At 32.6% G+C, this 53,663-nt stretch carries 42 protein-coding genes and 1 tRNA gene (1 of these 43 cut by a window edge); 32 read left to right on the forward strand and 11 right to left on the reverse strand.

All coding sequences use genetic code 11. The features are described 5' to 3' along the window. A protein-coding gene (locus Q3V94_RS12390; RefSeq protein WP_303528145.1) for a heavy metal translocating P-type ATPase crosses the window boundary here: on the forward strand, positions 1-62 show its 3' portion. It extends 2,233 nt beyond the left edge of the window; only the last 62 of its 2,295 coding nucleotides appear in the window; its start codon lies beyond the left edge, outside the window; the stop codon is at positions 60-62. 8 nt (positions 63-70) lie between these two features. Here the strand turns inward: Q3V94_RS12390 and Q3V94_RS12395 are convergent, their stop codons facing one another. From Q3V94_RS12395 to Q3V94_RS12405, 3 genes are all read right to left on the reverse strand, one after another. Next, positions 71-364, reverse strand: coding sequence for a hypothetical protein (locus Q3V94_RS12395; RefSeq protein ID WP_303528148.1), 294 nt, complete (start codon positions 362-364; stop codon positions 71-73). An 80-nt stretch (positions 365-444) separates the two neighbouring features. Then, positions 445-520, reverse strand: a tRNA-Trp gene (locus Q3V94_RS12400). 48 nt (positions 521-568) lie between these two features. Further along, entirely contained in the window at positions 569-946 is a 378-nt protein-coding gene (locus Q3V94_RS12405) for a zinc ribbon domain-containing protein (RefSeq protein WP_303528149.1), read from the reverse strand. A gap of 108 nt (positions 947-1,054) precedes the next feature. On the opposite strand from Q3V94_RS12405, the gene Q3V94_RS12410 reads away from it, so the two are divergent. Continuing rightward, entirely contained in the window at positions 1,055-1,246 is a 192-nt protein-coding gene (locus tag Q3V94_RS12410; protein ID WP_008908031.1) for a DUF6485 family protein, read from the forward strand. Between the two features lie 35 nt (positions 1,247-1,281). Here the strand turns inward: Q3V94_RS12410 and Q3V94_RS12415 are convergent, their stop codons facing one another. Next, entirely contained in the window at positions 1,282-2,736 is a 1,455-nt protein-coding gene (locus tag Q3V94_RS12415) for an aminoacyl-histidine dipeptidase (RefSeq protein WP_303528155.1), read from the reverse strand. Between the two features lie 36 nt (positions 2,737-2,772). Next, a complete protein-coding gene (locus tag Q3V94_RS12420; RefSeq protein WP_008908029.1) occupies positions 2,773-4,104 on the reverse strand; it encodes an MATE family efflux transporter in 1,332 nt (443 codons plus the stop codon). 101 nt (positions 4,105-4,205) lie between these two features. Here Q3V94_RS12420 and Q3V94_RS12425 point away from each other — a divergent pair, with 101 nt between their 5' ends. From Q3V94_RS12425 to arcC, 5 genes are all read left to right on the forward strand, one after another. Next, positions 4,206-5,450 carry a DUF1576 domain-containing protein gene (locus tag Q3V94_RS12425; RefSeq protein WP_303528158.1) on the forward strand — a complete coding sequence of 415 codons (1,245 nt, stop codon included), beginning with the start codon at positions 4,206-4,208 and terminating at the stop codon, positions 5,448-5,450. Positions 5,451-5,773: 323 nt separating this feature from the next. Further along, a complete protein-coding gene (arcA, locus tag Q3V94_RS12430; protein WP_008907964.1) occupies positions 5,774-6,991 on the forward strand; it encodes an arginine deiminase in 1,218 nt (405 codons plus the stop codon). Positions 6,992-7,011: 20 nt separating this feature from the next. Beyond that, the gene (gene argF, locus Q3V94_RS12435; RefSeq protein WP_008907963.1) at positions 7,012-8,001 is read left to right on the forward strand and encodes an ornithine carbamoyltransferase; all 990 of its coding nucleotides are present in this window, start codon (positions 7,012-7,014) and stop codon (positions 7,999-8,001) included. Between the two features lie 48 nt (positions 8,002-8,049). After that, on the forward strand, positions 8,050-9,462 hold the full coding sequence (locus tag Q3V94_RS12440) for a basic amino acid/polyamine antiporter (RefSeq protein WP_303528159.1): 1,413 nt from the start codon (positions 8,050-8,052) through the stop codon (positions 9,460-9,462). A 17-nt stretch (positions 9,463-9,479) separates the two neighbouring features. Further along, positions 9,480-10,430: a carbamate kinase gene (gene arcC / locus Q3V94_RS12445; RefSeq protein ID WP_303528161.1), complete on the forward strand. Its 951-nt coding sequence runs from the start codon at positions 9,480-9,482 to the stop codon at positions 10,428-10,430. A 48-nt stretch (positions 10,431-10,478) separates the two neighbouring features. Here arcC and Q3V94_RS12450 read toward each other — a convergent pair whose 3' ends face one another. Continuing rightward, positions 10,479-11,429, reverse strand: coding sequence for a cache domain-containing protein (locus Q3V94_RS12450; protein ID WP_303528163.1), 951 nt, complete (start codon positions 11,427-11,429; stop codon positions 10,479-10,481). A 105-nt stretch (positions 11,430-11,534) separates the two neighbouring features. Between Q3V94_RS12450 and Q3V94_RS12455 the strand changes: the two genes are divergently transcribed. The 14 genes from Q3V94_RS12455 (at position 11,535) to Q3V94_RS12520 (ending at position 30,251) form a co-directional block, all read left to right on the forward strand. Then, positions 11,535-12,824, forward strand: coding sequence for an N-6 DNA methylase (locus tag Q3V94_RS12455; protein ID WP_008907959.1), 1,290 nt, complete (start codon positions 11,535-11,537; stop codon positions 12,822-12,824). Positions 12,825-12,869: 45 nt separating this feature from the next. Then, positions 12,870-13,616 (forward strand): hypothetical protein, encoded by a 747-nt coding sequence (locus Q3V94_RS12460; protein ID WP_008907958.1) that lies wholly within the window; start codon positions 12,870-12,872, stop codon positions 13,614-13,616. Between the two features lie 61 nt (positions 13,617-13,677). Then, positions 13,678-14,541, forward strand: coding sequence for a hypothetical protein (locus Q3V94_RS12465; protein WP_303528168.1), 864 nt, complete (start codon positions 13,678-13,680; stop codon positions 14,539-14,541). A 149-nt stretch (positions 14,542-14,690) separates the two neighbouring features. Then, positions 14,691-15,677: a galactose-1-phosphate uridylyltransferase gene (gene galT, locus Q3V94_RS12470; RefSeq protein WP_008907956.1), complete on the forward strand. Its 987-nt coding sequence runs from the start codon at positions 14,691-14,693 to the stop codon at positions 15,675-15,677. Between the two features lie 5 nt (positions 15,678-15,682). Beyond that, on the forward strand, positions 15,683-16,834 hold the full coding sequence (locus Q3V94_RS12475) for a galactokinase (protein WP_368506522.1): 1,152 nt from the start codon (positions 15,683-15,685) through the stop codon (positions 16,832-16,834). 188 nt (positions 16,835-17,022) lie between these two features. Further along, positions 17,023-18,306 (forward strand): ABC transporter substrate-binding protein, encoded by a 1,284-nt coding sequence (locus Q3V94_RS12480; protein WP_303528174.1) that lies wholly within the window; start codon positions 17,023-17,025, stop codon positions 18,304-18,306. Between the two features lie 41 nt (positions 18,307-18,347). Beyond that, positions 18,348-19,229 (forward strand): carbohydrate ABC transporter permease, encoded by an 882-nt coding sequence (locus Q3V94_RS12485; RefSeq protein WP_008907953.1) that lies wholly within the window; start codon positions 18,348-18,350, stop codon positions 19,227-19,229. An 11-nt stretch (positions 19,230-19,240) separates the two neighbouring features. Next, a complete protein-coding gene (locus tag Q3V94_RS12490; protein ID WP_008907952.1) occupies positions 19,241-20,128 on the forward strand; it encodes a carbohydrate ABC transporter permease in 888 nt (295 codons plus the stop codon). 18 nt (positions 20,129-20,146) lie between these two features. Then, on the forward strand, positions 20,147-22,189 hold the full coding sequence (locus Q3V94_RS12495; RefSeq protein ID WP_008907951.1) for a glycoside hydrolase family 43 protein: 2,043 nt from the start codon (positions 20,147-20,149) through the stop codon (positions 22,187-22,189). A 17-nt stretch (positions 22,190-22,206) separates the two neighbouring features. Continuing rightward, positions 22,207-23,946: a glycoside hydrolase family 2 protein gene (locus Q3V94_RS12500; protein ID WP_303528179.1), complete on the forward strand. Its 1,740-nt coding sequence runs from the start codon at positions 22,207-22,209 to the stop codon at positions 23,944-23,946. Between the two features lie 42 nt (positions 23,947-23,988). Next, entirely contained in the window at positions 23,989-24,933 is a 945-nt protein-coding gene (locus Q3V94_RS12505) for a glycoside hydrolase family 43 protein (protein WP_303528182.1), read from the forward strand. Between the two features lie 214 nt (positions 24,934-25,147). Next, complete coding sequence (locus Q3V94_RS12510) at positions 25,148-27,091, forward strand: beta-galactosidase (protein ID WP_008907948.1); 1,944 nt, start codon at positions 25,148-25,150, stop codon at positions 27,089-27,091. Then, the gene (locus tag Q3V94_RS12515; protein WP_303528186.1) at positions 27,092-29,176 is read left to right on the forward strand and encodes an alpha-galactosidase; all 2,085 of its coding nucleotides are present in this window, start codon (positions 27,092-27,094) and stop codon (positions 29,174-29,176) included. 64 nt (positions 29,177-29,240) lie between these two features. After that, positions 29,241-30,251 carry a LacI family DNA-binding transcriptional regulator gene (locus Q3V94_RS12520; protein ID WP_008907946.1) on the forward strand — a complete coding sequence of 337 codons (1,011 nt, stop codon included), beginning with the start codon at positions 29,241-29,243 and terminating at the stop codon, positions 30,249-30,251. Here the strand turns inward: Q3V94_RS12520 and Q3V94_RS12525 are convergent, their stop codons facing one another. The 3 genes from Q3V94_RS12525 to Q3V94_RS12535 are packed head-to-tail and all read right to left on the reverse strand — an operon-like array spanning position 30,252 to position 33,352. Next, a complete protein-coding gene (locus Q3V94_RS12525; protein WP_303528189.1) occupies positions 30,252-31,322 on the reverse strand; it encodes a hypothetical protein in 1,071 nt (356 codons plus the stop codon). It lies immediately after the preceding gene. 1 nt (position 31,323) lies between these two features. Beyond that, positions 31,324-32,403 (reverse strand): DUF58 domain-containing protein, encoded by a 1,080-nt coding sequence (locus Q3V94_RS12530; RefSeq protein WP_303528190.1) that lies wholly within the window; start codon positions 32,401-32,403, stop codon positions 31,324-31,326. Positions 32,404-32,413: 10 nt separating this feature from the next. Beyond that, positions 32,414-33,352: a MoxR family ATPase gene (locus tag Q3V94_RS12535; RefSeq protein ID WP_303528191.1), complete on the reverse strand. Its 939-nt coding sequence runs from the start codon at positions 33,350-33,352 to the stop codon at positions 32,414-32,416. 147 nt (positions 33,353-33,499) lie between these two features. Between Q3V94_RS12535 and Q3V94_RS12540 the strand changes: the two genes are divergently transcribed. The 4 genes from Q3V94_RS12540 to Q3V94_RS12555 all read left to right on the forward strand — a co-directional run bounded on the left by Q3V94_RS12540 (position 33,500) and on the right by Q3V94_RS12555 (position 40,781). Further along, the gene (locus Q3V94_RS12540) at positions 33,500-37,027 is read left to right on the forward strand and encodes a 5'-nucleotidase C-terminal domain-containing protein (RefSeq protein WP_303528194.1); all 3,528 of its coding nucleotides are present in this window, start codon (positions 33,500-33,502) and stop codon (positions 37,025-37,027) included. A gap of 248 nt (positions 37,028-37,275) precedes the next feature. Then, positions 37,276-38,541, forward strand: coding sequence for a maltose ABC transporter substrate-binding protein (locus Q3V94_RS12545; RefSeq protein WP_303528196.1), 1,266 nt, complete (start codon positions 37,276-37,278; stop codon positions 38,539-38,541). 84 nt (positions 38,542-38,625) lie between these two features. After that, positions 38,626-39,897, forward strand: coding sequence for a carbohydrate ABC transporter permease (locus Q3V94_RS12550; protein WP_303528197.1), 1,272 nt, complete (start codon positions 38,626-38,628; stop codon positions 39,895-39,897). Beyond that, a complete protein-coding gene (locus Q3V94_RS12555) occupies positions 39,894-40,781 on the forward strand; it encodes a sugar ABC transporter permease (RefSeq protein ID WP_303528200.1) in 888 nt (295 codons plus the stop codon). Before Q3V94_RS12550 ends, Q3V94_RS12555 begins: the two co-directional genes overlap by 4 nt. A gap of 34 nt (positions 40,782-40,815) precedes the next feature. On the opposite strand, the gene Q3V94_RS12560 is transcribed toward Q3V94_RS12555, so the two are convergent. After that, positions 40,816-43,110 carry an alpha-amylase family glycosyl hydrolase gene (locus Q3V94_RS12560; protein ID WP_303528203.1) on the reverse strand — a complete coding sequence of 765 codons (2,295 nt, stop codon included), beginning with the start codon at positions 43,108-43,110 and terminating at the stop codon, positions 40,816-40,818. Between the two features lie 163 nt (positions 43,111-43,273). Here Q3V94_RS12560 and Q3V94_RS12565 point away from each other — a divergent pair, with 163 nt between their 5' ends. The 7 genes from Q3V94_RS12565 (at position 43,274) to Q3V94_RS12595 (ending at position 51,386) form a co-directional block, all read left to right on the forward strand. Beyond that, complete coding sequence (locus Q3V94_RS12565) at positions 43,274-43,912, forward strand: Uma2 family endonuclease (protein ID WP_303528205.1); 639 nt, start codon at positions 43,274-43,276, stop codon at positions 43,910-43,912. Positions 43,913-43,925: 13 nt separating this feature from the next. Beyond that, positions 43,926-44,609, forward strand: coding sequence for a heparan-alpha-glucosaminide N-acetyltransferase (locus Q3V94_RS12570; RefSeq protein ID WP_008907937.1), 684 nt, complete (start codon positions 43,926-43,928; stop codon positions 44,607-44,609). 12 nt (positions 44,610-44,621) lie between these two features. Further along, positions 44,622-45,761: a cysteine desulfurase family protein gene (locus Q3V94_RS12575; protein ID WP_303528209.1), complete on the forward strand. Its 1,140-nt coding sequence runs from the start codon at positions 44,622-44,624 to the stop codon at positions 45,759-45,761. Further along, positions 45,758-46,894: a tRNA uracil 4-sulfurtransferase ThiI gene (gene thiI / locus Q3V94_RS12580; protein WP_303528211.1), complete on the forward strand. Its 1,137-nt coding sequence runs from the start codon at positions 45,758-45,760 to the stop codon at positions 46,892-46,894. The genes Q3V94_RS12575 and thiI overlap by 4 nt, the downstream gene beginning before the upstream one ends. A 10-nt stretch (positions 46,895-46,904) precedes the next feature. Beyond that, positions 46,905-47,690 (forward strand): nitroreductase family protein, encoded by a 786-nt coding sequence (locus Q3V94_RS12585; protein WP_303528214.1) that lies wholly within the window; start codon positions 46,905-46,907, stop codon positions 47,688-47,690. A 207-nt stretch (positions 47,691-47,897) separates the two neighbouring features. Next, complete coding sequence (gene tsaD / locus Q3V94_RS12590; RefSeq protein ID WP_303528216.1) at positions 47,898-48,920, forward strand: tRNA (adenosine(37)-N6)-threonylcarbamoyltransferase complex transferase subunit TsaD; 1,023 nt, start codon at positions 47,898-47,900, stop codon at positions 48,918-48,920. Positions 48,921-49,172: 252 nt separating this feature from the next. Beyond that, complete coding sequence (locus tag Q3V94_RS12595) at positions 49,173-51,386, forward strand: ATP-binding protein (RefSeq protein WP_303528219.1); 2,214 nt, start codon at positions 49,173-49,175, stop codon at positions 51,384-51,386. 6 nt (positions 51,387-51,392) lie between these two features. Here the strand turns inward: Q3V94_RS12595 and abc-f are convergent, their stop codons facing one another. Further along, positions 51,393-53,297 carry a ribosomal protection-like ABC-F family protein gene (gene abc-f / locus Q3V94_RS12600; protein WP_303528220.1) on the reverse strand — a complete coding sequence of 635 codons (1,905 nt, stop codon included), beginning with the start codon at positions 53,295-53,297 and terminating at the stop codon, positions 51,393-51,395. Positions 53,298-53,663 lie beyond the last annotated feature (366 nt).

Genomic DNA, 53,663 nt, shown 5'->3' on the forward strand with positions numbered 1-53,663 from the left:
TTGCAGATGTTGGAGTAGCCCTTTTAGCGGTTTTAAACTCAATAAGAATAACAAGAGGATAGTTTTAATGCTATCCTCTTGCTTCTAGTAGATCAAGAATGTTTTCAAACTTAAATTCTAATAGTATTTCTTTTTTGATAACATCCCTTAGTATTCTTTCTACTGATTTATCGAGGGTTATCATGTCCTGTAAGGATGGGCAATTTCTGCTTCCTAAAAGCTCTTGAATCTTTTCTGCCTCTGCATTCATTATAGCAGCTAAGCTAAATTCTTCAAGTGCAATTGAAGCTAAAAGAAGATTTATAACGTCATTGTCCCTTAAGTTTATTGTAGGACTAATATCTGGTATATTAGGCATTCCCATTGCTATCCCCCCTTAGTATTATGATATGAAGGGATAGCTAAAAGAGTTAATAAAAAAAGCCAAGCTTTTAGCTTGGCTTTTGGCAGGGGCAGAGGGACTCGAACCCCCAACCAACGGTTTTGGAGACCGCTACTCTACCAATTGAGCTATACCCCTAAGACAATATATATTATATATTGATTTTAAATAAAAATCAATAGGAAATTAATTAATTTTGTGACCGCAGTAAGGACAATATTTGTAATTGGTGTCAATCTCTGCTAAACAGTATGGGCATTTTTTAAGATACCCATAATCAAAGTTTAGTTCTGTTAGTTCATTATCATTGATTATAGGCTCTTTTTGTCTTTCAAGTTCCTTGCCATAATCCATTGAAATTTCAAATATTGACTCGCAGCATCTAGAAATCAAAAAATATCTAATATTCCACTTAAAAATAGGAATAAAGAAAAAATGAAACATATTATATTGCTTAATGAGTTTGTAAGAAGACATTCGGCCACATTTTTTACAAATTACATTACTAACTTCTTTTACCTCATACTGCTTTGTTTCTATTCCAAATATGCCTATAAAAAACATGTTCATACCTCCCTTGAGGCTGTCTATTAATATTATAGCATAATTTTTATTGATGAATAAATTTAGGACTGATATACTAAAAATAAAAAATTTTAAAGGGGGATGTTTATGGATTGCGTTTCAAAAAATCTTAAGGGCTGCACGTGCACATATACGTCATGTTCAAGAAGGGGAAAATGCTGTGAATGTGTTGCCTATCATAGAAGTAAAGGCGAGATCCCAGGATGCTTTTTTACTAAAGAGGGGGAAGCTACTTGGGATAGATCGATTAGGAATTTTATAAAGGATAGAGGAAAATAAGAGCCCTCTATTAAAGAGGGCTCTTTTTTATATAATTATTTTATTGCAGAGAGAACGTTTAGAAGATACTTCCACATTCTTTGAACTGACGATATGCTCATGTGTTCTTCTGGAGTATGAACGTCATAGAGGTTTGGCCCAAAGGAGATCATATCTGCACCACCAAGTTTTTCTCCTAAAAGACCACATTCAACTCCTGCATGGATAGCATAAATTTCTGGTTCTTTTCCAAACATTTCTTTATATACATCTATCATTATTTCTCTAATCTTGCTGTTTGGATTATACTGCCATTCTGGATAATCTGAATCTGCTATAAGCTCAATTCCAAGAACCTTTGCAACTGTTTTTGCCTCTTCTAATATAGCATATTTTAAGCTTCTTACTGAGCTTCTTACAGCACTTTCAAATCTTACTGTATTTCCTTCTGTTGCAACAACACCAAGGTTTGTTGAGCTTTCAACAAGCCCTTCGATGTGCATCGACATAGTTTTGATTCCATTTGGAATTAGCATAAGAGCTGCAATTGCCTTTTCCTTTGTTTCCTTTGAAAATACCTTTTCAACCTTTGCAGAATATTTGTTCAATGAAACTGATATTGAAGGGTCAGATGCACTTAATTCATTCTTTAATATAGCATCCCATTCCTTTATTTTAGCTTCAAGTTTTTCTATATCTTTTTCATCTATTAAAATTACAGCATCGCATTCCCTTGGGATTGCATTCATCTTTGAACCGCCGTTTATTTCAGCAAGTTCAAATTCAATATTATTTAAAAGATCATTTAAGATTCTGCCCATTATCTTATTTGAGTTTCCTCTTCCTTTATCTATTTCCATACCAGAGTGTCCGCCCTTAAGTCCTCTAATGCTTATTACATATGGGCTTAAATTTTGTGGAGCATTAATCCAATCTATATTTAAAATGTGTCTTGTTCTAACTCCACCTGCACAGCTAACAAGAAGCTTCCCTTCCTCTTCTGAGTCCATGTTTATTAATATTCTTCCCTTTAAAAGTGAACCATCAAGGGCCATAGCACCGCCCATTCCAGTTTCCTCTTCAACAGTTAATAAAACTTCAAGGGGAGGATGTGGAATATCCTTAGATGCAAGGATTGCTAAGGCATAGGCCATTGCAATTCCGTTATCTGCACCAAGGGTAGTTCCTGTTGCGTATATGTAATCTCCCTCTATCCTTAGTTTTAAAGGATCCTTTTCAAAGTCATGGACAGTATCCTTGTTCTTTTCGCAAACCATGTCCATGTGTCCCTGCAAAATTACAGTTGGAGCATTTTCATATCCCTTTGTTCCTGGCTTTTTGATGATTATGTTGTTTGTCTTATCTTGGATTACTTCTAAATTGTGTTCCTTTGCAAAATTAACAAGCCAGTCGCTTATAGCCTTTTCGTTGCCTGAGCCATGGGGTATTTTTGTGATTTCTTCAAAATAATAGAATACTTCCTTGGGTTCTAGATGGGATAAAACTGACATAAAATTCACCTCACAAAAAAGTTTTCACAATATTTATTATAAATCTTTATCATCTTTAGTGTAAATATCTTTTGATTTATATAAAATTATGCTGAGGATAAATCTTACTAAAAGATCTAGTGCCATAACTATCCAAATATATATTATTCCTAATTTTAGATATTTAGATACCAATATAACTCCCGGTATTCTAATTCCCCAAAGCCCTATTAGCGCAATAAGCATGGTTACTTGAGTAAACCCTGCGCCCCTTAGGGCTCCTAAAAATACCATAGACATGTTTTGAGGAACTTGAACAAGCCCCATTATGAATAAATATAGGGCACCGATTTCTATGATGTTTTTGCTGTTTGTTAGAAGTCCCATTATCTGTTTTGGGAAGAAAACTAAAAGGATTGTAGATATACTTGTAATTAATATGGAACCCTTTAGTATTTCTTTGAAATATATTTTAGCATCCTCTATATTTTTAGCGCCTATTGCCTGCCCAATAAAAGATGTTGCAGCAACTCCAAAACCTATGGCAGGCATATAGGAGATGGACTCAGCCTGAAGGCCGACTTGGTATGCAGCAAGGGCTGTTTCTCCAAAGGATAGGATAAGCCTTGTAAGTATTATTGCTGCAACCTGCCATGATATAGATTCAAAGGAGGATGGGGTCCCTAAAAAATATATCCTTTTTATAAGATTTGCTTCAAATGAAGGCTTGAAATTAAATAGTTTATTTTTCTTAATTAATAAAAATAATCCTAATAAAGATGCCAATATGTAAGAAGTAACATAGGATATTCCTGCCCCTACAAGGCCAAGTTTAGGGAATCTAAATTTTCCGAAGATTAAAAGATAACTAAATATAATATTTAATATGTTCATGGAAAAGGTTACATACATAGGGGTTTTTGCATTCCCCATTCCTTGAAATATCCCGGCTGTTAAGAGCATTAGAACTATAAAGGGAATACTAAAGGAGGTTATCTTAAGATATAGGTTGGCAGAGGATAATAGGGTAGGTTTAGGATTAAATATTAAAAGAAGTGCTTTTGAATTAAAAAAAACTAATATGAAAAATAATAACGATAAAAGGATTGAACTTATAATTCCTTGAAGGATTGTTTTGTTTAGTTTTTCAGTGTTTTTTGCTCCAAAATATTGTGCAACTAATATAGTAACTCCAGTTGCTATTCCCTTAAAAAGGGCCCAGATAAATTGAATTATTCTATTTGATATTCCAATTGCACTTATAGATATTTCGTCAATTCTACCTATCATAGCCATAGATATAAGTCCGGCGGTCATTTGAAGGATATTTTCTATCGTAATAGGAAGTATCATAGAAATTATTTTTCTTCTTATTTCTTTTATTTTCATATTGTTCCCCACCCTTTGTAGATAAATTGCCAAAAATACAGTATAATTATAATATAATTTAACAAAAATTAATACAATTAAATTTTTTAGGGGGATGAAATTTGAGAAATAAATCTTATTTTGTGATTTCTATTTTTAATTTAGTTCTTTTGGTAATACCATTGATAATTGAAAAACCAATAAAAATTATAAAGGGACTTGTTGACATTATTAAAGAATCAGATATTTTAATTACGGATTACATTGCGGTTGGGGGGATTGAAGGAGCCTTTTTTAACGCTGGACTTGTTGGACTTGCAGTTTTGACATTATACAGAATAAATAGGCTTCAGATAAATGGAGGATTAATTGCTGCCTATTTTACAACGGTGGGCTTTTCGCTTTTTGGTAAAAATATAGTAAATATTTGGCCGACTATATTGGGAGTTTTTTTGTATTCATTGTATCAGAGAGAAAGTTTTAAAAACTATATTCTAATTGCTTTATTTGGAACCACATTATCACCAGCTGTTGTTCAGCTTGCCTTTTTAAATATATTGGGTAAAGCCTTTAGCATATCTTTAGGAATATTAATAGCTGTATTTATAGGATTTTGCCTTCCGCCTCTTGCAAAGTTTTCACTAAAACTTCATCAGGGATATTGCCTTTATAATATGGGACTTGCCGGGGGGCTTATGGCTACCATGATGATGTCAAAATTTAGGGCCTTTGGTATAGATTTTGAGAGAAAGCTCATTTTATCTACAGGTAATAACTTTAAATTTACTCTATTGTTTTCAGCAATATTTATTGCCTTTATTATCTATGGGTTTTTAAATGAAAGGAAGGTAATAGAAAAATATAAGCTGCTCTCAAAAACTACAGGAAGACTTTATAGCGATTACTTTAATGACTTTGGAGAAGGTATAACCTTTATAAATATGGGAATGTTAGGTCTAATTTTCATTATTTATGTTCTTTTGATAAGAGGGGAAATAACTGGACCTGCAATTGGTGCAATTTTAACTATTGTTGGTTTTGGGGCTCTAGGGAAACACCTCGTTAATACTTTACCAGTTCTATTAGGGACGGTGATTTCTTCAGTATTGAATATATGGGAATTAAATTCCCAGTCGATAATACTTGCGTCGTTATTTGGAACTAACCTTGCACCTATTGCAGGAGAATTTGGTTGGTTTTTTGGAATAATAGCTGGTTTTTTCCATGTTTCGGTTGTAATGAACATGAGCTATTTACATGGGGGTTTAAATCTTTATAACAATGGTTTTGCAGGAGGGATTGTCGCTATTGTTTTAGTTCCAATTTTTTCAGCAATTTTAAGAAAAAATGTTGAGTATAAATATTAGTAAAATTTAACTTTAAAATGATGGAAATCCACAGGAATTGTATAAAAATAATATGTAAATACTAATACAGTAAGGTTATTGAAACCTTGCTGTATTTTTATGCAAATATTATACAAAATTATTTTATTGAATTATTTGAATATTTATAAATTTAATAAGATTTTTAAAGTATATAAAAGAAAATAGGATTAAGCGGCAGCATGTAACACATAATTTTAAAATTTGACATAAATTGATATCATTTAAAATTTTTTAACATTTTTATTTATTATACAATAGATGTATAATGAATATGTAATTAAAACAGCCTAGGAGGAATTGGAATGAAGCATTTTATAAATGTAACTTCTGAAATAGGGAGGCTAAAAAGGGTTCTTCTTCATAGACCTGGCCAAGAAGTTGAAAATTTAGTTCCAGAGTATCTTGGTAGGCTTTTGTTTGATGATATTCCTTATCTAAAAATTGCTCAACAGGAGCATGACAAATTTGCTCAGGTTTTAAGGGAAAACGGTGCTGAGGTTGTTTATCTTGAGGAATTGTCGGCAGAAGTTTTAGAGGACGAAAAGGTTAAATTAGAGTTTTTAAAAGAGTTTTTAGAAGAGAGCGGAATTACATCGCCATCTTTAAAAGAAAGCCTTATTGAGTATTTAAGCAAAATGCCAGCAAGGCAAATGGTAGATAAAATAATGGCTGGCGTTAGGAAAAATGAAATAGAAGTTAAAGAACCAACATCTTTAGTTGAGCTTATGGCGGACGATTATCCATTTTATCTTGATCCTATGCCAAACCTTTATTTTACAAGGGATCCTGGTGCTTCAATTGGAAACGGCATTACATTAAACAGAATGAGGACAGAAGCAAGAAGAAGGGAAACTTTATTTTTAAAATATATAATAAAATACCATAAATCCTTTGAAGGAATACCTCTTTGGTATGATAGGTCAATGCCCTATGCTATAGAGGGTGGAGACGAGCTTGTTTTATCCGACAAGGTTGTTGCAATAGGCTGCAGTGAAAGAACTTCAGCTGAGGCAATTGAAATGGTTGCAAGAAACCTTTTTAACGCTAATACTTCCTTTGAGAAGGTTTTGGTATTTGAAATTCCAAAATGTAGAGCATTTATGCATCTTGATACTGTATTTACTATGGTTGATTATGATAAGTTTACGATACACCCTGGAGTTCAAGGACCTCTTAGCGTTTATGAGGTAACTAAGGGTGCTAATAATACGATTAAATTTAAGCACAACACAAGCCCTTTAAATAAAATACTTGCAGAAGCACTAAATCTTTCATCCGTTGAGCTTATTCAATGTGGTGGTGGAGACTTTATAATTGCAGGAAGGGAGCAATGGAACGATGGTTCTAATACACTTGCAATTGCACCGGGTGTTGTTGTAACATATGAAAGGAACTATGTTACAAATGAAATACTAACTAAAAGGGGCATAAAGGTTATTACAATACCTAGCTCCGAATTATCAAGGGGACGTGGCGGCCCAAGATGTATGAGTATGCCACTTTATAGAGAAAAATTATAATAAAAAAGGAGGAATTTAAAATGCCAGTAAATTTAAAAGGAAGAAGCTTTTTAACTCTTAAGGACTTTACTCCACTAGAAATCAGATACCTTCTTGATTTATCCCATGACCTTAAGGCAAAGAAAAGAGCAGGAATAAGACAAAATCTTTTAGAAGGAAAGAACATAGTTCTATTATTTGAAAAGACATCAACAAGAACAAGATGTGCCTTTGAAGTTGCAGCACTTGATGAAGGTGCACATGTTACTTTCCTTGGTGCAAATGACTCACAAATGGGTAAAAAAGAATCACTTGAAGATACTGCAAAGGTTCTTGGAAGATACTATGATGGAATCGAATTTAGAGGATTTAAACAGGAAACCGTTGAACTTCTTGCTAAATACTCAGGAGTTCCTGTATGGAATGGTTTAACTGATATCGACCATCCAACACAAGTTCTTGCAGACCTTATGACAATCGAAGAGCATGTTGCAAAGCCACTTAACAAGGTTAAGATGGTTTTCGTTGGAGACACTAGAAACAACATGGCTTATGCCCTAATGTATGGTGCTGCAAAGATGGGAATGCACTATGTTCTTTTAGGGCCACAAGAATTATGGCCAGATTCAAAGGTTGTTGAAGAAATGAAGGAAGTTGCAAAGGAAACAGGAGCAAAGATTGAAGTTACAGACAACATAGATGAGGCTGTAAAGGGAGCAGATGTAATCTACACTGACGTTTGGGTATCAATGGGCGAAGAAGATCAAATGCCAGAAAGAGTAAGACTTTTAACTAAGTATAGAGTAAATATGGATATGATTAAAAAGACTGAAAATCCAGATGTAATCTTCATGCACTGCTTACCATCCTTCCACGACTTTGAAACAAAGGTTGCAAAGGAAGCCAAGGAAAGAGGACTTGACGTAAGAGAAGTTGAAGATGAAGTGTTTAGAAGCAGACATTCAGTTGTATTTGACGAAGCTGAAAACAGATTACACACAATAAAGGCTGTTATGGTAGCTACACTATAATAAAAGGGGCAGCATAGCTGCCCTTAAATTAAATAAGGAGTCGATATTATGAGCGACAGAAAACTTGGTTTAGGACTATTAGTTCTTCTTGGAATTGGTTCGATGATTGGAGGAGGAATATTTAACAGTCCAACAGACCTTATATCAACATCAAATCCGCAGGCAACTATTTTGGCTTGGTTAATAGGAGGAATAGGGGTTATTTCTCTTGCCATTGTGTTTCAACTTCTTTCAAATAAAAGACCAGAATTAAAGGGTGGAATTTATTCCTATGCTAAAGCTGGTTTTGGTGACTTTGTTGGATTTAATTCGGCATGGGGATATTGGCTTTCAGCATTTTTAGGGAATGTGGCGTTTTTTGTTTTGATATTTAAAACGGTTAACAGCCTATTAGGTGAAGGTAGACAGTTGCCACCATTTGTTTCGTTTTTACTTGCTTCTTTGATTCTTTGGCTTGTTCACTATCTTCAGACTAAAGGAACAAAATCTGCCGGCGTAGCTAATGCTATAGTTACGGTTGCAAAACTCTTACCACTTGTTTTGGTTATAATGTTTGGAATATTCGCATTCAAATCAGATATTTTTTTAGTTGCAGAATGGAAAACAAAGCTTGCTTCCACTGGTGAAGCAACTACGATTTTAAATCAGATAAAAGGAGCAATGGGCACTATACTTTGGTGCTTTATTGGAGTAGAAGCTGCTGTTGTCTTATCTGAAAGAGCTGAATCACCCAAAATAGTAGGGAAAGCCACAGTTTTAAGCTTATTAATTACGCTTCTTATATATGTAGCTATTTCAACTATTGCGATGGGTGTTATTTCTGCAAAGGAACTTGCTGAAGCCGGAACGCCTTTAGCGGATGTTTTATCAAAAACTTTAATTGGACCTGCCGGAGCATATATAGTAAAAATAGGGCTTATAGTGTCAATACTTGGTGCTTTGATTAGCTGGGTTATGTTAGCAGCAGAGATACCCTACGTTGCTGCAAAGGATGGAGTTATGCCAAAATGGTTTTCTAAGGAGAATGAAAAGGGTGTTCCTATTAATTCTCTTATAATAACTAATTTGGTAACGCAATTGTTTTTGGTAGCCTTACTATCAGATAAGCTTCAAAATGCATACTATGCTGTATTTTATATGGCAACCACATGTATACTTTTACCCTATCTTTTTTCAGCTTTATATGCTTTGAAGGTTATAAAAGAAGATAAACTAAAAGGGACAGATTTAATTATTGCTTTAATAGCTACAGTTTATTCTTTATATGTTATATATGCTGTAGGACTTGTTTATCTTGCAGCAGCCTTTATAATGTATGCTTTAGGTTTAATAGTTTATTATTTTGCTAAAAAGGAGAAAGGATTAAAGTTTACAACTTCTGAGAAAGTTATAAGTCTTTTAATAGCTTTAATTGCTATTTATATGATAGTTCAAATTGCTTTAGGAAAAATTAAACTATAAAGGAGAGGAGTTTATTTATGGCAAGAATAGTTGTTGCATTAGGGGGAAATGCTCTTCAAGCAAATCCAAAGGATATATCAGCAGAAGCACAACTTCAAACAGCACACCACACTGCAAAGGCTATAGTTGACCTTATCGAAGATGGCCACGAAGTTATAATCGCCCATGGAAATGGTCCACAAGTTGGACAAATTGTTGCAACTTATGAAATGGCAAACTCAGTAAATGAAAACAACCCTATTATGCCCTTCCCAGAATGCGGTGCAATGAGCCAAGGATATATAGGATACCATCTACAACAGGCTATAAGAGAAGAAATGGTTAGAAGAAATATAAATAAGAGCATTGCTGCGATCGTAACTCAAGTTGTAGTTGATAAAAACGATCCAGGCTTTAAAAACCCAACAAAGCCAGTAGGTTCCTTCTTTACAGAAGAACAGGCTAAAAAGCTTATGGCTGAAAAGGGCTATGTTATGAAGGAGGATGCTGGAAGAGGTTGGAGAAGAGTTGTTCCATCACCAATGCCAATAGATGTTGTTGAAAAGGAAATCGTAAAGACACTTGTTGAAGCAGGACATGTTGTTATAACTGTTGGAGGTGGCGGTGTTCCAGTTATTCAAAAGGAAGATGGAGCACTAGAAGGTGTTGCGGCAGTTATAGATAAAGACCTTGCTTCAGAAAAGATAGCAGAAATTCTTGATGCAGATGAGCTTATCATTCTTACTGCTGTTGAAAAGGTTGCAATTAACTTTAATAAACCAGACCAAAGAGACCTTGATACAATGACAGTTGAGGAAGCTAAGAAGTATATGGAGGAAGGCCATTTTGCTCCAGGTTCAATGCTTCCAAAGGTTAAAGCCGCTGTTATGTTTGCTGAATCAAAGGAAGGAAGAAAGGCTGTAATAACATCCCTTGAAAAGGCAAGGGAGGCACTAAAAGGATTAACTGGAACAGTAGTTACAAGATAATCAAAGTGGGTTGTCTTCTAGACACCCACTTTTTGAATATAAGTCCTGTTAGGACTTTTTCTCTTTTTTTATATTATCCTCAATCAAATCCGCCATTTCCTTTGGTATAGTGTTATCCTCCTTTAATTTTCTAAGGGCTAAAAGTCCTAAAAGCTGAAATAGAGAGGTGTATTTCCCTATATCTATTATGGTTTGATTTTGTTTTTTTACAGAGTCCGCATCTTTTTGAACGATTAACGTCCATCCTGTGTCATTAACGTTAAAGTAACATCCGTAAACATCTATCCCCCTATAATCTTTATAAGGTAGAGTCTTTGAAAAGTCTATGCTTGTTTTTACTCTTTGAAGGTCAATTTTAAGGTTACCTACAGCATCTGGAAGGTATCTTGAATCGGTAAGGAAAAGCCCGTTTTTATCTACTATAAAGGATTCTATAGTTTCGTCCTTTTCTATTGATTTCATAAGATCGTTTAAATATTCAAGGTCTATCCTTGCACATATAGCACCAATGGAGTTGTCTTCGCTAAATATCGGAACTGCGATATCAATATAAAGCTTGTTATTAACCTTTGTAACCTCCGACATTTTTTCAACTCCGCTCAGGGCATTTTTAATTACAAAGGAATTTAAAAACTCTTTTTTATTGGCTGCATATCCATAGAGTATTTCATTTTTAGAATTTATAACATATATTTCCCTGTAGGCGGGTTTATTAAATTTCATGTATTCTATTATTTTTGATAATTCATTTATGTTTAAGTTTTGAAAGGCACTTAATTGTGCAAGGGCGTTAAGATCATATAAAAATTCGTTTATCCAGTCTATAACTGAAACAAGCTGTCTTCTTCCAAGTATCTCTAAAGTTTTTGCAACTCCTTCTATGCTTGTATTCATGTTTATTCGATAGAAGGAAGCACTGGTAAATAATGTTGGAATGATGGATATTACAAGAAGCAAAATATATCTTAAAATTTTACAATTCTTTTTAATAAATTTCATACAAACCACCTCTTAATATATTGTATTGTTATGCTTCACCGTTTGACATAAAGGGACATAAAAAATATAATTTAAGTAATGTAAAAAGATAATAGAGGGATGGAAATGGACCAAATTCAAAAGCATTTTAATAAAAAGGAAAAGATATATGGGCAATACTTTACACCTTTAGAAATTTCAAATTTTATTGTTGAAAGATGTTTATATTACCTTGGAAGAGAAATTAGTAACATAAAGGCCATAGACCCAGCCTGTGGTGATGGGAGCTTTTTAACTTCTCTAAATGATAAGGGGATTTTAAATTTTGAGGGATATGACATCGATGAGGAGGTTTTTAATTTATTAGCCCTTGATTTTATCGATAGGGTAAAAATATTTAACGCCTTAACTTTAGATAAAAGCGAAGAATACGATATGGCTGTTGGGAATCCTCCCTTTTCTTCAAAATATAATAGGGTTAGGGATAAAAACATCTTAAATAGATTTAAGTTAGGAAGGGGTAAGAATTCTCAAGCAATTGAAGTGCTATTTTTGGAAAAATTTATTGACTTTTTAAAGCCCAATGGAGTTTTGGGGATAATACTGCCCTTAGGTGTAGCAGGTGCTTCAAATCTTCAGGATGTTAGGGACTTTTTAAATAAAAAAATTCAGCTTAAAGAGATTCTTTATCTTGAACCAGGTATTTTTAAAAATAATGCATCGACTATCATAATAATTGGGATAAAAAGGGATAATCCCAACAACGATATATGTAAATTTGGACTTATCACTAAATTAAACCCAATAGAAGTAAAATATATTGAAAAAGCACTAGATATTAATAACATAAATCCCTTTTATTATTTCTATGATGAAGATAGCGATGGAGTAAAGTTTATAGATCTAATTGATGAAGCCTTTTCAGGAAAGGGATTTTATAAAGAAGAAAGAAAGGAACGGATCACGACTGAAAGGACTGACAAAATTTACATAACTGCAAAAAATGTTGGATGGGGAACTTTTTTAGAGGATAATATTTTATATTTTAAAGGTGAAATAAATGAAAAATATATTCTTCAAAAAGGCGATATAGTATTTTGCAGAGTTGGACAGGGAACTATGGGAAGGTGTATAGTTATAGATGAAATAACAAAGGGAAGTATTGCCGATGATTGGTTTCATATTATAAGGCCTAAGAATAAAGAATATAGCATAGCCCTTTGTGCATACTTTTTAACTAAAAATTTTAAGGAGAAAATAAAAAGGCGCTGTATAGGGACGGGAACACCAAATATATCAAAACAAAAGCTTTTAGATATAAAAATCCCTTGGAGTAAAATTATTAAAATATATGATAAGAACAAGGATAAAAACATAATAGAATTATCAAAGATAATGGAAGAGGAATTAACATAAAGGATTTTTGTCTTTTATGTAGAATAATATATTAGGGGGGGTATTGTGGCAAAAAGTATTATAAATCCTACTATTACTATTGAGGAGGGCAAGATTCATATTAATTTTTTTCTGAAAAACAATGCTTCTAAAATACGATTAAAGGAAAGAAGAAATTACATGGGGGAGAGGTTTTTACGGCCCGATGAAGCCTTAAAGGTTGATAGTGCATATGTAGAATGGCAGATTGGATATGATACAAAGGTAAAAAAAGATGGTGACTATAAAGTTCAACATTTAGAAGGGGATAATTACCTTTACATTAGGGAAAGAAACGGGCAAAGGGTAAAAAAGTATCCTGCAGAGCTTATGGTGATTATAAAATATGCACTGGATTTAGGCTTTTTAAGGACTTCTGATATAGAAAGGATTATCAACCTAACAGAAGAAATTTATGAAAGCAAAAATTATCTTGATAATTTCCCTATTTTAGGTGAAAAAACCGATATGGTTTTATTTGATGAATTTAAAATATTTAAAAGGATTCTTCCTTTAGCAATCCTTGAAGATAAAGACTATTTTATTGAAATGGAAAGAAAACAGATGCAGCTTGCAGCAGGATACCAAAGTATGATTTATGTCTGCCCATACTTTAAGATATTGAAAAAGAAGCAAGAAAATATTTATGCATGGATTGCTGATGAGAATAATATTAATATATTTGAGAAGGTTTTAATATCCTTTGCCTTAGCTTCAGAGCAGCATAATAAGGATATAAGGGAGCTTTTGGAGATTATTTTGAAGAATATATAAGCTTGCTTCACGAGCTTATATTTTTAACAATACAGAAAAGGTTTTCTAAAGGGGGATTATTATGAGTGTCACATTAAAAGAAATAAGTTACAAAAGTTTAGGACGATGCCTTGAGCTTTCAAACGAAAAGTGCGATCTTTTAGTAACTTTAGATGTTGGGCCAAGGATTATAAGGTTTGGTTTTAAGGGAAGAGAGAATTTATTTTGTGAAAACACAGAGTTTAAAGTAAAGTCTGGGGATGAATATTGGTATATATATGGAGGCCATAGGCTATGGCATTCTCCAGAGGCAAACCCAAGAACCTATTATCCAGATAATTACCCTGTTGATTATGAGAAAATAGAAGGCGGAATTAAGGTTTCAGTTTATGAAAAATGGAGACAAGTTATTAAAGAGATGGAGATAATTTTAGATGAAATTGAAAGCAAGGTAAAGGTTGTCCATAGGATTATAAATAAAAACGCATGGGATATCGAACTTTCAGTTTGGGCCCTTACTGTTATGGACAAAGGAGGAGTTGAGATAATTCCTGTTAACACTAAGGATACAGAACTTTTACCTAATATGAATATAGCAATATGGCCATATACAAGGCTAAACGATAAAAGAGTTACCTGGGGAGAAAAATATATAACTATAAGGCAGGATGAAAATGCTATTGTTCCCTTTAAAATAGGATTAAACAACCAATCTGGATGGGCAGCATATATAAACCATGGAGTAACCTTTGTAAAAAGATATCAACATGTAGAAGAAGAAGCTTACCCTGATTTTGGAGTATCCTACGAAACATATACAAACAACTTTATGCTTGAGATGGAAACATTATCGCCTTTAAAAAGGATAAAACCCGATGAATATATAGAACATATTGAAGAATGGGAAATTTTTGATGGAGAATTATATAGCATAATTGACAAATAATAGGATAGTGGTTTATAATGATAATAGAAAACGTTTTCTAATATAGGTTAGACAAAATATCATATATGCTTGCAATTATTAGGCTAAAAATTTTGCAAAGCTCTATAAGATGAAAATATAAATTATGTGAGTTAGATAGGAGGGGTAGGATGTCGGAATTAAGATGGAATCCTCTTTTAAAAACATGGACAATGGTTGCTTCAAATAGACAAGCACGTCCAAACATGCCAAAGGATTGGTGCCCCTTTTGTCCAGGTTCAGGAAGGGTTCCTGAGCATTATGATGTTTTAAAATATGATAACGACTTTCCAGCACTAAAGCTTAATCCGGATAAACCCGATGTTGAGGGTTCGGAGCTTTATCGTGTAGCTGAAAATTATGGAAAATGTGAAGTAATACTTTATTCTCCTGAGCACACTAAAACACTGCCTGAGCTTTCGGTAGAGCATATATATAAGCTTGTTAACCTTTGGACTGAAAGATTTAGGGAGATTTCTAAAGATGAGAAAATAAAGTATATTTTTGAGTTTGAAAACAGAGGGGAAGAGGTGGGAGTTACCATGCCCCATCCCCATGGACAGCTTTATGCATACCCCTTTGTTCCACTAAAGCTAAAGGTTGAACTTGATAGTTGTAAGGAATACTACTTTGAAAAAGGTAAATGCATGATTTGCCAGATGAATGAAGAGGAAACTGACTTTAAGGAAAGGATAATTTACGAGAATGATAGTTTTTTAGCCTATATTCCCTTCTTTACTGACTATCCCTACGGCGTTTTTATAGTAAGCAAAGCCCATAAAGGAAACTTTACTGAGTTTACAGATAAAGAAAAATGGGACCTTGCAGAGATGTTAAAGAATATAACCGGGGCCTTTGATTCCTTATTTGATAGACTCTTCCCCTACATGATGTGTATTCATCAAACGCCTGTTAATTCAGAGGAATACAAGGACTCAGAAAAGTATTATCACTTCCATATAGAGTTCTATCCTCCCCTTAGGGATAAGGATAAATTAAAGTTTTATGCTTCATCTGAAATGGGGGCATGGGCAGCAGCAAACACTATGGCTGTTGAGGAGGCTGCAGAAAATTTAAGAAGGGCCCTTGAAAAATTCATTGGCAGCAAAAAGGAGTGAGTTTCTTGGACAAGTCACTTTTAAAGGAAGGATTTGAGAAAAACTTTGGGACAAGAGGTGATATTCAATATTTTTTCTCACCGGGAAGAGTTAACTTAATTGGTGAGCATATAGACTATAACGGCGGATTAGTTTTCCCCTGTGCCCTTTCTATTGGGATATATGCTGCTGTTGGATATAGGGAGGATAAAAAAGTAAGATTGGTTTCAAAAAACATGGTTAACAAAGTAGAATTTACTTTAAATGATATTCAGTTCAAGGAAGAGGATGGATGGGGAAACTACCCCAAGGGAGTTATTAAATACATTCAAGAAGAGGGATATAATCTTAAAGGTGCTGATATATACCTAGAATCCACTTTGCCGGACGGAGCTGGCCTTTCAAGTTCAGCAGCATTAGAGGTTTTAACTGGCTATATAATGTTATATCCAATATTGGGGGATAAAATAGATAGAGTTTGGCTATCTTTAATCTGTCAAAGGGCGGAAAATGAATTTATAGGTGTAAATTGCGGCATTATGGATCAATTTTCTGTGGCTATGGGTAAAAGGGATCATGCTATACTCCTTGATTGTAACACGTTAGAATATGAATATGTTCCTGTGGATTTAAAGGGGTATACATTAGTAATAATGAATACAAATAAAAAAAGGGAATTATCTGAGTCAAAATACAACGAAAGAAGATATGAATGTGAGATGGCTTTAAAACATATAAATGATTATAAGAAAATAGAAAACCTTTGCTATGCTACTTTAGAAGATTTAGGGCTTTTAAAGGATAACCTTTTAAAAACAAGGGCAAGACATGTTATAACTGAAAATCAAAGAGTAAAAGAGGCGATTAAGTTTTTGAAGGGTGGTAATATAAAAGAATTTGGGAAACTTCTTGTAAAATCCCATGAATCATTAAAAAATGATTATGAGGTAACTGGACTGCATTTAGATACGATAGTTGAAGCAGCATTAAAATTTGAAGGCTGCATAGGTGCAAGAATGACCGGAGCAGGCTTTGGTGGATGTGGGATAGCAATTGTGGAAAACAAATTGTTGGAGGAATTTATTAAAGAGGTAGAAGTAAAATATAAAGAAATAACAAATATATCTCCAAGTTTCTATATAAGCCGAATAGATGATGGAGTTAAAATGCTTTTTTAAAAATATAAAAACAGACTTTAAAAATGTAATAGAATAAATATTAATAAATAGCTAAAATATTATTGAAATTTAATTGTCTATAATATAAAATTATTATAGAAAAGGTTTTCTAAAAAACGTTTTCTTAAGGGGGGATGGTTTAAATTTTATAAAAACTTTTGAAAAAATAAAATTTTAGGGGGGTCTATATGAAAAAAGTATCTGCTTTTCTTCTAGTATTAACATTGTTAGTTTCGCTTTTCTCAGGCTGTTCAAAATCAACAAGTAATAAACCAACAGAGTTTAAGAACGTTCAATTAGAATTTTGGAACGGATTTACTGGACCTGATGGGAAGGGTATGCAAAAGATTATAGATCAATTTAACAAAGAGTATGAAGGAAAGATCAATGTAAAAACTCAAGTTATGCAATGGGGACAATATTATGATAAAATTATTACATCAGTTACAAGCGGTAAAGCACCAGATATTGGTATAATGCACGTTGATACATTGCCTAAATATGCAAAGAAGGGTGTTATAATTCCGCTTGATGAGCTCGCAGCGAAACTAGATCTTAAAGAATCAGATTTTATCAAAGCTGTTTGGGACGCAGGGATTTATGAAGGAAAACGTTATGGAATACCTTTAGATGTGCATCCACTTGGACTTTACTATAATGTTGACCTATTAAAACAAGCAGGATTTGATCATCCGCCAACAAATATGGAAGAATTTTTAACTATGGCAAAGGCAATGACTAAAGACACAGATGGTGATGGAAAAATTGACCAATGGGGATTTGCAATGCCTACATTATGGCCAAGTCATCAAATATATTGGACAGTTCTTCATCAATTCGGTGGAAAAGCAACCAGTGATGACGGAACAGAACCACTTTATACATCACAGGAAGCAATCGATGCACTACAATTTTTAGCAGATACTGTATTTAAATATCAAATTTCTCCTAAGAACATAACACAGGATGGCGAAGTTACATTATTTAAACAAGGTAAACTTGGCTTTCATTTAAACGGAATTTGGATGATTGCTGGTTTCGAAGAACAACAGGGATTGAATTTTGCAACAGCACTAGTTCCACAATGGGGTAAACAAAAAGCAGTTTGGGCAGGATCCCATCAATTTGTAATATTCAAACAAAAGGAGCAGGATCCAGTTAAGCTTGAAGCTGCTATGACATTTATTGATTATATAACAAAGCATAGTATTGAATGGGCAAGGGCAGGTCAAGTTCCTGCTAGAAATTCAGTAAGAGAAAGTGACGAATTTAAGTCATTAAAGCATCAAATGGGCTTTGCACAGCAGGCTGATTATCTTGTATTCCCAGTGTCATCGCCATATTTCCCAGATGCTTGGGGACCAAGTGGAGAAGCTGTAACAAATGTAATATTAGGAAAGGACACACCAGCTTCAGCATTGCAAAAAGCTGCTGATAAAGCACGAAAACAGGTTCAAGCAAATAAAGAATAAAGGAGGCTTTTTGCCTCCTTTTCTAGAAAAGAGGTGGCAGGATGAATAAAAATTTGCAAAAAATTGAGCCCTATTTATTTATACTTCCTCAGTTTATATTTTTTATTGTGTTTATGATTTTACCAACTGGACTTGGAATATGGATTAGTTTAAATAAATGGGATTACTTGACCAAACCTAAATTTGTTGGCCTAAAAAATTATATTGATTTATTTAAACCTGATACAATTGATTATCTAGAGTTTTGGAATGCCTTTGGCAACACATTTAAATTTGTTATATTCAGTGTTCCGCCGCTGATTATTATTGCATTAGCTTTAGCACTTCTTGTAAATTCACCAAATCTTAAGTTTAGAAATTTTTTTAGAGGTGTTTTTTATGCCTCAAATGTTTTATCGGTTTCGTGTGTTGGACTTATTTGGCTATGGATGCTAGATACAAATGCAGGTTTAGTAAATTACTATTTAGAAAAATTGGGTATTGGAAGAATACCATGGCTTGCAGAATTACCTTGGGCATGGATTTCTCTTGTTGCTATGACCGTCTGGTGGATAATAGGTGGTAATATGATATTATTTTTAGCAGGTCTTCAAGATATTCCACAGACGCTGTATGAAGCTGCTGATATAGATGGCGCAAGCGGTTGGCAGAAATTTTGGTATGTAACATTGCCAGGGTTAAAAAGACCTTTATTATTTATAGTTATAATGACTACTTTAGCACAATTTAATATATTTGGTCAGCCCTATATGGTTACAAGGGGTGGCCCAGGAAATGCGACGAAAGTTCTTTTAATGTATATTAGAGATGTAGCCTTTGGCCAATATAGAATGGGTTCAGCCTCAGCTATGGCTATAATGATGGGACTAGTGATGATTGTATTTAGTATTATCCAATATAAACTGCTGTCTCCAAAGGAATAGAGGTGATTGTTGTGCAAAAGTTAGAAACAGGTAAAACAGCTAAAATTAATTTTACGAAAAGCTATAAAAATAAAAAACAATTAGAAAAAATTTTATTATTTTCTGTAGCAGTTATACTAGCTACATTTTGGCTTCTTCCTTTGCTTTGGATTGTATCAACTGCTTTTAAGCCAGAAAGCGATGTAATTGATCCGATTGTAAGATGGATACCTAAAAGAGTAACTTTGGATAATTTTAGAATAATATTTAGTGATAAAGAAAATGCTCCAATTTTAAGATGGTTTTTTAATAGCTTATTCATAGCTTTATCGCATACAATTTTAATATTATTGTTTGACTCCCTTGCTGCGTTTGCTTATGCAAGATTAAAATTTAAATATAAAGAAACCATTTATTGGACAATGATGGCTACTATGATGATTCCGGGGGTTATAAATTTTATTCCTGCATATGTAATTGTAGATAAATTAGGTTGGATAGATACTCCTGCAGCTATGATTTTTCCGGGTTTAGGAGGAGTGTTTGGAGTATTTTTATTGAGGCAATTTTTTGAGGGAATTCCTAAAGATTTAGACGAAGCAGCATTAATTGATGGTGCAAGTTATTTTACAATATATTTTAGAATAATTCTTCCACTATCTAAACCTGCTCTAATGACTTTAGCTGTATTTACATTTATGGGTAATTGGAATGACTTTTTGTGGCCTATTTTAGTTACAAATGACGCAGCTAATAGAACTTTACCTGCAGGACTTGCTATATTCCAAGGAACATATATTCATAATTATGGAATATTAATGGCTGGTGCATTAATTTCAGCTGTTCCACCTATATTATTATTCTTATTAGGACAAAAATATTTTGTTAAAGGTATTGCATTAAGTGGGCTTAAGGAGTAATCCATAGGAGTGATGTATTTGAAAAGAATACTATTAGGGTTAATTATTATTTTTTCTTTTTCATTAGCATTTTATATTAAATTAGATAAGAATATCGATGTTAATAATGAATTGTATTTTTCTGTCCCAACATATAAAAATCCTGTATATGTTCCAGATGGTGCAAGTGTTATAAATATAGCAGATCCAACTATTATAAAATACAACGGAGAATATTATCTTTATGGGACTTCAGATATCCCTGGGTTTAATGTATTTCACTCACGAGATCTTGTGAATTGGGAATACAAAGGAGTTGCTTATTCTGGCCCTCCTTCGAACGGAATATTTGAAGGAGTATGGAACATTGATTGGTTTTGGGCTCCAGCTATCCACTATGAGAATGGAAAATTTTATTTATACTACTCTGCAGGAGACCCATCAAAGGGAGCAGAAAGTAGAAATATAGGGGTTGCCATTTCTGATAATCCCTTAGGACCCTTTAGAGATTATGAAAATAATCCAATTGTTACAGATATAAATTCTATAGATGGGTTTGTTTTTGTTGATGAAGATGGTGAAAAATATTTTTACTACAATCAAGTAGGTGGAGGCTTTAATGGAATTGCTGTAAGACACATGAAGGATCCATTTAGTTTTGATACAGAAGAAACTAGGGTTATAAGCATATCTGAACCTTGGGAAGAAGTTATAAATGAAGGACCAGTAATTCTTAAAAAAAATGGTAAGTATTATCTCATGTATTCTGGAGGAAATTACGCAGATAAATCCTATGCGGTTGGATATGCAACGGCTGATAAACCTATTAGCAATCTTGGTATGGCAGACAACTTAACGTGGAAAAAGTATGAGAAAAACCCAATAATGAAGACAAATGAAAGTGCAATAAGCCCGGGACATAATGATATTACCTTTGCACCTAATAACGTTTGTTATTATATTGTTTACCACACTAAAAGATATGAGGAAACAGGGCCTCAAAGGCAATTAGCAATAGATAGGCTATATTTCAATTATGATAAACTTTTTACCTATGGACCGACTGCGGATAATAGACCTATACCTGAAAAACCAGATTTTCAAGACTGGTTTGATGGTAAGGAAGAAAAAGTTAAAGAACCTTGGAGGATAATAAAGGGTGAATTTTTAATAAAGGAAAATGAGCTTATTTCAAATTCCAATGACGGTTTTATAGTCAATGATAAAGTTAATTCTAACAGCTATGTTTATGAAGTTAATATGAAAATAAATAGTTATAATAAAAATTCAAAAGCAGGATTTGTATCTTCCTATTTGGATGAAAATAATAACGTTGCCGTTACATTAGATCCATATAATAAAAAGATTATTTTAAAATATGTCTATCAAGGAAAAGAAAAAATTATAGAAAAGAAGTTAAAAGATAATTTTAAAGAAGATACCTATCATCAATATTTGCTTTATAAGAATGGCAATCTAATAAAGCTTTATATAGATAAAGTTTTATATTTTACAGAAAGGATTAATATAAACAATGGCAATATAGGGTTATTCTTTGAAAAAACTGATGTTACCTATGATGGAATAGCATATACTACTTATTTTGAAGATAATTTCGATAACGATACGGGATTATTTTCTGATCTTAAAATACTGAACGGTGAACTTTTAATAGAAAAGGGTAAGGAAAAGATAGTAAATGAAGATCTTACAAATTATGAGATGGGTTTTGACTTTAGATATGAAGAAAATAAGAAACATAAATTTTTTGTTAGTTATATTGATAATAAAAATTATATTGGAGTTTCAGTAAAGGATGATAATATAATTATTGAAAAAGCTATTAATGGAAGAATATACAATAAAAGGTTTAGAGTAAAAGATTTATTTAAAGAAAAATTAAATTTGCGGGAGTATCATAGTTTAAGAGTTGTTAAGATTAATGAAGTTTTAGGATTATATTTAGATGGAGTTGAAATATGCAAAATAGATTGGAACATATCAAAATCGCATATTGGAATAAATAGTTTAGATAGTATTGTTTATCTTGATAATTTTTATATCTTAAAATTAAATTTCTAAAGAAGGGATGGGCTAGAATGAACATACCTAGAAATGAGTATCCTAGACCAAATTTTAAAAGAAACAATTGGATTAATTTAAATGGTGAATGGGATTTCGAATTTGATGATGCTAATTTAGGTGAAAAAGAAAAGTGGTTTTTAGGGAAGCAATTTTCAAGAAAAATTCTGGTGCCTTTCTGTTATCAGAGCAAATTATCCGGAATAGGGGATAGAAGTGTTCACGATATAGTTTGGTATCATAGGAAAATAAATATTAATAAAAATGATAAAAGAATTTTCATAAACTTTGGAGCTGTTGATTATTTTACTAAACTTTATATTAATGGAAATTTTGTAGGAAGTCATAAAGGAGGACATATTGCATTTAGATTTGATATTACTGACTTTTTAAATGATGGTGAAAATGATTTGTATCTCAGAGTAGAAGATAGAAGCTTTGACTGCACACAACCAAGGGGTAAACAAACATGGAAGGTAGATAATTTTGCCTGTTGGTATACAAGAACAACAGGAATATGGCAAACTGTTTGGTTAGAAAATTTAGATGATTTTCATTTAGAAAGGGTAAAGATAACTACAGATATAGATAATAGAACAATTGAAGTAGAAGCCTATTTTAATAACATTTTAGAAAATGGCCTTTTAGAAGTTGAAATATCGTTTGAAGGTAAAAAGATTAAGAAGTTTTGGACGGAAATTAAACAAAAAAGAGAAAAATTTATTTTAGATGTTTGTGATGATAATGCTCAATTTAAAATTTATTATTGGAGTCCGGAGGAACCAAAACTATATGATATAAAATTTAGAATTATTCATAATGGAAATATTAAGGATGAAGTTGAGAGTTATTTTGGAATGAGAAAAATAAGCATAAGAGATGGTAAAATACTTCTTAATAACAAGGAGTATTATCAAAAACTTATACTTGATCAAGGCTATTATGGAGATGGACTTTTAACTGCACCAAGCGACGAATGGTTCGTAGAAGATATCAAAAAAATAAAAGATATGGGATTTAACGGTTTAAGAAAACATCAAAAGATTGAAGATCAAAGATTTTTATATTATTGTGATAAATATGGCCTTTTGGTTTGGGCAGAAATGCCATCAACTTATGAATTTAACGATATAGCTATAGAAAACATTATTTATGAATGGCAGGAAGCTGTTAAGCAACAGTATAATCACCCGTGTATAATAACTTGGACCCTTTTGAATGAGTCTTGGGGTGTAAATGAAATTTATAATAATAAAAAACAACAAAGCCTTGCAAATGCATTGTATTTTTATATTAAAGCATTAGATTCTTCAAGACTTTTAATTTCTAATGATGGTTGGGAACATACTATAAGCGACATTTTAACAATACATGATTATATTGAAGATGGAGAGATTTTTAGAAAGCTATATTTAGAGAAAGAAAAGATTGTCAACGGAGCAGCATCGATTATAAATCCCAAATTTAATTTTGCTGAAGGGTATAAGTATGAAGGACAACCTGTATTGCTTAGTGAATATGGAGGAATAGCTTTTTCAAATGTGGAAGGTTGGGGTTATGGTAATAAGGTTAGAACAGAAGAAGAATTCCTGGAAAGATTTAAGAAAATAACACATGCTATAATGGATATCCCTTATATTTGTGGGTTCTGCTATACTCAACTTACTGATGTAGAACAAGAAATGAATGGTTTAATGGATTGGTATCATAAAATGAAATTTGATCCAGAGAAGATTAAAAAAATAATAAATGGTTAGCACCTGGCATCTCCCAGGTGAATTTTTTAAGGAGGGACAAAAATGGGAAAATATTACACAAACCCCTTATCAATAAAAGAAATTGGAGATCCTTTCGTATTAAAAGCAAAGGATGGAATGTATTATTGTTATGCCACTTCAGCAATAGATGGATTTAAGGTGTGGTATTCAAAAAACCTTGTTGATTGGAAAGAATATGGTTATTGCTTAAAGGCGGATGAAAAATTTTGGGGATATCAAGATTTTTGGGCACCTGAAGTTGTAGAATTTAAGGATATGTATTATATGTTTTATACATGCAGATGGAAGAAAAATAACAGTTTAAGAATTGGCCTTGCGATTTCAAAATCACCTTTAGGACCATTTGAAGATTATTTTAATGGACCTATGTTTGATTTAGAATATGCAGCTATAGATGCTCATGTGTTTTTTGATGATGATGGGAAAAAATATATGTATTTTTCAAGGGATTGTTCAGAGAACATAATAGATGGGAAACATGAAAGTCATATATATGGGGTAGAGCTTACTGATGATTTGTTGAACCTTAAGGGAGAACCAAAACTATTATTAAAACCAGAACAGGAATGGGAATTAAAATCAGGACCTGAATGGCTTTGGAATGAAGGACCTTTTGTTATTAAAAGATCAGGTATATATTACCTAATGTATTCTGCTAACTTTTATGCAAGTAGGGACTATTCAGTAGGATACGCTACCTCTGATAAGCCATTAGGACCTTTTACAAAATATGAGAAAAATCCTATACTATATTCTAACAATGAGTTAATTTCAGGACCTGGACACCATAGCGTAACAATTTCACCTGATGGGACAGAAATGTTTTTAGTTTACCATATCCATACATATCCAGAAAACCCAAGTGGAAATAGGCAGGTTTGCATAGACAGAATGGAATTTGATAAGGAAGGTAATATTTTTGTTATTGGACCGACGATGACCCCTCAAAGAATGCCATCATGTTGAATTTGCTTTTAAGTTTGTAATTATGACAAATGTAAATAAAATATAAGCATATTCAAAAAAATTTTAAAAACCCCCCGATAAAAGGGGGGTTAAATATACTTAGACACGATTAATTTCCTTTAGAGTTTATTAAGGACATTATATATTAACTACACTATAAATATACTTTATTCAATCTATAACAGGTTCTATAAAACAATAAAGGAGGCTTATTATGCTACTTGGTGTTGACTATTATCCAGAACACTGGCCTTTGGAATATTTAGACGAGGATATAGATAGGATTAAAAAGCTTGGTGCTAATGTAGTTAGAATTGGTGAGTTTGCTTGGCATATCATCGAAAAGGAAGAGGGAAATTTTGATTTTTCATTTTTTGATATGGTAATTGAAAAATTAAAGAAAAATGGAATAAAGGTCATTTTTGGGACACCAACTGCAACGCCACCGGCTTGGCTTGTAAAAAAACATCCTGAAATACTTTCAAAGGATGAAAATTTAATGGCAAGAAGTTTTGGTGGAAGAAGGCAGTATTGCTTTAACAGTGGGAGTTATTATGAATATACAAGAAAAATAGTTGAGGCCTTAGCAGAGCATTATAAGCATGAGGAAAATATTATAGCATGGCAGGTGGATAACGAGTTTGGCCATGAAGGAAGCGATATTTGTTATTGTGAAAACTGCCTTAGAGCCTTTAGAAAATTTTTAAGGGAAAAATATAAGGAAATAGACGCCTTAAATAAAACCTATGGGGCGGTATTTTGGAGTCAAACCTATAATGATTTTGATGAAATTCCTCTGCCGTTAAAAACTATAACCTTCCATAATCCTTCACTCTTACTTGATTATGCAAGATTCCGTTCAAAGTCTATTGTTGATTATGCTAATTTTCAGGTGGATATATTAAAAAGAGTTTTAGGCGATAAAAAGATAATAACGACCAATATAGCCGGAGGATTTTTTGATAAATTGTTTGACCATCAAGAGCTTGTGAAAAATATGGATATAGCCTCCTACGACAATTATCCAGTTTGGGGAGGCTTAAGGGAGCCAATACCTCCTGAAGAAATTGCTATGAACCTTGACTTTGTAAGGGGACTTAAAGGAAAAAACTTTTGGATATTAGAAGAACTTATGGGGGCTCAAGGACATAATATTATAGGTTATCTTCCAAGACCTAACCAAGCAAAGATGTGGGCATATCAAGCAGTTGCCCATGGTGCAGAGGCTATATTGTTTTTTAGATACAGGGCAGCAACCTTTGGGACGGAGGAATTTTGTTATGGAATAATTGACCATGATAATAGAGAGGGAAGAAAATTTAATGAGGTTAAGGATTTCTTTAATGACATAATTAAATACGAAAAAATTTTAGGATCTCCTGTTAAATCCGATATTGCCCTTATTTATGATTATGAAAATATTTGGTCATGGAGGATTCAACCCCAAAGCACAGCCTTTAATTTTGTGAAGGAAGCCCTAAGGCTTTATAGGCCATTTTATAAGAAAAATGTTAATATTGATGTCATTTCAACAAGGGAGGATTTTTCTAAATACAAGGTTCTACTCCTACCTGTGATGATGATCCAGGATGATAATTTAAAAAAGAAATTAGAGGAATTTGTTGAAAAGGGTGGAGTTTTAATTTTGTCCTTTAGAGCTGGGATTAAGGATAGAAATAATAATTTAATCTTAGGAGAAGTTTTACCTGGGATATTCAGAAACTTAGCAGGCATCGAAGTTTTAGAGGTGGAAGCACTACAGGAAGGACAAATTGTAGAAATAGAAAATAGTAATGGCAAAAGGGCAAAGGTAAAGGTATGGAGGGATATTATAAGGCCAATCAATGCAAAGTCCTTATACAAATATGCCGATAAATTTTATAGGGAGTTTTCCTGCGTAACTGTAAACAAATATAAAAATGGCAAGGTTTATTATATTGGCGGTGGAGTAGAAGATTTTATTATGGATGAAATTGCAATTGAAGTTATTAAAGAGCTGAGTTTAGAGCATTATAATTCGGAGGAAGGAATTGAAATATACAAAAGGGAGTATGATGGGGAAAAATATTTATTTATCATAAACCATACTGAAGAGGAAAAAGCTTTTGGAGAATATACACTTTCACCCTTTGAAGTCAAAATAGTCGGGGGGATATAGATGATAAAGGTATTAAATAATATATTTGTTTTGGAAGGGAAGAATATTCAATATGCCTTTGGGCCTTATAAGGGCCTCTTAAGGCATATTTATTTTGGCAATAAAGCTGATGAGAAGGACTTTGAACACTTTGAAATTAGGGATATATCCTCTAATGATTCCAGCTGCGATATAGCATGGGAAGAATATACACCTTGGGGGGGACTAAGATACAAAGAGCCGGCTGTAAAGGTAAGATTTAGCGATGGGACAAGGGATTTGGTATTGGAATATGACGGTTTTGCTATTGAAGAGGATGTCTTAAGAATAATGCTAAAGGATAAATTTTATCCAATAGCGATATTTTTAAATTATAAAATATATGAGGAATACGATATTATTGCAAGATGGGTAGATATAAAAAATTTAGGAGAAGAAGATATTTTTATTGAAAAGGCCTATTCATGTGAAATTAATATAGACGGAACAGGATATAACATAACAAATGTATTGGGGCATTGGGTAGGAGAAGGAAGAAGGTTTAAACAAAGATTAGATGGGGGCAAGTTAATCCTTGAAAGCAGAAAGGGTAACACAGGACATAACAATAATCCATATTTTATATTAGATATTGATGCAAATGAAGATAAGGGTGAGGTTTACTTTGGAGCATTAGAATATACTGGTAATTTTAAAATTTTAGTTGAAGCCACTCCCTATTACTATACGAGGCTATTAATGGGGTTAAACGATTTTGACTTTGAATACAAATTAAAGCCCTCAGAGGCACTTATTCTGCCTAAAGCATATATTGGATATACAGACAAAGGATATTCAGATATGTCCCATAGGCTTCATAGATTTGTAAGGGATATTATCCTACCTGTTGACCTTAGAAATTCCTTAAGGCCGGTCCTGTTTAATTCCTGGGAGGCAACTCTTTTTAATGTTAAATGTGATGAACAGATTGAATTGGCAAGAAAGGCAAAGGATATAGGTTGTGAATTGTTTGTTGTTGATGATGGATGGTTTGGAGAAAGATATAGCGATTCAGCAGGCTTAGGGGACTGGAAGGTAAATAGACATAAATTTCCAAATGGGCTGGAGGAGCTAATCCATGAAGTTAACGGGCTTGGCATGGATTTTGGCTTATGGATAGAACCTGAAATGGTAAATCCTGATAGCGAACTTTATAGACAGCATCCTGATTGGGTATATAGGTTTAACAACAGGGAACTTACAACTTCAAGAAATCAGCTGGTATTAAACTTAAGTTTAAATGAAGTAAAGGAGTATATTTTTAATGTGCTGGATGGGTTGCTTACTAATTACAATATAAAATATATAAAATGGGATATGAATAGGCCCTTTTCTGAGGCTGGGGCTCTTAATTTGGACATAAAAGAACAGAAGATGATTTGGTTTTTACATTCTAAGGCTGTATTTGATCTAATTGAAAGATTAAGGGAAAAACATAATGGGATAGAGATTGAGGCCTGTGCCTCTGGAGGAGGGAGAATGGATTTTGGAGTTTTAAATTATTTCGATGAATTTTGGACAAGTGATAATACCGATGCTTTAGATAGGCTATTTATTCAAGAGTCTGTAAGCTATATTTATCCTGCAAAAACTATGAGATGCTGGGTGACAGATTGTCCAAATTTTATAAATGGAAGGACCATTCCCCTTGAATTTAGATTTCATGTTGCTATGATGGGCTCACTTGGTATTGGAGGAAATATAAATAAATGGACAAAGGAAGAAATTGAATTGGCAAAGGAGAAGATAAAGCAGTATAAAGAAATAAGGCATATAGTTCAAAAGGGAGATCTTTTTAGAATTAAATCCATTCTTAAAGATGAAATCCATGCTATTCAGTATGTTTATCAAGGGGAATCAGTCGTTTTTGTATTTAAGTTATATGAAAAATTCGGGAGAAAACAATATAAAGTTAAATTAAAGGGATTAAATGACGATAAAATATATGAAGTTAAATACAGTGATAAAATTGTTAGAAAAGGTGGAGCTTATTTAAAAAATGTAGGGTTAGAACTTATATTAGATGGAGATTTTTCAAGCCAATTAATTCGATTAAAGGAGATTTAGTGGTGACTACAGCGCTAAAGTAATGTATAATCGGATTAAGAAATGTTGCCTTGGAGGGACAATTATGAAATATACCATTGAAGATGTGGCAAGGGAAGCTGGTGTTTCTATAACAACAGTTTCGAGGGTTATTAATGGGAATTATCCTGTAAAAAAGGAAACAAGGGAGAGGGTAGAGGCTGCAATTAAAAAGCTTAATTTTCAACCCAATCCCCTTGCAAGAAGCCTTATAAATAAACGAACAAATAGTATTGGGGTTGTAGTCCCTGGACTTACAAATATGTTCTTTACTGAAGTTGTGCATGGAATTGAAAGGATTATGAGAAGCAGGGATTATGATGTATACATTAGCGATTCAAGGGGTAGAGCGGATTCTGAAAAAAGAAGGATAAACAAATTTTTAGAAAGATATGTAGATGGGATAGTCCTTATTGACCCTCAAACGGAAAATATGAAAAATGGATTTATAGAAGAGGTTTCTAAAAAGATTCCTGTTGTTTGTATTAATGGTTATCATGAAAACGTTAGAACAAATTTTGTCCTATCAGATGAAGAAAAGGGAACTAAGGAGGCCCTTGAACATTTGATTTCATTAGGGCATAAAAATATTGCCTTTATAAGAGGAGAGAGCAGTTATTCCTATGATATAAAGGAGAATTTATATAAAGAATATATGAAAAATATAGGAATTGAGCCCATAGTTATTACTGTTCAAGATGGAAACAACATAGACGTTGTAGAAAATACGATGAGGGTTTTGATTGAGTTATCATCAAAATATCAATTGGGGAAAGAAATCACTGCCTTCTTTGCCTGCAATGACCTTATGGCAGTTGGAGTTTTAAACGGATGCTATGAACTAAACCTTAAGGTTCCTGATGATATCGCTATAATAGGCTTTGACAATATAATACTTTCACAAATGACAAATCCAAAACTTACAACCGTTGATCAAAACATGAGACTTTTAGGCGAAAGGGCGGCACAAAAGCTTTTAGATCTTATTGAAGATAAAAATCTTTACAGCGATACGGATGTTATTGAAACTAAGCTGATAATAAGAAAAAGCACGTGATCATATTACGTGCTTTTTTATGTTTTTGATAGTTTTAATGAATTTATCTTTATCAGCAGGACTTAAAATTTTCTCACCATATCTTTCTTTTACATAAATATGCCTTATAAATTCATTTATGTCAGGTGCTATAAATGAGTCGGCCATTTGTTTTATTGAGAGGGTTGTATCGGAGGGTTTTAGCTGTTTGAATTTATTTATATAAATCAAATATTTTTGATAATATAATCTAATCTTATTGGTTGGCCTTGCGATTCTTTTGAATATCTTGTTTATCGATAAATTATCCCTTATAAATTCTCTTTCTTCTTTGAATTTTGCATATTCTTTAGAGGAATTATAATATCTTAAAAAAATCTTATAAATTAAGTATATAAAAAGTAAAATTATTAATATTTGAAATATAATTGACATTGATTTATAAAAAACAAAAAGATTTTTATTTTCTTTGTTTTCTATAATTCTTTTTACATCTTTTATTTGTAGAATTCCCTCTTGGCCGTTAGAGCCCACTTTTATCCTTAAGCCTTTAAATAATTTTTCAAAAAGTTTTGCTACAATAATGAAAAACCAAGAAAAAAGATAAAAGAATACTTCTATTGTTTTGTCATAAATAAGGATAAAGAATCTTAATAAGGCCTGTCTTAATTTTTCTATGCTAATTATTACTGAGGTTAAGAGAATAATATAATTTATTTTTTTATTTAACCTTTCTGCATTATCCGAAAGGGTTTCTTCAATTCTTAAGCTCCTTGATAGTATGATTGAAGATACAAGATAAACAAATAATATTCCGGATATTTTGTTTAAGAAGGAAATTTGAAAAAAAATCAAGAAAAAGCCAAAGAGACCAAGTATTATTTTTATTTCAATTTGAAATTTATCAAGGAAATAATAATATGATAATTCTTCTTTAAAAGAGAAAACTAAAACTATAGCTGATAAAATAATTAAAATTGTATATCTTATTAAGGGATTTATGCTATAAATTAAGCCGTAAAATATGAAGGAAAGGGAATAAAGAAGAATGTAAAAAATTAAAAGCCTGTTTATTACATAAAAAATTTTCATTTTACTCACCTTCAAAATATATTTCAATTTGTTTGGTTAATTTTTCTATATTATTAGTATTTAAAGTTATTAAAACTACTTTTTGATAAAATTTTGTAAGATTATTAATTGGACTTACATATTCATCTAAAATTATAGGGGTTATAACAACTATAGTTGTGTTTTTAATAGAATTTTTTGTTTTAATTATATCTTCAAAGGGGCAAAATATGCTGTAATCTATTCTGCCGAGGGATTCTAAAATTTTTAATCTATGGTTAAGACCAAGCCCTGGATTGTGCAATGTGCTATTTAAAAAATTTTGGGCATTTGAAATCAAACCATAGGGCACCTTTAGACTTTCAAATTCATCCACTAAGCTTCTTGTTATGGATATACATCTTTCAATTGCATCTCCGTCGATTTTTTGCCAAAATGGTTTGCAGGTTTCAATATTTAAAGCAATTAAAAGGTTGTTGTCAGTCGTAAAATCGTATTCTTTAACCATGATTTTTTGATGTTTTAAAGAAGAAGGCCAATGGATTTGCTTTAAAGGTTCCCTTCCTGTATATTCCTTTATTCCGATGTTAACCAAAGGGTCCTCAATGATCCATCTTTTTACTGATATATCACCGGTGTATGAACCATAGGGTGTTAGCCTTTTTAGGCTATAGGATTTTGGGAGGGCTACTATTTCTGCAAAGGATTCATAAAATTGTGTCATCGTCTCAAATCCAAAAAGGTCACCGCAGGTTATCTCTGCATTTTTTAATATGTATCGCCCTCTTTTTAAACATGAAACCCTAAAGGATCTTTTTACCCTTTGAAAGGGCAGGACAGACATCTTTGTTTTAAAAATCCCTTTAAAATTATTTCCTTCTATAAACTTAAATTCTTCCGGATATTCCTGGTTTATATTTAGATATGTAATTGGATATATCTTTTTGTTTTCTATTATTGATATAATTTCAAATTCCTCATCTATTTCTACAATTTCTTTAGAGAATTTTACTGAATAAAATAGTTTTTTAAAGGCGTTTTTCTTAGATAAAAAATTAATATATATCCCTAATAGTATTAAAATAAATAGCCATATAAACATCATTTCACCCCTAAAAATTTTCTAAAGGAACGGGAGTGTTCTCTAGTATGCTATTTATGATGTAAAAGCTCTCTTTAGAGCTTTGTTTAGTTAATATTCTATGGCTAAGTATATAGGGAGCAAGGTATTTCACATCCTCTGGAATTATAAAGTCCCTTCCGTTTAATGCAGCAAAGGCTTGGCAAGATTTAAAAAGTGCAAGCGTTCCACGGGGACTTACGCCAAGTTCAATTCTGCTATCATTTCTTGTTGCCTTTATTATATCTAATATATAGTTTAGAACATCTTTATTTGCTTTAACTTTAGTGTAGCTTTCTTTAACATATTTCATTTCTTCAAAGTCTACAACAGCTTCAAGATTCTTTTCAAAATCCCCTTGAACAAATTTATCTATAATTTTAATTTCTTCCTCCCTTTCAGGATATCCAAGACTAATTTTCATTAAAAATCTATCTATTTGTGCCTCAGGAAGGGGAAAGGTTCCATAGCTTTCTATAGGATTTTGTGTCGCTAAAACCATGAAGGGAATAGGAAGTTTAATAGTTTGACCATCGACGGTTATTTGTCTTTCCTCCATTGCTTCCAAAAGGGCTGATTGAGTCCTTGGGGTTGCTCTGTTTATTTCATCTGCAAGTATTATGTTTGTGAATAAAGGGCCTTTTTTAAATTCAAATTCACTTGTTTTTGGATTATAAAAATTGATTCCAGTTAAATCAGATGGTAAAAGGTCAGGAGTAAATTGGACCCTTTTAAATTCTAATCCTAAGGATTTTGCAAAGGCCTTAACAAGGGTTGTTTTACCAACGCCTGGGATGTCCTCTAATAATATATGTCCAGAGGATATAAAGGAAGTAATAATTAGTTCAATTTCCTTATCCTTTCCAACAATTATATTTGAGATATTTTTTATTAATTTTTTTTTAAATTCGATGAATTTATTAAGTTCCATTTTTGACCTCCTTAGATTAATTTTAACTTAATTATACTATAAAAAGTCATAAAAGTTAAATTTTTTGAAACATAAGAAATATTTACAAACTTTTGAAAAAGGATTATAATTTTAATACACTCTAAAAATACTTCTAGGGGGGATATGATGAAAAAGCATTTTAAGGTATTGACATCATGGATTTTGACGCTTTTAATGATTTTTACAATCCTTGGACCTATTAAAGTCAATGCAAATTCAGACACAGTTGAAATCCAAATTCTTGCAACAAGCGACCTTCATGGAAGATTTGTATCCTACGATTATGCAACAAACTCAGTTAGCAAAACAGGTAGCCTTGCTCAGATCTTTTCTGCGGTTAAAAAATTCAGAGTACAAAATCCAAACACTATCTTAGTAGACAATGGTGACACAATTCAAGGCAACTCAAATCAGTTATTTAACAACTCTGAAAAGCATCCAATGATCGTAGCAATGAACGAAATGGGATACGATACTTGGACATTTGGAAATCATGAGTTCAACTATGGTATTCCAACTCTTGAAAAGATAGCTTCCCAATTCAAAGGAAAGGCACTTTGTGGAAACGTATATAAACAGGATGGAACAACATTAGGGGCACCCTATGCTATAGTCGAAAGAGGCGGAGTTAAGGTTGGTATAATAGGAATGGTTACTCCGCATATTACAAAATGGGATGCAGAAAACCTAAAAGGATATACCGTAACAAATCCAATTGAAGAGACAAGAAAAGTAGTAGATAAGATTAAAGACCAAGTTGACGTTATCATCGCAGTTGAACATATGGGTCCAACCCCAGAGTATGGCAACGACGGTGCAGATGAGCTTGCAAAGGCAGTTCCAGAGCTTGCAGCTATTGTTGCAGGACATGCCCATATGAAGGTTGCTAAAAATGTTGTTAACGGCGTAGTAATTACAGAGCCTACAAGCAATGGCGCACAACTTGCAAGAATTACAATTAAGCTTACAAAGAATGCAAACGGAAAATACGTAATTGCAGATAGAAATACTGACGTAAATTCTGAGCTTATTGATGTTTATACAGGTTCATCTTCATCGCCAACTATTGTTTATGATGAGGATAAAGAGCTTTATGAAAAATTAAAACCATATCATGAAATAGCCCTTGCTGATGCAAATACAGTTATAGGTGAGCTTGTTGGTGGGGATCTAGCTCCAGCCGATGAAATAAAGGGAATTCCACAGGCACAGCTTCAGCCTACAGCAATGATTGAGCTTATAAATAAAGTTCAGATGCATTACGGAAAAGCAGACGTTGCAGCTGCAGCACTATTTAATTCCAGATCCAATATTAAGGCAGGACCTATCAAAAAGTCTGATACATCATTGATTTATCAATATGATAACAGCCTTTATGTTTTAAAGGTAACAGGAAAACAACTCAAAAAATACATGGAATGGTCAGCAAGCTATTATAACACATTTAAGCCAGGGGACCTTACAATTTCATTTAATCCAAATATAAGAATATACAACTATGACATGTTCTATGGAGTAAAATATGAAATAGATATTTCAGCAGAACCTGGAAACAGAATAAAGAATTTAAGGTATATGAATGATACTCCTGTTGAGGATGACGATATAATAAAGCTTGCTGTAAACAATTATAGAGCTAATACGCATCTTTTAAACAAGGACACGGGACTATTTAAGGGTGAAAATGTTGAAGTTGTATTTAATTCAGAAATTGATATGAAGGATACTCCACAGGTTAGAGAAATGATTGCAAAATACATAAAGGAAGTAAAGGGTGGAGTAATTTATCCAGAATGCAGCAACAATTGGAAACTTATAGGCTACAGCTGGGATAAAGATAAACATGATAAAGTTGTAGAGCTTGTAAATAGCGGTAAGATGAGCCTTCCAACTTCAGCAGATGGAAGAACACCAAATGTAAAATCAGTTACATGGGATAAGGTTCCGGATATTACAAAAACGATTGAGATAGTATCCTTCAATGATTTCCATGGTGCATTAAAGACAGAAGGAAAGAACCCAGGTGCTGCAAAACTTGCAACTGCAATAAAGGATATTAAAAAGAATAACCCTAATACTATAGTTGTTGCAGCAGGAGATATATATCAAGGTTCAGCTATGTCTAACTTACTAAAAGGAAAACCGGTATCTGATATGTTAAAGAATTTAGGAATAGTTGCATCTGCTGTTGGTAACCATGAATTTGACTGGGGCTTGGATTTAATACCAAAGTGGGCAGAAGAAGGTGGCTTTGATTTCTTAGCTGCAAATATTATAGATAAGACCACAGGAAAACCTGTAACATGGGCAAAGCCATATAAGTATGTAACGGTAAATGGCGTAAAGATAGCTTTTCTTGGCCTTGCAACACCAGAGACTGCCTATAAGACAAAACCTGAAAACGTGAAGTACCTTATTTTTGCAGATCCAGTAAAGACAGCTGAAGAATGGGGGTATCTAATTAAGAATGGTTATGTTCCTGAAGGAAAGGCAGATATTTTAATTGCATTAACTCATCTTGGAACAGCACAGGATGCTACAACTAAGGTTATATCTGGTGAAGGTGCGGATCTTGCACAGGTTAAATATCTTGATGGTATAATTACAGCCCACACCCATATGACAGTTTCAGGATATGTAAATGGCAAGCCAATCGTTCAAGCATACTATAACGGAAGAACTTTAGGAAAATTAACATTAAAATACAATCACTATGGATACCTTATAGGAATTGAACCTTCAGTTGTATCAGTTAGCACAACTTTAGCTGATGATGCTGAGGTTAAGGCTATATATGATAAGTATGATAAAGACTTAAAACCAATACTTGATGAAGTTATAGGAAAAACTGAAGTTGATTTACCACATGATAGATTCCAGGGCTTATCCCTTCTTGGAGAATGGGTAAGCGATGTTATGAGAAAGAGAGCTGGCGTTCAAATTGGTATTACAAATGGTGGAGGATTAAGAACATCTATTCTAAAGGGAGATATAACCGTTGGAAAGATGTATGAAGTAATGCCCTTTGATAATACTCTTGTTAAGATGGAACTTTCAGGTGCTGATCTTAAGAAGGCAATAGAAAATGGTATAATGAACCAAACAATAGGTTGGGTTCAACTTGCAGGTGTTAAAGTTTACTATGATCCAAACGCTAAGCAGGGTGAAAGAATAACTTCAATGAGGCTTGATGATGGAACAAAGGTGGAAATGGATAAATATTATACCGTTGTTACTAATGACTTTATGTATCAGGGTGGTGACAGTTACGATTTTAAAGGTGCTAAAAATGTAGTAGATACAGGAATTCCAATAAGGGAAGCATTAATTGAAGAGTTAAGAAATGTTAAAGTTATTGCACCAGTGCAGGTTGGATATTTAGTAGCTGGTGAAGACCCAGTTAAAGATGAAGTTAAGGAAGTCAAAGAAGAAAAGCCAGTTGAAAATAAACCTGTTATTAAGCCACAGCCAAAGAAATATGTTACTGTTACAGCATCAAGCCTATATGTAAGAAGCTCCTACAAGAAGGAAGCAAGAGCAATTGGTTCATTAAAGAAGGGAACAAAGGTTGAAGTAGTAGGACAGGTTGGAAATTGGTTAAAGATTAACTACAAAGGGAAGACAGGATATATATATAAAGCTTATACTAAGTAAAGGGGTAGCATTGCTACCTCTTTATCATTTTTGAAAATTTTAATTAATATATATTTAATATATAGTTGATTTTTATGAAATAAAATTGTTGAAAAAAATCGAATTTAAAAATAATTTTTGAATTGAAAAAATTGAATTAAAGGTGTATAATAAAATTGTTCAAACGTTTTCACAGTGCTTTTGCACTGTGAAATTAAATATTAAAATTGTCCAAGCTTACTTAAAATTAAAATTAAAGGGGGATCTTTATGAAAAAACTTTTAAGCCTTATTTTGGCACTCACATTAGTAGTGTCAGTATTTGCAGGCTGTGCTAAGAAGGGCGCAGACCAAACACAAGACCAAGGCAATCAACAACAAGCAGAAGAAATTAAGCCAGAAGAAGGTGCAAGCCTTGTTGTTTGGGAAAGCGACGGACCAGAAGGAGAATTTATAAAGTTTGCAGCACAAGAATTTGAAAAGAAATATGGTGTAAAGGTTAAATTTGAACCAGTTGATCATACTCAAACATCAGGAAAGTTACAACAAGATGGACCTGCAGGTGTTGGTGCTGACATAATTTCAGCTCCACATGACCACGTTGGAAAAATGGTAGCAGCAGGTTTAATTCAACCAAATCATAATCCAGATAGATTTAAGAATGGCTTCCTCGAAGCAGCTATTAACGGTGTAAGCTATGAAGGAACAATTTATGGATATCCAACAGCAATAGAAACATATGCATTATTCTATAACAAGGACATAGTAAAGGAAGCACCAAAGACATTTGAAGAAATAGTTGAATTTGCAAAGACTTATAACAATCCAAAGGAAAAGAAATATGCATTAATGTGGGATGTTGGAAACGCATACTTCTCACATTGCTTCTTAACAGCATTTGGAGGATATGTATTTGGAGATAATGGAACAAATAAGGACGATATCGGATTAAATAACGAAGGTGCAGTTGAAGGTGCTAAGTATTTTAAATCATTGAGAAGTATATTTGATGTAAAACAAAAGGATGCTAACTATCAATTCATGGATGGACAATTTGCAGCAAAGAAAGCTGCTATGATAATCAATGGACCATGGGCAGTTGCAGGATATCAAAAGGCTAAAGTTAACTTTGGTGTTGCTCCACTTCCAACAATGAACGGAAAGCAGCCAATATCATTCTCAGGAATCAGAGGATTATACTTAAGCTCATTTACAAAGTATCCTAATGCTGCTAAACTTTTCTTGGATTTTGTTACTTCAGATGAGATGCTTTTAAAGAGATTCGAAATGACAAGACAAATACCTCCAGTTAAAGCATTAATGGATAAGCCAGAGATAAAGGATGACCCAATAGTTGCAGGATTTATGGCTCAAGCACAAAACTCAACTCCAATGCCATCAATACCACAAATGGCTCTTGTTTGGGAACCAATGGCTGCAGCATATTCAGCTATTTGGGATGGAAAGATGGAACCAAAGGCAGCTCTTGATAAGGCTGTTCAAACTATAAAGGACGCAATAGCTTCACAAAAATAATTTATTATTTAAAATTTAATGGCATGGAAGTTTACTTCCATGCCTTATATTTAAAATGAGGATTTGTTTTTAGGAGGGAAAAGGATGGAGAAAAAGAAAAAGTCGATGCTTTTATCTGCACTTTTCATGGGACTAGGACAGATATACAATAAGCAGTATATAAAAGGAATATCTTTTATGTTGGTTGAAATTTTAGCTTTAATTAATATCCCTAATTTTGCTAATGCTTTTTGGGGATTGTATACTCTGGGTGAAGTAAAGTTTCATTATGTTAACGGGAAAGCTGTTTTTGATCATTCAATATTTTTAATGCTTCAAGGCCTAATAGCTGTGTTAATATTGCTTTTAGTAATATTTTTATATTTATTTAATATTAAAGATGCAGGAGTTAATGCTGAAAGGATTGAATATAAAAAACTGACAATACATGATAAATTAGATAGAATGTTTCCCTATATTGTTTTAACTCCTGGACTTTTGTCTCTTATGTTTTTAATTTTATTACCAATAATATTTACTGTTCTTGTCGCATTTACAAACTTTTCAGCACCTTATCATTTACCACCAAGGAATCTAGTTGATTGGGTTGGATTTAGTAATTTTAAAGATCTTTTTAGTATGGATATATGGAGCACAACACTTAAGGGAACAATAAAATGGACAATTATTTGGGCATTTTTAGCAACTTTTACGAGTTATTTTGGTGGACTATTTTTGGCTATGCTAATAAATTCTGCTGAGGTTAAAATAAAAAAGTTTTGGAGAAGTATTTTTATATTGCCCTATGCTATCCCAGGGTTAATATCAATGCTTGTTATGAGGCTTATGTTCAGTGGACCAGGAATAATAAATGACATGATAGAAAAAATTGGATTGCCAAGGATAGATTGGTTAACAGAACCTTTAAATGCAAAAATAGTGTTAGTATTAATTAATCTTTGGTTAGGTGCACCTTACTTTATGGCTCTTATGACAAGTATATTAACTAATATATCTAGGGATTTATATGAGTCCGCAGATATAGATGGTGCAACAGGATTTCATAAGTTTTTCCATATAACATTACCTTTAGTTTTTTATTCAACAGCTCCATTAATTATTATGAGTTTTGCATACAATTTTAATAACTTTATGTTAATTTATGCGGTAACTGATGGAGGACCTGTAAACCCTGAATATAGGTATGCAGGACATACAGATTTATTGATTTCCTGGATATATAAAATGACTTTAGATCAACAACAATACCATATGGCGTCGGTTGTTACTATTTTAATTTTCTTAATGATAGCACCTATCGTAGCATATTCATTCACTAGAACAAGGTCATTTAAAGAGGAGGATTTGATACAATGATGGTTTCTAATATTGAAAGAAAGGAATTTATTAGTCCTTCATATAAAAAGAAATTAAGTCCTAAAAAAATGATATTAAGAATATTTTTATATACTTTTTTGATAATACATTCAATTGTTGTATTATTCCCTGTTGTTTGGACGATTGGTTCATCATTAAATCCAGGTAATAGCTTATATAGTTCTACTATGTTTCCTAAGAATCCTACTTTTATTCATTATAAAGAACTCTTTACAAAAACAGATTATCCAATTTGGTATATGAACACATTGAAAATTGCTTTTATGAATATGATTTTATCTGTGATACTAACTTCTTTTACAGCTTATGTTTTGTCAAGGTTTAAATTTAAAGGAAAGAAGTTAACACTAATGACAATACTTGTTTTACAAGTATTTCCAAGCTTTTTAACTCTTACTGCTATCTATGTTTTGTTAATGCAATTAAATCTATTAAATACACACATTGGATTGGTGCTATTTTATGCTGGAGCACAAATTCCAGGCAATACATGGGTAGTCAAAGGATATCTTGACCAAATTCCAAGAAGTTTAGATGAAGCGGCAAGAGTTGACGGGGCTTCAAACTTTACAACCTTTACAAAGATCATAATGCCTCTTGCAAAACCAATTATTGTTTTTCTTGCATTGACAAGTTTTACAGGACCATGGATGGACTTTATTTTCCAAAGATTAGTTTTAAGAACTGCTGATAAGAAAACATTAGCAGTAGGACTCTTAGAAATGGTTACAGGACAAGCAAATACTAAATTTACAACCTTTGCAGCAGGTGCAATTTTAGTTGCCATACCGATTGTTATTATATTTACATTTATTCAAAAATATATAATTGAAGGATTATCTGCAGGTGCAGTAAAGAGCTGATAAAAATTGCCAGCATCAATGATGCTGGCAATTTTTAGTATCTCCAGTCATATACAGGAGTGTCGACAGAACCTTGGGGATCGCTAGGAGCGGTAAAAACTCTATTATAGCCTGATTCCCATCTCACATTTCCATTTGAATCTTTTATTATAAATTTAAACTCAAAAGTTTTTCCTATAGGAATGCTAACAGGTAAAAACCATTCAGGATAATTTGGACACATCATTGATTCGGTTGATTTATTTGTATCCCAATTGCCCAATTCAGGTAAATTACCTACAATATGAACATTTTCACCCCATTGAGTATTTGCTCTAACATGGAATATAACTTGGACTTGATCTCCTGAAAGAACTTCATAGTCAAATTGATTGCTTGTTTTACCTGATTTAGTTACGGTAATTTTAACAGTTCCGGGTGTTACGTTAGGAACAATAGCTTTTATCATATCATATTGGTTTGATATTACTGTTGCAACAGTATTATTAAATTTAACTGTTATTTGCCCATCTAAATTTTCTCCATAAATATACACTATATTTCCAGGACGCCCCATTGTAGAAATTACATCTCCTATAACAGGATCTGCAATAGTTGGATTATAACTCCACACTGATACTTCGCCTGGATTCATTGTAAATGGACCACCCATAAGTTTACCATTTGATACTACTAAGGTCCTTCCACCTAAGAGACCATTTAAATAATCAGTATAATTGCCATTAGGCAAAGACACAGAAATGTTTTGATTTACATGAACACTTTTATCGGGCTGTCTATTGATTGCAATAATTACTTGTTTATTGAAAAATTGTCGCTTCATTATTAGAACGTCATCATTTGCAAAAAGTATCTCTGTTGTTCCATATGCTAAAGCATTATTAGTTTTCCTTAAACTAGATAGAATAGAAATTATTTTAAAAGCTGTTGTATTTGTATCAAATGAACATGATTTTTGCATAAACATTCTCCCTGCAATATCACTGCTATCATTGGGAGTTAAATATTGTTCTGTTCCATAATATATATTTGGTATTCCTCGAGATGTTAATAATGCTACCAGCGCTGCATGATAAACTTTTTTATTTCTTTGAATATAACCGAATCTTGTAACATCATGGTTATCAATAAAAGTAACTGCTTGATTTTCATATTTATAGTCGTTTGAAGTGTATATTAGCATATTGGCAAAGTCACTCATTGGTTTGCTAAAATCACCGAATGTTGATGTTATGCTCCTGAAAAACTCAAAGTCAAGATTGTTAACACCTGTTCTATCAGGGAAAGTCTTATATTCATCATATTTTGGATCAGGTCTTCCTATAAAAAATTCACCAAAATGAGTTATAGGACCGCGTGATTCACTATCAACAGCATCCTTTAATCCCTTAACAAATGCGGGATTCATATGCAAAGTAGCATCATGCCTAATCCCATCAATACCCTTATTCTTCCAGAATAATACTGCTTTTTCTAAATGTTTGATTACAAGATGATTTTCTTGTGAATAATCTGCTAAAGAGCCTAGATCTTTATGTCTGTATCCAAATTTTGAAGAATCGTTACCTCTGTCACCTAGTCCATGAAAGAAACCTTGAGTGTCATTGTGAGGATCTGCAACTAAATTTTCTATTTTTCCATCACCATTATAATCAATGGGTTCACCGTCAGAATTAAAAACATAATTACCATTGCTATCTTTATCAGGTTCATATAATTTCCCGTCTTCTGGTTTGAAATTATCTGTTGGATTTTGCCATCTACTACTATGATTAGTAACAAAATCTATAATCAATTTAATTCCATTTTGATGCAAAGCATCTCTTAAACGAGCAAAATCTTTCATTGTTCCAAAGTGTTTATTAGTTGTGAAGTAATTTCTTGCATGATATCCGTGAAAACTTGTCCAAATATTGATTGAACCATCAGGCTGTTTGTCAATAATTTCTGTATCGCGATTTGCGTATGGTGCAGAAATCCATACAGCGGTTATACCCATTTGTTTTAAATATGGAACTTTATTTATTATACCTTGAAAATCTCCACCTTGATAAAGTTTCAAATCGTTCCCATCACCTAGTCCATCCCCATTTTTATCATCAAAAAGTGTAGGGGAAGATGGGATGTTGTTAGAAGGGTCACCATCAAAAAAGCGATCAGTTATTATCTGATATATAACATCCTTAGAAGTAACTGGACCGAGTGGATTGGAATCAATTTGAACTGTTTGAGAAGCAAAAATTAATTTTAAATAGCTTGATAAGATAAGGAAAGATAAAATCGTTAAGCAGATAACAAATTTTTTGAATTTTGAAATAAAAATTTTCATGAAATTTCCCCTCCTCTTGTTCAAACGTTTTCACAACTATTTTATCAAACAAAAAATGTGAGCTCAATATTTATTAACATAAATTAACACTAATAGAAATATAAAGAATGTTTGCGGCTTTGAAATCATTAATCTTTAAAAAATTAGAATAGTCCTTTTTCTATTGCTAAAAATACCTTGTTTATGTAATATTAAATTAAACAATGATTATGGAGTTGGTGTTATGGGTGAAGCATTTAAGAGAATTGAAACAAAGATGACATATAAAGAATACTTAAATTTACCTGAGGGTGAAAGAGTTGAACTTATAGATGGTTATGTTTATAATATGGTGGCGCCATCAAGAATTCACCAAGAAGTTTCCATGAATCTTTCAAGGATATTTTCAAATTTTCTTTTGGGCAAAGAATGCAAGGTTTATGCAGCACCCTTTGATGTAAGGTTAATAAAAGAAGGACAGAGGGAGGATGAGGCTGATACTGTTGTTCAGCCGGATTTATCTATAATTTGTGATAAATCTAAACTTGATGAAAGGGGTTGTAAGGGTGCCCCGGATATGATTATAGAAATAGTATCTCCTTCAACTGCATCAATAGACTATATTAAAAAGCTAAACTTATATGAAAAATTTAAAGTAAAGGAATATTGGATAGTAAATCCCATCGAAAAAATAGTTATAGTTTTTTTGCTTAATAATAACGGAGAATATGGAAAACCTAAAATTTATGGAGAGGAAGATATAGCTAAAGTGGAAATATTTGAAGACTTTAGTATAAATGTAGGTGAAATTTTTAAATTTTAAAGGATGGGGAAGGATGAAAAAAAGAATTTTTGAACTTGATCTTTTAAGATTTATAGCCATAATAATAATGTTAATATATCATTTAGCATATGATATAAAGTATTATTGGCCTAAAGATATTAATTTAGAAGGTTTATTTTGGATAATTATAGCAAATATAGGACAATTTCTATTCATTTTTGTTGCTGGAATATCCAGCGGATTTAGCAAAAACTCATTTAAAAGGGGATTAAGAGTATTTGGGATAGGGATTTTAGTTACCATAGCAACTTATATCTTTATAGAATACGAATATGTAAGATTTGGCATACTCCACTTTTTAGGTGTAAGCATGATGCTATATCCTTTGCTGTCTAAACTCAATAATAGAATTTTAATTCCTTTTGCAATTATTTCTTATTATTTAGGATATGTATTTAAAAATATTACTGTTGATACTTTTTTACTATTACCCTTTGGGCTCTACTATAATGGCTTTGCATCAATTGATTATTTCCCTATATTCCCATATATTTCTTACTTTATTTTAGGTATAGTAGCCTACAAAAGCATTTACTCTAAAGGGAGAAGGCTTTTTAATGTTAATAGAGAATTTAAGGCTTTAGAATTTATAAGTAGAAATTCGCTTTTTATATATATCATTCATCAGCCAGTATTCTTAGGGATAATCTATTTACTAAGAAATCTACAAAAATAGGGAGGAATACTTATGATATATTTTGATAATAGTGCAACAACAAGGCCATATAAAGAAGTTGTTGATGAAGTTTTAGACTGCCTTATAAATAACTTTGGAAATCCATCCTCTGCCCACAAACTTGGAATTGAAGCGGAGAAAAAAATAAGCCTTGCAAGGGAGAGGGTAGCAAGGCTAATAAACGCTGAACCTAATGAAATATATTTTACTTCAGGTGGAACAGAGGCAAACAATACTGTTTTAAAGGGCCTTTTAAAAAGGGGAGACCATGTTATAACTTCCTCCATCGAACATAAAAGCGTTAAAGAGGCTGTAAAACAGCTCGAGGATGAGGGCATTGAGGCTACATATCTTTCTGTTGATAAGGATGGTATAATCGACCTTAATGAACTTGAAAGATCAATTAAAGATAATACAAGGCTTGTTACGATAATGTATGTAAATAATGAAATAGGTTCCATACAGCCGGTTGAGGAGATAATAAAGATAGTAAGATCAAAGAGTAAAAAGGCAAGGATTCATTTTGATGCAGTTCAGGCATTAGGAAAGATAAAGATAGATGTAAAAAAATTGGATGTCGACTTTTTATCCTTAAGTAGCCATAAAATACATGGACCAAAGGGTGTTGGAGCTTTATTCATAAGAAAAGATTTAAAATTAAAATCCCTATTAACCGGTGGAGGTCAGGAAAAGGATTTAAGGTCAGGAACAGAAAACGTTCCAGGTATCGCAGGGTTTGGTGTTGCTGCTGAAATTGCATATAATAATATTGAAGAAAACATGAAAAAGGTTAAGGAAATAAAAAGACATTTTATAGAAAGGCTAAAGGAGATTGAGGATATTAGAATAAACAGCCCACAGGATGAAAAGCATATAGATAATATACTTAGCGTATCCTTCTTAGGGGTTAGAGGGGAAGTTCTCTTACATGGCCTTGAGGATTATGAAATTTATGTTTCTACTGGTTCAGCTTGCTCAGCTAAAAGGGTTGGACAAAGAAACTATGTTCTTCCTTCAATAGGACTTAATGAAAAAGAAGTTGAAGGAACAATAAGGTTTAGCTTTTCCCACATGAATGAATTGGAAGAGATTGATAAAACGATCGACGCATTAAAGAACTTGTTAAAATTTTTGAGGAGGTTCAAAAGATGAAAAAGATTTTAGTAAAGTATTCTAGTGAAATAACCTTAAAGGGACTAAATAGGAAAACCTTTGAGGACCTTTTAATAAGAAATATAAGGCAAAGAATAGGAAAGGAAGCAAATATAATAAAAGAGTCTGGGAGAATTATAATAGAAAAATACACCGATGAAACAATAGAAAAGCTAAGAAAAGTATTTGGAGTTTTAGGTGTGGCAGAGGCAACGGTTGTTGAAAAGGATGTTGAAAAAATATGCGAAGCTGCAGTTGATCATATGAAAAAAATTAATTTTAAAACCTTTAAGGTAGAATGTAAAAGGCAGGATAAAAGTTTCCCATTAAACTCCCTTGAACTTTCTAAAAAAGTTGGAGGAGCAATATTAAAAAATATAAAGGATATTTCCGTTGATGTTCATGATCCGGAAGTTACTTTAATGATAGAAATAAGAAAGGATGCATATATTTATTCAAACTACTTAGAAGGTCAGGGGGGTATGCCCTATAAAAGTGCAGGCAAAGGTGTATTGCTTTTATCCGGTGGAATCGACAGCCCGGTTGCAGGATACATGCTTGCCAAAAGAGGTCTTGAACTTGTAGGGGTTTATTACCATAGCCACCCATATACAAGCGAGAGGGCAAAGGAAAAGGTAATAAGCCTTGCAAAGAAACTATCAGAATACACAGGTTCCTTTAAATTATATGTAGTTCCCTTTACAAAGATCCAAATGGAGATAATAGAAAAATGTCGTGAGGATGAACTTACAATAATAATGAGAAGATTCATGATGAGTATTGCCGAGGAAATAGCAAGAAAAGAAGGAGCTCTTTGCCTTGCAACTGGCGAGAGCTTAGGACAGGTAGCAAGCCAAACTTTAGAGAGCATGTTTGTTACAAACAGTGTAGTTGCGATGCCTGTATTTAGACCGCTTGTTGGAATGGATAAGGTGGATATTATGGATATTGCAAGGGAAATAGGAACATATGATATCTCAATACTTCCTTATGAGGACTGCTGCACTATTTTTGTTCCAAAACATCCAAAGACAAAACCGAGACTACAAGATATTGAGAAATCAGAAGAAGCATTAGATATTAAGGCTTTAATTGATGATGCTGTAAATAATGTTGAGATTATTAATATCTAGGAGGATATTTATGGGGGAATATGAGGCCATATTTAAGAGAAAATCAGTAAGAAAATATCAAGAAGAACCAATTACAGTTGCAGAGCTTGAAGAAGTTTATGAGCTTATATCTAGACACCCAAAATTATATAACATAGATATGGAACTGCATCTTGTTGAAGATGGAAGCCAATTTTTAGATTTACTAAAAGGAGTTATAGGAAGCTATGGCAAAATAATTGCACCCCATTATTTAATTGCAACGTCAGAGATAAAGGAGGGCTATCTCGAAAACGTGGGTTATGCCCTGGAATATATCGTGCTTAAAATGACTGAGATGGGACTTGGAACATGTTATATTGGGGGATTATACGATAAGAAAAATGTAAAAAAGATAATTAAAATGAAGGATAGCCATCAGCCAGTTATTGTAGTGGCTTTTGGCTATCCTAAGGATGCAACTGACTATATAAAGCTTATTATAGGATCTAAAAGAAGAATGGAATTAGAAAAGTTTTGTTTTGGGGATTTTGATAATACCTGGAGGTTTATAATGGATGCTGTAAGGCTTTCACCTTCAGCCATGAATAGCCAGCCCTGGAGATTTTATAAGAATCAAAATGTTATCGATATGTATATTAAAAGTTCCAAAAATATTTTTCACATGATTGAAATGAATAGAATTGATGCAGGGATAGCCCTTCAACACTTAAATATTGCTGCCAGATATTTCGACATTAATTTAAACTTTAAGAGGCTTGCAAACAAAGAAAAAGAAGGATGTATCTATATAACTAGTATAATCGAAAAGGAATAAAAAAAATCCCGGGGGGATCCCGGGTTGATTGGGTAAATGGGTTGGGGTTTTTTTGTTGCCGCAATTATATTATAGCATCATTTTTGATTTTGTGTGTTAAGATTTTGTAAAAATCAGCATTTTTTTGACGAAAAATGTAGAAAAATCTTTCGACATAAATTAGTATTATATAGAAAATATATAGTTTTCATTAAAGGAGAGGGTCGAATGAAGGAATTTTTGACTTTAGGAATTGAAACAAGCTGCGATGAAACTTCGGTAGCTGTGGTAAAAGATGGTAGGGAGGTTTTATCTAATATAATTTACTCGCAAATAGATATCCATAAAAAGTTCGGAGGGGTAGTGCCTGAAGTAGCCTCAAGAAAGCATGTTGAAATAATTAGTCTTATTATGAAGGAAGCCATTGATAAGGCAAACGTTTTATTAGATGATATAAACTTAATTGCTGCAACCTATGGCCCAGGCCTTGTTGGTGCCCTTTTAGTTGGATTATCCTTTGCTAAGGGTCTTTCTTTTTCGACAAAAAAGCCGTTTATTGGAGTTAATCATATTGAAGGACATATTTGTGCAAATTATATAGAACATAAGGATTTAGAACCACCTTTTTTATGCCTTGTGGTATCGGGAGGGCACACCCATCTTGTATATGTTAAGGGTTACGATTCCTATGAGATATTAGGAAAAACAAGGGATGATGCTGCTGGAGAGGCCTTTGACAAAATAGCAAGAGCTTTAGATTTAGGATATCCTGGTGGACCTTTAATAGATAGATTAGCCAAAGAAGGTAATGAAGATGCAATTGATTTTCCAAGGGCCTATTTAGAAGAGGATTCCTTTGATTTTTCCTTTAGTGGATTAAAATCAGCTGTTTTAAACTATTTAAATAAAAGGAAGATGCAGGGGATAGAAGTTAAAAAGGAGGATGTAGCAGCAAGTTTTCAAAAGTCTGTGGTGGAGGTATTATCAAACAAAACGATATGGGCAGCAAAGAAAATCAACGTAAATAAAATCGCCCTTGCAGGCGGAGTTGCTGCAAATTCAAGATTGAGAAAAGAACTTGAAAATTTAAGCAAGAAAAATGGATTCAAGTTTTATTATCCATCAAATATACTATGCACAGACAATGCAGCTATGATAGCATCAAGTGGATATTTTTCATACAAAAGCGGCAGACAATCGCAGCTCTCATTAAATGCCTTTCCTAATCTAAAGATTGGGGAAAGATTGTAGAAAACCTGTTAAGTTCATATCAAATTTTGTGGACAAGATGTTAGGTTTGTTGAAAATTTACTGTGGATAATGTGGAAAATATCCCTATAACCTTTGAAGTTTAAGACAAAATTATGTGGATAAGTTTGTGGATTGTGTGGATAATTTACATAATATTTTTATTTTTTATCGTTTTGTACAAAATGTCTATTGATAAGGTAAGGGGATTATTAGTAAAATATTTGTAGAAGATTGTAGAATCAGGAGGAATTTATGGAGCTGGATAAATACTTCAAGGATGGGGTTAGATATCATTTAATTTCTTCAGATGATGATAATGTTGTCGATATTATAGCTCTTTATTTTGATTGGGCCCTTAGAAACAATAAAAAGTGTATTTTTTATAGACACAATCAAAATATAAATGAGCTAGAGTTTTTTTTGGAGCAGTGCGGATATAATTTTAATTTCCTTGTTGAAGGTGGAAGGCTTGTTATTGATTCTGCTTATGATTATTTTGTTGACAAAAAGGTTTACATTAATACCCATCTTTTAGTTGAAACAATAAAATCAGCTTTAGCTGAAGGTTTTTCAGGGGTGGCTATTGTAGCTGATCGGGAATGTTTTTTTGAAAGCGAGTATGCTGAGGATAAATTATATTACTATGAAAAGAAACTAGATGATATATTTAAATCCTATCCAGTATCAGCACTTTCAATATATAATATCGATAAATTTGGTGTTGACGGCTTTTTTGCGATAACCCACCTAAATCCAAATTTCATATACAAGGTAATTAATGAAATATTTGTTCATAATAAGGATATTGTAAGTTTTTCCTATGAGGAAACCCTAGGCATAGTTTATACCTTCTTAAAACGAAGGGAAAAATCAGTAAGGGAGAATAAGATATTTGGATTTATAAGCAATTTATCCACAGAAATTTCTTATAAAAGGGATGAAAGGGAAATAATCGAAACCACCCTAAAGTATATATGCAATACTAATTATGCCTCCTTCGGTCTTGTTGATTTGTCCCCAAGTTTAGAACAGGTTAGCGATATCATAGCTTATAATGTTCCTGAAAAGATGATTGAACTTTATTATACGCAGCAAATAAAAAGTAGAATAGAAAAATACTTTAATAAAGTAAAATATATACTAATTAATACCGAGGATGTAGAAGAAAGGTTTAAGGAAATATTGAATAAATATAATATATTTACCTGTGCAATATTGCCGATAAAATATAATGATATTAATTTTGGATATTTATGGTTAGCATCGAGGGATGTAAATAACACCTTAAATGAAAATGCGGAGTTTTTATATAAAGTTTGTGAAACAGTTGCTAAAATGATACTTCAGTTTAAAAACTACAAAAAAATTCAAGATGGTATGCTTCTTGCCAGTAAACTTCAAGCTTTAGGGGAGCTTACGGGGGGAGTTGCCCACGAATTTAACAACATTTTAACCCCTATCCTTGGATATGTCCAGGTTCTTAAAGATAAAATTGACGATAATGAGCTTATTAAGTATTTAGACATGATAGAGGAAAGCGCGAAGGATGGAGCTAAAATAGTAAAAAGAATACAGGAATTCTCAAGCAGAAGAAATAAGGTTGTTGAATATGTTGATATAGATAAGGCTATCATCCATTCAGTAGAGATCACTAAACCTAAGTGGGCCTATGAAGCTCAAGTTGAAGATAAAAAAATAGATGTTTTATTGGATTTAAAATCAGGTGCTTTCGTTGAAGGAATTGTGACGGAGGTAAGGGAAGTTTTTGTAAATTTAATCTCAAATGCGGTTGATGCAATGCCTAACGGAGGAAAGATAGAAATAAATTCCTATAATGAGGATAAATACGTTGTTATTAAAGTAAAAGATACCGGAATAGGAATGAGCAAAGAAGTTTTATCAAGGATATTTGAGCCCTTTTTTACAACTAAAAACGAAAGGGGCAATGGTTTAGGACTTCATATTGTTTATAACATTATAACTTCTATGGATGGAACGATAGAGGTTGAAAGTAGAGAAAATTACGGTTCAGAGTTTACGATAAAACTACCTATAAGGGAGATTAAGGTAAAGGAAAAAGAAAATACATTAAGTTGCAGCGAAAGCAATAGCTTAAAGATATTAATCATTGATGATCAGGTCCATGTTGCCAATGCTGTCAATGAGATGCTAAGCCTATTAGGTCATGATTGTTCAGTTGTAACTGATAATGGAGAAATAGAACATGTTCTAAAATCAAAAAGCTTTGACGCTGTTATTTGTGACCTGGCTATGCCGGGAATAACAGGAGTTGAGATAGCAAAAAGAATAAAGGAACAATATCCTAAAACCTTTTTTATTCTTATGACAGGTTGGCTTGGCAAATTAAAGGAAGAGGATTTAATTTATGTGGATGAAATAATGCAAAAGCCCTTCTCAATTGAGGAGCTAAGAAAGGCCATAGAAAAAATTCAGGCTGTCCGATAGGACAGCCTATATTTGATTAATAAGCTCTTCCCATTTGTTATAAAGTTCGGTTAATGTGTTTTTGCTAGTGTTTAATTCTTTTGTAACTTCAATTACTTTTTCTGAATTAGAATAAATTTCTTCTTTGCATAGCATTTCTTCAAGACTACTTATATGATTTTCTATTTCTTCTATTTTTGATTCAATTGTTTTTAATTCTTCCTCAAAAGCCTTTTTCTGTCTTTTAATTTCGTTGAGTTTTTTTCTTTCTTCTCTTATTTGTGTTTTGGTTTTTCCTTGAGTAAAGATTATATCTTCATCTTTTGAGTTTTTCTTTTGGAGATAGTAATCAAAATTTCCTAAGTATTCACAAATAGATTGTCCATCAAACTCGAGGATTTTTTCGAATATTTTATTTAAAAAATATCTGTCATGGGATATTGCAAATATAGTTCCGTCGTATTCTAAAAGTGCCCTTTCGAGGGCTTCCCTTGAAAATATATCAAGGTGATTTGTAGGCTCATCAAGAAGAAGGAAATTGGGCCTTTTTAACATAATCTTTAAAAGAGATAACCTTGCCCTTTCACCACCGGATAGGGATGAAACAGGTTTGAATACATCATCTCCTGTAAATAAAAATGCTGCAAGATAATTTCTAATCTGTGTTGTTGTAAGGTCAGGGTATTCATCCCAAACCTCTTCAAGGACGGTTTTTTCTAACGATAGATTATTCTGCTCCTGATCATAATATCCGATATGAAGATTTTTACCAAGTTTTACAAAGCCCATATCATAATCTTCTAATCCACATATTATTTTAAAAAGGGTAGTTTTCCCTTTACCGTTAGGACCAATTAGGGCAACCCTTTCTTTGCGTTTGATGCTAAAGGAAATATTCTCAAACAAAACTTTTTCATAGGACTTTTTTAAATTTTCAACGGTTAAAACGTCAAAGCCGCTTTGGACTTTTACTTCAAATTTTAACCCTATACTTTTTTCCTTCAAATTAGGTTTTTCAATTCTTTCTATTTTGTTTAACATCTTTTCTTTACTTTCAGCCTGTTTTATGCTCTTTTCTCTGTTAAAGGATCGGAACCTTTCTATCATTTCTTCAAGGCGCCTAATTTCCTTTTGCTGAAGTTCATAGTCCTTAAGTTTTTCTTCAAGCCGTTTTTGTCTTTCGTTAATGAAGAATGTATAATTGCCGTTGTATTCTTCTATGATTCCATCTATTAATTCAAAGGTTTTGCTTGTAACCACATCTAAAAAGTATCTATCGTGGGATATTATTATGCAGCTTCCCTTAAATTCCTTTAAAAAATTTTCTAAAAAAGAAATGGCATCTAAATCAAGATGATTTGTAGGTTCATCAAGAAGCATAATGTCAGGTTTTTTAAGTAGAAGCTTTGCTAAAGAAAGTCTGGTTTTTTGTCCTCCAGAAAGATAAACAACTTTTTTATTAAAATCCTCTTGTTTTATTCCAAGTCCAGTTAAAACTTTTTTTACTTCACTGTCTATAGCATATCCGTTTAAACCCTCGAAGCTTTCCATTAAAGTGCCATATTCCTCAAGAAGCATATTATGCTTTAGAGAATCAGTTTCTTTAGAAATAAGAACTTCAAGTTCTCTAAGCCTTTTTTCAATTGACTTAATTTCCATAAATACACTCATCGCTTCATCAAATACAGTGTTTTCTTCATCAAAATCTATGATTTGGGATAAAAGTCCTATGGTTTTGTTACTGTTTACAAAAACCGAGCCACTATCTGGTTCAAGCTGTTTTGATAATATTTTAAACAAAGTTGTTTTACCTGCTCCATTTTTGCCTACAAGGCCTACTTTTTCATTATCTTCTATTTTAAAGTTTACGTCCTTTAGAATAACATCCACACCATAGGACTTTGATATATTTTGTGCTTCTAAAATAACCATAGTTTCACCTCAACCTTCATAAGGTATTTTACAATATATAAGGCATCTTTTCAAATCAAATAATTTGCTAGATAGTGTCAAGATATTGTAGGTTAATTTTTATAGACAACCCCTTAAATTAGCTAGTTTCAAGGCGTTTGTTAAATTTAAAAAACTTAAATTATATTTTCATATTTTATTGATTTTAATATCCTGTAAATTGGCGTTACTTTCCCTATGTTCAATATCGTTATATTATTCATAACTTCACGTGAAGATTTATTTATCTTTCTTATCGCTTCTTTTATTTTCTTCTTACTTACCTTGAAGGCTTTTTCATCTTCCTTAAACAMACTTATTTACCTTAAATTTCCTCCAATCTTGCTA

It is taken from the genome of Caloramator sp. CAR-1, assembly GCF_030546345.1.
In the GTDB taxonomy this organism is placed as follows: Bacteria; Bacillota; Clostridia; order Clostridiales; family Caloramatoraceae; genus Caloramator; species Caloramator australicus.

Excerpts from the sequence above, each read along its gene's own strand:
- Q3V94_RS12395 (WP_303528148.1), bottom strand. The coding sequence starts at position 364 with ATGGGAATGCCTAATATACCAGATATTAGTCCTACAATAAACTTAAGG.
- Q3V94_RS12405 (WP_303528149.1), bottom strand. The coding sequence starts at position 946 with ATGTTTTTTATAGGCATATTTGGAATAGAAACAAAGCAGTATGAGGTA.
- Q3V94_RS12410 (WP_008908031.1), top strand. The coding sequence starts at position 1,055 with ATGGATTGCGTTTCAAAAAATCTTAAGGGCTGCACGTGCACATATACG.
- Q3V94_RS12415 (WP_303528155.1), bottom strand. The coding sequence starts at position 2,736 with ATGTCAGTTTTATCCCATCTAGAACCCAAGGAAGTATTCTATTATTTT.
- Q3V94_RS12420 (WP_008908029.1), bottom strand. The coding sequence starts at position 4,104 with ATGAAAATAAAAGAAATAAGAAGAAAAATAATTTCTATGATACTTCCT.
- arcA (WP_008907964.1), top strand. The coding sequence starts at position 5,774 with ATGAAGCATTTTATAAATGTAACTTCTGAAATAGGGAGGCTAAAAAGG.
- argF (WP_008907963.1), top strand. The coding sequence starts at position 7,012 with ATGCCAGTAAATTTAAAAGGAAGAAGCTTTTTAACTCTTAAGGACTTT.
- Q3V94_RS12440 (WP_303528159.1), top strand. The coding sequence starts at position 8,050 with ATGAGCGACAGAAAACTTGGTTTAGGACTATTAGTTCTTCTTGGAATT.
- arcC (WP_303528161.1), top strand. The coding sequence starts at position 9,480 with ATGGCAAGAATAGTTGTTGCATTAGGGGGAAATGCTCTTCAAGCAAAT.
- Q3V94_RS12450 (WP_303528163.1), bottom strand. The coding sequence starts at position 11,429 with ATGAAATTTATTAAAAAGAATTGTAAAATTTTAAGATATATTTTGCTT.
- Q3V94_RS12455 (WP_008907959.1), top strand. The coding sequence starts at position 11,535 with ATGGACCAAATTCAAAAGCATTTTAATAAAAAGGAAAAGATATATGGG.
- Q3V94_RS12465 (WP_303528168.1), top strand. The coding sequence starts at position 13,678 with ATGAGTGTCACATTAAAAGAAATAAGTTACAAAAGTTTAGGACGATGC.
- galT (WP_008907956.1), top strand. The coding sequence starts at position 14,691 with ATGTCGGAATTAAGATGGAATCCTCTTTTAAAAACATGGACAATGGTT.
- Q3V94_RS12480 (WP_303528174.1), top strand. The coding sequence starts at position 17,023 with ATGAAAAAAGTATCTGCTTTTCTTCTAGTATTAACATTGTTAGTTTCG.
- Q3V94_RS12485 (WP_008907953.1), top strand. The coding sequence starts at position 18,348 with ATGAATAAAAATTTGCAAAAAATTGAGCCCTATTTATTTATACTTCCT.
- Q3V94_RS12500 (WP_303528179.1), top strand. The coding sequence starts at position 22,207 with ATGAACATACCTAGAAATGAGTATCCTAGACCAAATTTTAAAAGAAAC.
- Q3V94_RS12505 (WP_303528182.1), top strand. The coding sequence starts at position 23,989 with ATGGGAAAATATTACACAAACCCCTTATCAATAAAAGAAATTGGAGAT.
- Q3V94_RS12510 (WP_008907948.1), top strand. The coding sequence starts at position 25,148 with ATGCTACTTGGTGTTGACTATTATCCAGAACACTGGCCTTTGGAATAT.
- Q3V94_RS12515 (WP_303528186.1), top strand. The coding sequence starts at position 27,092 with ATGATAAAGGTATTAAATAATATATTTGTTTTGGAAGGGAAGAATATT.
- Q3V94_RS12520 (WP_008907946.1), top strand. The coding sequence starts at position 29,241 with ATGAAATATACCATTGAAGATGTGGCAAGGGAAGCTGGTGTTTCTATA.
- Q3V94_RS12525 (WP_303528189.1), bottom strand. The coding sequence starts at position 31,322 with ATGAAAATTTTTTATGTAATAAACAGGCTTTTAATTTTTTACATTCTT.
- Q3V94_RS12530 (WP_303528190.1), bottom strand. The coding sequence starts at position 32,403 with ATGTTTATATGGCTATTTATTTTAATACTATTAGGGATATATATTAAT.
- Q3V94_RS12535 (WP_303528191.1), bottom strand. The coding sequence starts at position 33,352 with ATGGAACTTAATAAATTCATCGAATTTAAAAAAAAATTAATAAAAAAT.
- Q3V94_RS12540 (WP_303528194.1), top strand. The coding sequence starts at position 33,500 with ATGAAAAAGCATTTTAAGGTATTGACATCATGGATTTTGACGCTTTTA.
- Q3V94_RS12545 (WP_303528196.1), top strand. The coding sequence starts at position 37,276 with ATGAAAAAACTTTTAAGCCTTATTTTGGCACTCACATTAGTAGTGTCA.
- Q3V94_RS12550 (WP_303528197.1), top strand. The coding sequence starts at position 38,626 with ATGGAGAAAAAGAAAAAGTCGATGCTTTTATCTGCACTTTTCATGGGA.
- Q3V94_RS12555 (WP_303528200.1), top strand. The coding sequence starts at position 39,894 with ATGATGGTTTCTAATATTGAAAGAAAGGAATTTATTAGTCCTTCATAT.
- Q3V94_RS12560 (WP_303528203.1), bottom strand. The coding sequence starts at position 43,110 with ATGAAAATTTTTATTTCAAAATTCAAAAAATTTGTTATCTGCTTAACG.
- Q3V94_RS12570 (WP_008907937.1), top strand. The coding sequence starts at position 43,926 with ATGAAAAAAAGAATTTTTGAACTTGATCTTTTAAGATTTATAGCCATA.
- Q3V94_RS12575 (WP_303528209.1), top strand. The coding sequence starts at position 44,622 with ATGATATATTTTGATAATAGTGCAACAACAAGGCCATATAAAGAAGTT.
- thiI (WP_303528211.1), top strand. The coding sequence starts at position 45,758 with ATGAAAAAGATTTTAGTAAAGTATTCTAGTGAAATAACCTTAAAGGGA.
- Q3V94_RS12585 (WP_303528214.1), top strand. The coding sequence starts at position 46,905 with ATGGGGGAATATGAGGCCATATTTAAGAGAAAATCAGTAAGAAAATAT.
- tsaD (WP_303528216.1), top strand. The coding sequence starts at position 47,898 with ATGAAGGAATTTTTGACTTTAGGAATTGAAACAAGCTGCGATGAAACT.
- Q3V94_RS12595 (WP_303528219.1), top strand. The coding sequence starts at position 49,173 with ATGGAGCTGGATAAATACTTCAAGGATGGGGTTAGATATCATTTAATT.
- abc-f (WP_303528220.1), bottom strand. The coding sequence starts at position 53,297 with ATGGTTATTTTAGAAGCACAAAATATATCAAAGTCCTATGGTGTGGAT.